This is a genomic window from Pantoea sp. 9140 (genome assembly GCF_000745295.1).
Taxonomy (GTDB): domain Bacteria; phylum Pseudomonadota; class Gammaproteobacteria; order Enterobacterales; family Enterobacteriaceae; genus Pantoea; species Pantoea vagans.
Window position 1 is genome coordinate 3616250 of the sequence record NZ_JQNO01000001.1, and the last position, 57671, is coordinate 3673920.

The window sequence follows — 57671 nt, forward strand, 5'->3', positions numbered from 1 at the left end:
AGCCAATCAGCAAGCGCTGCCCGAGCGGCAGTCCGGCGCGCAGCGTCACCAGCCAGACGGCCATCGGTCGTACTACGGCAAACAGTACCAGCCCAATCAGCACGCCATAGATGTTCCAGTGCTGCGCCAGTGTGACGCCCAGTACGACCATCATGCCAGCCGCCAGTAAACGTTCAATAGTATCGCCAAAAGAGAGCGCGTCGCCTACTACAAACCCAATCGACTTCACCATATTATTGCCGCCCTGATGCGCCAGGCGTTTGTTAGGATTCACCAGCGCCTCAGAGGGCAATACGCGCTCGTCGTCAGAGAGGTCTTCCGGCTGATGACGATGGAATACGCCCAGCTCGGCACGGCGTAACCCCAGTCCGGCGGCGAAGGCGGCCAGGAAGCCGGAGGCACCCACGTATTCCACCAGCGAATAACTGAGGGCTATCAGCGCCAGCGCCAGGAAATCATTGGGCGCAACGTCGCCATTCGCATTGCGCAGTCGGGTCGCCAGCATGCCGATTAACTGCCCCAGAACAAAGCCAATGATCAGACCGCCGCCAATCGCCCAGAGCACCTCGACCGCGCCCCAGTGCGCCAGCATCGCGCCACTCAGGCTCTCGCCATTAAACAGCAGCAGCGCCAGCATCAGCAGGGGTAATGCGGAGCCATCGTTCATGCCCGCTTCACTGGAGATCGCCACCCGCAGCGAGTCATCATCCTGCGCATCGTTGACCGAGATTAAGCTCGCCAGCACCGGATCGGTCGGCGCGACAATCGCCCCAAACGCCAGCGCAATCGGCCAGTCTAATCCTACCAGGAAGTGTGCCAGCAGGGTCATCGCGGCAACGGTAAGCAGCATGGCGGGAAACGCCAGCTTCAGCCCGGTGTGCCAGCAGTTGTTCTGCAGCGGCTGACGCAGCTTGAGACCGGTGATAAACAGCGAGGCCGCCATGGTGATTTCGGTGATATGGGCCACGGCTTCGGAATGGGTGACGATATCGAGGTGGATAACATCAAATCCCCACGGGCCGCACAGCATGCCCGCGATCAGGAACAGACCAAATGAGGTGACTGGCCCCCGGTGAATCCAACCGGAAGCCAGCGACATCAGCAGCAGAAGGCCGCCCGTCGCTGCTGTCCAGGCTAAAAAGTTCATAACACTCCAAAATATTTCGGGTTTATGAATAAGCCTGGCACATTTTTTGACGGGCGAGGCGTCAGTTTTTCAGATGACGACTGGCGAAGCGGACCGCGAGAGCCGCGGCACCGGCTAAAGTGGCGAGCGCAACGACGCCATTCCAGCCCCAGTGAGCCAGCGCCAGACTGCCCAGCGCCGCACCGGTCGCCATACCGATAAACACCACAGTAAACAGCAATGCATTCAGGCGACTGCGTGCTTCCGGTGCCAGGCCATAGACCAGCGTCTGATGCGCCACCAGCGTGGCCTGCACCCCTAAATCAAAGCCGATAGTACAGACCACAATCAGCGCCAGCTGTGCGGGCATGGGCAGCAGTGGCAGCAGAAACATCAGCGCAAAAGAGATCGTCACCAGCGCGGCACCGGCCTGCGTGACGCGTGCCGGGCCGATGCGGTCAGCAAAACTGCCCGCCAGCGGTGCTGCCATAGCGCCTGCTGCCCCGGCTAAACCAAACGCCCCCGCCACCGCACTGTCGAGATGAAAGCGGTCGCTGAGCATTAACGCCAGCGTCGACCAGAAGGCGCTGAAGGCTATAGAGAGCAGACCCTGAGCCAGCGCGGCGCGGCGCAGCGTCTGATGGTGACGCCACAGATGCACCAGTGACAGCAACAGGCGCGGATAGCTCACTGAGGTGCCCGGCGCGAAGCGTGGCAGCACCCGCCACAGCGTCAGCGTAATCAGCAGCACCGCCAGTGCGGCGATCATGTACATGGTGCGCCAGCCGAAATATTCCGCCACCACCCCGCTGACTACCCGCGACAGGAGGATGCCGACCAGCAGTCCGGTCATCACCGTGCCGACCGTTTTACCCCGGCTGCGTTCCGGGGCCAGCGTCGCCGACGCGGGCACAATATCCTGCGCCACGGTGGCGGTCAGGCCGGTAATAAAACTGGCAACCAGTAGCGCGCTGAGTCCGCCGGAAAAGCCACACAGCAGCAGCGCCGCGACCAGCAGTAAGCCTTTGATAAAGATAATGGTGCGGCGGTCGTGACGATCCCCCAGCGGGGCCAGCAGCAGAATACCCAGCGCATAGCCCGCCTGAGTCAGCATCGGCACCATGCCAACTGCGCCGATGCCTGCATTAAACTGCTTACTGATGATATCCAGCATCGGCTGGCTGTAGTAAATCGATGCAACGCTGAGCCCGGCTCCGGCCGCCAGGGTAAACACCAGCGGCGTAGAGAGCGATTCATTTTGCGTCTGAGTCTGTATGGCTGACATGCTGTAATCCTCATCATTTCGTGCAACCATTAAAGCGCATTGTGGTTATACGCGGTAGACTGATACCAGACAAAACCGTTATGCGTGGCGCGTATGAACAATCCCAACAGCAGCGATCGCATCGACCTGATGCAGACATTTATCCGTATCGTTGAGAGCGGCAGCCTGTCCGCAGCAGCAGCCCAGCTTGGCACGACACAGCCCACCGTCAGCCGCCGATTGCAGACCCTGGAGCAGCGGCTGGGCCTCAAGCTAATCCTGCGCACCACCCATGCGCTGAAACTCACCGATGATGGCGAACGCTGCTACGCCCAGGCGCGGCAGTTGCTGGCGACCTGGCATGCGCTGGAAGATGAGCTGACCGGTGCCAGCGATGACCCGGTCGGTACGCTGCGGGTTCGTGCGCCGCACGCCTTTGGTCAGGATCAGCTGATCGCGCCGCTGGTGGACTATCTGCACCGCTATCCCCGCCTCAATATCGAGTGGATGCTGAATGACCGCACGCCCGACTTCATGGCGGAGAACGTGGACTGCGCCATTCAGGTCGGTGCGCCCACCGATCCTTCGGTGGTGGCGATACTGCTGGCCGAAGTGCCGCGCATTGTGGTGGCAGCCCCGCAACTGCTGGCGCAGCATCCGCCGATAGAACGTGTGGAACAGCTGCGCGATCTGCCGTGGCTGGCGCTGACCAGCTTTTACCGTAATGAAGTGGCGTTGCAGAAGATTGACGACGGTCAGCCGGTGAACCTGGCGATTACGCCCCGGCTGAGCAGCGACAGCTTATATGCGGTGCGCAAAGCGGCGCTGGCCGGAATGGGCGCGGCGATTGTCTCCTCGTGGGCGGTGCAGGACGATTTAGCGGACGGCAGTCTGGTTCAGCTGATGCCCGCCTGGCAGGCCCCACCGCTGCCGGTATGGCTGACCTATCCCTGGGCGAGTTACTACCCGGCCAGGCTGCAACACTTTTTTGCCATGATCAAAGAGGTGATGCCACAGCTGGCGGGCACGCGCCCGGCGTCGCAGCCGGCAGGTCGTTCAGGGGAAGCAGAGCGGAAGGGATAAAGCAGGCGCCCGCGTCAGCGGGTCGCCAGGTGATAAATTACTTTTTATCGTAGCGCGACATTTTGTCCAGCCAGCCCATCACAAAGGCCGAGAGCACAAAGGTCAGGTGGATAATCACGTACCACATCAGCTTGTCGTTTTCGACGTTGCGCGCTTCCATAAACACCCGCAGCAGGTGAATCGAGGAGATGGCCACGATAGAAGCCGCGACTTTGTTTTTCAGTGAGCCGGAGTCCATCTTGCCCAGCCAGCTCAGCTTCTCTTTGTCTTCGTCGATATCAAGCTTGGAGATGAAGTTCTCATAACCCGACAGCATTACCATCACCAGCAGGCCGCCCACCAGCGTCATATCCACCAGCGACAGCAGCAGCAGGATCAGATCGTTTTCCGCAATGCTGAAAATGTTGGGCAGCAGGTGGAAAATTTCCTGGAAAAATTTAATGGTCAGCGCCAGCAATCCCAGCGAAAGTCCAATGTAAACCGGAGCCAGCAACCAGCGCGATGCATACATCAGGTTTTCGGTAAAACGTTCCATACAATCCCACGAATAATCAAACAGGTCCGGAAGTATAACCGATCCACTGTGAAGTTATTTCAGCCCTTCGTCAGAAATTTCAGGGACCGGCGGCAGCGGCAGTGAGAGACGAAAGGCTGCGCCGCCTTCGGGTCTATTCTCTGCCCAGATCCGGCCGCCGTGGCTCTCGATAATGGTTTTACAGATTGCCAGTCCCAGCCCGACGCCCGGCACCGCCGACTCTTTATCACCGCGCCAGAATTTATCGAATATCCGGGTTAAATCGTCTTCCGCAATGCCCGGTCCGCTGTCCCAGACCGCAATCTCCAGCCGTGTCGCAGCACGCCAGGCGCGGATGCCACGCGGCGCGCTGTTACCGGCATACTTCAGGCTGTTCTCAATCAGGTTGGTGAAGACGCGTTCCAGCAGCGTGCTGTCGCCTTTAATCAGCACAATGTCATCCGGCAGATCGAGCTGAACCTCATGCCCTTTCAGCGACGGTGCCATGCTGCTCAGCGCGCCGCCAATCACCTCTTCCAACGCCAGCCACTCTTCACGCAGGTTGAGGCCGCCCGACTGAATGCGCGCCATATCCAGCATGTTGCTCACCAGCCGGATGGTGCTCAGCGTCTGCTCGCGGATCTGGCTGGCCTGCGGCACATATTTTGAGTTGTCGCTGGCCAGGTCGAGCATCAGCATTTCCGCCTGACCAAACAGCACCGTTAACGGCGTGCGCAGGTCGTGCGACAGCGCCGACAGCAGCGCATTGCGCAGCTGTTCACGCTCGGCCGAGAGCCGGGAGGCCGCCTCGCTGTGCGACAGTGCCATCCGCTCCAGCGCATTGGCAATCAGTACCGTAAAGGTTTCTACCAGCCGCTGCTGTTCGGGGATCATCAGCTGACGCAGGTTCTGCGGCTCCACCACCAGCAGACCCCGGCAGTGCGCGCCGCTTTTCAGCGGCAGGATCTGATAAGGCACCGCCGGTAAGGTATCGGTGCCCGCGCCCGCAGGCTGGCCTTTGCTGTAACTCCATTTCGCGATGGCGCGATCCGGTTCGCTGGCCGGTAACGCCTCGCCCACCGGTTGCAGCTCACCCTGCTCATCCGGCAGCAACAGCAGGCAGCGCGCCTGCAAAGTGGCGTCGAGCACCCGCTGGCTGGTGGCGGCGATATCCTGCGGCGTCAGCGCGCTGCCCAGCGATTTTGCCATCTCGTAGAGCTGCCGCGCCCGCTGCTCGCGGTAGCGCGCCACCCGCGCCTGATAACGCACGCCTGCCGTAAGGTTGCCGACAATGACGCCCACCGCCAGCATTACGCCAAAGGTCACCAGATATTGCAGGTCGGAGACCGCCACCGTGCCGGTGGGGGCCACAAAAAAGAGGTCGAAGGCGACGATATTCATCACCGTGGCGATCACCGACGGCCAGCGGCCATAGCGCAGCGCCACGATCACCACCGCCAGCAGGTAGATCATCACACAGTTGGCAGGGTCGAAATTGATCAGTACCGACTGTCCGGCTGCGGTGACGACGATGCAGAGCACCAGCGCCATCATCACGCCGCGCAGCTGAATGCGCCATTTTTCACTGGTCACGCGGCCATCCGGCAGCGGATGCGGCGCATCCTTCAGCGGCTCATCCAGTGCGACAACCAGCAGGTCGAGATCGGGGCCGAGCTGGCCCAGACGTTCGGCAAAACTGTCACGCCGCCAGCGTCGCAGCGGGCGACGACCGGTGACGATTTTGCCCAGGTTGTGCTCGCGGGCGTAGCCCAGCACCGCTTCCGCTTCATCCGGTTCCGACAGCGTGGCCGTTTCCGCACCCAGCTCCTGCGCCAGCTGTAAGGTGCGCAGAATCGCCCGTCGCCGCGCTTCGGGCAGCCGGTTAAGCCGGGGTGTTTCGACATAGACCGCGTGCCATTCACTGCCGAGCCGTGCCGCCAGCCGGGCAGCGGTACGCACCAGCTTTTCACTGCCACTGTCGTCACCAATGCAGAGCAGAATGGCGTCGCGGGTGTGCCAGACGCGATCCCGTCCCTGCTGATCGCGCCAGGCGCGCATCTGGTCGTCCACCCGATCGGCAGTGCGACGCAGGGCCAGTTCACGCAGGGCGAACAGGTTACCTTTGCGGAAAAAGTTTTCGATGGCGCGTTCCGCGCGGTCGCCAATGTAGACTTTGCCCTCTTTCAGCCGCTGCCGCAGATCGTCGGGCGGCAGATCGACCAGCACCACTTCATCAGCGCTGTCGAAAAAGGGATCGGGCACGGTTTCGCGCACCTGAATGCCGGTAACCCCGCCGACCACATCGTTGAGGCTCTCAAGATGCTGCACGTTCACAGTGGTCAGCACGTCGATGCCCGCTTCCAGCAGCTCTTCGATATCCTGCCAGCGCTTGGGATGGCGCGAGCCCTGCACGTTGGTGTGCGCCAGCTCATCCATCAGAATCACGGCCGGATGGCGGGCCAGCGCAGCATCAAGATCAAACTCCGCATGACGCGAGCGACCGGTTGCGCGCCGCGGCAGCAGGGTTAAGCCTGTCAGCAGCTGCGCGGTTTCCGGCCGTTCGTGGGTTTCTACCACGCCAATCAGCACATCCAGACCCTGCGCACGCAGCCGCTGTGCCTCCTGCAGCATGGCGTAGGTTTTGCCCACGCCCGCACAGGCACCAAAGTAAATCTTCAGCTGCCCGCGATGACTTTCGCGGTTAGCCTGCAGCAGCGCGTCGGGATCGGGACGCTGGGGTTCGTGGTTCATCGCTTCCTTAACACCATTACCGTTCGTTGAGGGCCATGTTCAGCTGCAGCACGTTGAGAGTCGGCGTGCCGAGGAAGGGCATCAGCGGACGATGCGTCATCTTTTCAATCAGCGCCTCGACCTGCGCGACCGGCACGTTGCGGCTGGCAGCGACACGCGGAGCCTGCCACAGGGCAGCCTGGGCCGAAATATCCGGGTCCAGCCCGCTGGCGGAAGCCGTCACCAGCTCAACCGGCACCGCGCCCGGTGCCTGCGGATTGGCGGCACGCAGTGCAGCGACGCGGTCGGCGACCGCTTTATCCAGCGCCGGGTTGCTGGCGGCCAGATTACTGCCTCCCGAGGCCAGCGGGTTATAGGCTTTATCACTGGTGGCTGAAGGACGGCCCCAGAAATAGCCGGGCTGGGTAAAGTTCTGCCCAATCAGCGCGGATCCGTGCGCCACGCCATCTTCTTCCAGCAGCGAGCCATTGGCCTGGGCCGGAAACAGCCACTGCGCCAGCCCGGTGGTGAGGAAAGGATAAACCACGCCGGTAACAAGCGTAAGCAGCAACAACAGTAAAATTGCCGGACGTAACTGACTCATTTTTTTCTCCTCAGGCCATGCCTGAAAGCACTAACAGCAGATCGATCGCTTTGATGCCGACAAACGGCACCAGCAGGCCACCCAGACCGTAAATCAGCAGGTTGCGGCGCAGCAGCGCAGCGGCACTCAGCGGGCGGTAGCTGACGCCTTTCAGGGCCAGCGGGATCAGGAAGATAATCACCAGGGCGTTAAAGATCACCGCCGACAGAATCGCGCTGGCGGGCGAGTGCAGCTGCATCACGTTGAGCATGTTAAGCTGCGGATAGGTCGCCGCAAACGCCGCCGGAATAATGGCGAAATATTTCGCCACGTCGTTGGCGATACTGAAAGTGGTCAGGGAACCGCGCGTCATCAGCATCTGTTTACCGATGTGCACCACTTCCAGCAGCTTGGTCGGGTTCGAGTCGAGATCGACCATGTTGCCCGCCTCTTTCGCCGCCTGTGTACCGGAGTTCATCGCCACCGCCACATCCGCCTGCGCCAGGGCAGGTGCATCGTTGGTGCCGTCGCCGGTCATCGCCACTAACCGTCCTTCTGCCTGATACTGGCGGATCAGCGCCAGCTTGGCTTCCGGGGTCGCCTCTGACAGGAAGTCATCCACGCCCGCTTCCGCCGCAATGGCCGCGGCGGTCAGCGGGTTATCGCCGGTGATCATCACTGTTTTAATGCCCATTTTGCGCAGTTCGGCAAAGCGCTCTTTGATGCCGCCTTTCACGATATCTTTCAGCGCCACCACGCCCAGCACGTTCGCGCCCTCGGACACCACCAGTGGCGTGCCGCCACTGCGTGCCACCTCTTCCACCTGCGCATTGACCTCGGCAGGGAAACGGCCATGGTTCGCTTCGATATGACGGCGGACCGCATCGACCGCGCCCTTGCGGATCAGCCGCTCCTGCACGTTTACGCCACTCATGCGGGTCTGGGCTGAGAACGGAATAAAGCTCGCGCCCATGCTGCTGAGATCGCGCTCACGCAGATTAAAGCGCTGCTTCGCCAGCACCACGATGCTGCGACCCTCTGGCGTTTCATCAGCCAGCGAGGCGAGCTGCGCGGCGTCGGCCAGCTGCTCTTCGCTGACGCCCGGCGCGGGCAGGAACTGGGTCGCCTGACGGTTACCCAGCGTGATGGTGCCGGTTTTGTCCAGCATCAGCACATCCACATCGCCTGCGGCTTCCACCGCACGTCCACTGGTCGCAATGACGTTCGCACCCAGCATCCGGCTCATTCCCGCCACACCAATCGCCGACAGCAGGCCGCCGATAGTGGTCGGGATCAGACAGACCAGCAGCGCCACCAGCACGGTGATGCTGACCGGCGTGCCGCCCCATGCCGAGAACGGCCAGAGTGTGACAGTCGCCAGCAGGAACACGATGGTCAGTGACACCAGCAGGATGGTCAGGGCGATCTCATTCGGGGTTTTACGGCGCTTCGCCCCTTCCACCATGGCGATCATCCGGTCAAGGAAGGTTTCGCCCGGGTTGGCGCTACAGGTGATCACCAGCCAGTCAGAGAGAATACGCGTACCGCCCGTCACAGAGGCGAAGTCACCGCCTGACTCACGGATGACCGGTGCAGATTCACCGGTAATCGCGCTCTCATCCACTGAGGCACCGCCCTCCATCACTTCACCGTCGCAGGGAATGATGTCACCCGCTTCGACCAGCACCGCGTCGCCTTTACGCAGCGCATCGGCGCTGACCTGCTGCCACTCCGCGCCATAGCGCGCCGCTGACAGTTTTTTAGCAAAGCTGGTCTTTTTGACCCCTTTCAGGCTGCTGGCCTGGGCCTTGCTGCGCCCTTCTGCCAGCGCCTCCGCCAGGTTGGCGAACAGCACGGTGAACCAGAGCCAGAGTGCAATCGCGCCGGTAAAGCTGGCGCTGCCGCTGATCCTGCCGAATAACATTGCCAGCGCCAGCAGCGTGGTCAGCACGCTGCCGAGCCAGACCACAAACATCACCGGATTACGGAACTGTACCCGCGGATCGAGCTTTTTCACCGCATCCCAGGCCGAGGTACGCAGCAGGGCTGCGTCAAATAACGCCTGTTGTTGACGACTCATGAGGATTGTCCCTGAACAAGTTGCAGATGCTCAGCCACCGGGCCCAGCGCCAGAGCAGGAATAAAGGTCAGTGCGCCCACCAGCAGCACCGTGCCGATGAGTAAGGCAATAAACAGCGGGCCGTGGGTGGGCAGCGTGCCGTTACCCACCGGCTGCACTTTTTTCACCGCCATCGCACCGGCAATCGCCATCACCGGAATGATGATGCCGAAGCGGCCCAGCAGCATGCAGACCGCCAGTAACAGGTTCCAGAACGGCGTGTTAGCACTCAGTCCGGCAAAGGCGCTGCCGTTGTTGTTAGCCGCCGAGGAAACGGCGTAGAGCACTTCGCTAAAGCCGTGAATGCCGGGGTTCGCCATTGCGCTGCGACCAGCGTCGGTCATCATCGCCAGCGCGGTGCCGATCAGCACCAGCGCCGGGGTGACCAGAATCGCCAGCGCGGTCATTTTCATCTCCCACACGTCGACTTTTTTACCCAGGAACTCCGGGGTACGGCCAATCATCAGCCCGGCGATAAATACCGCCAGCAGCACAAACAGCAGCATGCCGTAGAGACCGGCACCGACGCCGCCAAACACTACTTCGCCCAGCTGCATCAGCCACATCGGCACCATGCCGCCCAGTGCGGTAAAGGAGTCGTGCATGGCACTGACCGCACCGCAGGAGGCCGCGGTGGTAATGACCGCGAACAGGCTGCTGTTAAGAATGCCAAAGCGCGTCTCTTTGCCTTCCATGTTGACGGCGCTGTCGGCACCCAGCTGGAGGAAATGCGGGTTGCCCTGCAGTTCGGCCCACATCACGACGGCGACCGCCGCGACAAACATCAGCGTCATCGCCCACAGCAGCATGTGGCCCTGACGACGGTCACGCACGCTTTCGCCAAACGCAAAGCAGAGCGCGGCCGGGATCAGGAAGATGCTCAGCATCTGCACCAGGTTGGTCAGCACCGTCGGGTTTTCAAACGGATGGGCGGAGTTGGCGTTAAAGAAGCCGCCCCCATTGGTGCCCAGCATTTTAATCGCTTCCTGCGACGCCACCGGCCCCATCGACAGCGTCTGCTGTACGCCTTCCAGCGTGGTGAAGCTGTGGTAAGGCGCGAAGTTCTGAATGCTGCCCTGACTGACAAAGAACAGCGCCATCAGCAGGCTGATCGGCAGTAAGACGTAGAGCGTGATGCGTGTCAGGTCGCGCCAGGCGTTACCCAGGGATGCAGAGCTGCGATTAGCGAAACCCCGGATCAGCGCAAACGCCACGGCGATCCCGGTTGCGGCAGAGAGGAAGTTCTGCACCGTCAGGCCCACCATCTGGCTGAAATAGCTCAGGGTGCTTTCGCCGCTGTAGGACTGCCAGTTGGTGTTAGTGACGAAGCTCACAGCGGTGTTGAGCGCCAGATGCCAGCTCAGGCCAGGCAGCTGCTGCGGATTCAGCGGCAGCGAGCCCTGCAACAGCAGTATGGCCAGCAGCACCACGAAGCCCAGCGCGTTAAACAGCAGTATCGCCAGCAGGTAGTGCGGCCAGCGCATCTCCGATTGCTGCGCGCCCAGCAGTCGCCACAGCGGCGCTTCAAAACGGGCAAACACCGGTTTATCAGCCACTAACGCGGCCAGACCCCGGCCAAGCGGCTGTGCCAGCACCATCAGCAGCACCAGATAAAATGCGATGAGTAAAAAAGCATTGGCCGCCATCAGAAGGCCTCCGCATTTAACAGGGCATAGATCAGATAGCCCAGTAACAACACCACCAGCACAATGCCGGTTATTACGCCCACGCTCACAGGAACCTCCAGAGGATTGGATTTATGGCTTAGCTTGCGCGGAGACGTATAAAGAAGAGGTTAAAATGCAGCGGGCGGGCGTAAAAATAGTGTAAAAATGGCGAAAAATCAGGCGACTTCCAGCGCCCAGATGCGATTGAGATCGACGTTACCCCATAGCGTACTGTCCTCTGCGCCCACAATGCTGTCGGTGCAGAAACTGTCGCCGAGGTCGAGCTCCTCCGGTTTCACTTCACGCTGGGCGTGCAGCGACCAGAAGACGTGCACACAGGGACGCATCAGCGATTTTTCCCCCGCTTTCACCACCAGCGCCACCCGGCCGGAGGCCAGACGCACCAGCGATCCCACCGGATAGATGCCGATAGTTCGCACGAAGGTGTGCAGCAGGCCCGGATCGAAGTGGCCGCGCCAGCTCAGCATCTGGTGCATCGCCTCTGCCGGTGTCCAGCCGTTGCGATAGGAGCGGGTTGAGGTGACAGCATCGTAGACATCACACACCGCTGCCATCCGGGCGTAGAACGAAATCGCCTCGCCTTTCAGACGGTGCGGATAGCCGCTGCCATCATATTTTTCATGATGATGCAGGGCGATATCGAGCAGATCGTCATCGGCGTCGGCTTCAATCAGCATCTGCGTACCCACCACCGGATGCTCGCGCATCACCCTGAACTCCTCTTCCGTCAGCTTGCCTGCTTTGTTCAGGATCGCCAGCGGCACAGCGGCTTTGCCCACATCATGCAGTAAACCGCCCATGCCCACCCGACGCAGCTGCTGCTCATCCAGCCCGAGTTTTTTACCCAGCGCAATCATCAGCCCGCAGACCGCCATAGAGTGCAGATAGGTGTAGTCATCATGATTTTTCAGCCGTGCCACGCTGAGCATCGCTGAGGGTTCACGCGTGATCGAGCCGGCGATTTCATCCACCAGATCCATCATATAATCGAGCTTCAGGCCGTTGCCCAGCCGCGCTTCGTTGAACATCGCCAGTACTTTCGGTTTGCCCTGCTGAAAGATCAGCTGTGCCTGGTCCAGCTCCTGAAAAAACGGGGTGCGGCCAATGGTTCTTTTCGCGATCGAGGTGGAGATCGGCGCCTGCACGGAACGATCGAGGTCGATCCAGAGCTGGCGGATCCCTTCACTGCGTAACGTGGCGATTTGTCGTGGATCGGTGATCAGCATCTGATTATGAATGCGCTGGTCCTTTATCCACCAGACCTCCAGCTTGTGGATAAACATCCCTGGGCGCAGTTCATCAATGGTAATCAGCTTTATCACGCTATCACTCCTTACGATCAGCGGGTGGTAAGGTGATATCGGCAGCTGGACAAATATTCTTCAGGCTGTTTTGTGCGGAGGCGGCGTGCGGGCGAGTGGTCAGAGGAGAGGCCTCCTGCCTCACTCTCTGTCCATCATGGTTAAGTCGTTGTTGCCGTTAGACTACGCGGGTCAGCACCGGCTCTCCACGAGCAAACGCCAGCATGTTCTCAAACACCAGATCGGCCATCGCCGCCATGGTTTCGTGGGTGCTGCTGGCGATATGTGGCGTAATCACCACATTGTCGCGCTGACGCAATTCGTCAGGCACCTGCGGCTCCTGTTCAAAAACATCCAGTCCGGCACCGGCGATCTGCCCGGTTTCCAGCGCCGCCAACAGCGCCTGCTGATCCACCACGCTGCCGCGCGCGATGTTGATCAGATAACCCTGCGGACCCAGCGCCCGCAGCACATCTGCGTTAATGATATGCCGCGTTGCGGCCCCGCCCGGCAGCGTAAGCACCAGAAAATCGGCCTGCTGCGCCAGCGCTATCAGGCTCTCATGCCGGGTAAAGGGCACGTCGGGGCGTGAACGCGGGTTGTAATAGTGAATCTGCATATCAAACGCCTGTGCGCGCCTGGCTACCGCCTGGCCGATATTGCCCAGCCCGACGATACCGCACACCTTGCCGCCAATTTTACTGCTCAGCGGAAAGCGACCCTGCGTCCAGTGCCCGGCACGCGTGAAGCGATCGGCCTCACTGATGCGGCGCGCCACATCCAGCAGCAGCGCCATGCCCAGGTCGGCAACGCAATCATTCAGCACCTCGGGCGTGTTGGTGACGACAATGCCGCGTGACCGGGCGGCTTCCGTATCAATGCTGTCATACCCGACGCCGTTACTGCAGATCGCTTTGAGGTTGGGCAATGCCGCGATCAGTGCGGCGGGTGCGCCCATCACCGCGTTGCCGCTGGTGACCAGTATGTCGATGGCAGCACCCTGTTCAGCCAGAAAAGCCGCCTCATCGTCCGCCTCCCATAGCCGGAAGGCGGTGAACGCATTTTCGATATTCGCAATCAGCTCTGGTGGCAGAAATTTCCCTTTGATCAGCACCTTACATTGATTTAATGCCATCTTCTTTCTCCTGATGGTTATAGGCTGCCGGGCGATTGGTCTCTTCGCCGACGCGTTCAATCGGTCCCATCACCAGCAGGAACAGCAGCGCCGCGACCACGCAGTGTGCCGCCACAAATGCCAGCCCGATGCTGTAGCTGCCGGTCAGCCCGACGATGATGCCGAACAGCAGCGGCGTGGTGAAACCGGCAATATTGCCGATGCCGTTAAAAATGGACCCCGCCAGACCCACCGCCTCTTTGGGCGCGGTGTCGCTGATTACCGTCCAGGTGCCTGCGCCCGCCGCGATGCCTTTGCCGAAAAAGGCGAAGGACATAATAGCGATAATGCCGCCATTACCGGGAATGATCGCCGCCAGCACCAGGCTCGACGCCATCATCATGCCCACGATATAGGGGGTTTTACGCGCCCATGAGACGCTCCAGCCCCGGGCGATTAACTTATCTGACAGGTAACCGCCGCTGATCCCGCCGAGAAAACCAAACACCGCCGGGGCGATGGTGGCGAATCCCGCCTCCATAATGTTCATGCCGCGTGCCTGCACCAGATAGATCGGGAACCAGGTAATGAAGAAGTAGCTGAGCGCAATGATGCAGTACTGACCAAGATAGGCGCACCAGAGCATACGATTGGTAAACAGCTTTCTGAACATCGCTTTGCTGACCGGTGGCCGCGCTTTCAGCGTCTGCGCCGCGTCGATATCCACCAGCGCGCCGCCGTCAATGATGTGGCGCAGTTCGCTTTCCGACACGCCGGGGTGATTGCGCGGCTCGCGCATCCAGGCCGTCCAGACAAACACCGCCAGCAGGCCGATGCCGCCCAGCACAAAGAATGGCCACTCCCAGCCAAAGCGCGACACCAGCCAGCCTGACAGCGGCGAGAAAATGGCGACGGCAAAATATTGCGCCGAACTGAACAGTGATGACGCCCGTCCCCGCTCAGCGCCAGGGAACCACATAATCACCACGCGCGCATTGGCGGGAAAGCTGGGTGCCTCAATGAGTCCCAGCATAAAGCGCAGACCAAACATCAGCATCAGTGCGCCGGTCATACCGCTGGAGAATTCACCCACAAATCCCATCGCCAGTGTCGAGACCGACCAGAGCGCCAGCGTGATGCCATACACTTTTTTGGCCCCGAAGCGGTCAAGAAACAGTCCACCGGGGATCTGGCCGATAACGTAGGCCCAGCTGAAAGCAGAGAGGATCAGTCCCAGCTGGATTGCTGACAGGCCGAACTCCTCTTTGATCGCCGATCCGGAGATCGAGAGGATCGAACGGTCGGCGTAAGCCACGACTGACAAAAACAGGATCAGGCAGAGGATCCCGATGCGGACATGGGTGGTCCGTTGAGGCGTTGCATCTTTAGGCATGAGCTGAATTCCTTAAAAAGCGGCAGGTTGCGCCACGAGTTTTTTTTCAGGAATAACGCTGAGATTTCCCGCTTCTGGAAATATAGATAGGCCGCTAACCATCGGTCATTGTGCGGATGTAGAGATCGACGGGTCCGATTCAGCGATTTTCTGGCAACCGCCACAACCGCCCGTGCGGCGCTGCACAAAAGCGCAAAAAGCTGCTGCTCTCTGCCGCAGAGTGTGCACCCGATCGGGGTTTTAACCGGCCCGGGCAGCTATGACGCGACGAATTTGCAGCAAAGTGTGGCGACGCCAGCAAGAGTGAAACGGGCGGCTTGTCAAACCTGGCGGCAATTTCTAAGCTGCAGATGATCCTATTTATCCATTTTTATAATAAATGAAAAATCCATTCCATCCGGTTAACCTCGGGAGTCCGCAATGAAAACACGCGCATGGGCCTTACTCTGTCTGCTCTCTCTTTCCACGTCGGCGCTGGCAGAGAAGATTGGCGTTTCGATGGCTTATTTCGACCAGAACTTCCTGACTATTATTCGCCAGTCGATTGAGAAAGAGGCGAAAGCGCGTCAGCTGGATGCGCAGTTCGAAGATGCACGCGGCGACGTCGGCCGTCAGACCGATCAGGTACAGAGCTTTATCAGCGCCGGGGTGGATGCGATTATTGTCGATCCGGTCGACTCCGCCAGCACCCCAGCCCTGACGAAACTGGCGCAGCAGGCGCACATTCCGCTGGTCTACGTTAACCGCACGCCGGGCGATAAAACCCTGCCACCGGGCGTGGTGTTTGTCGGCTCTGACGAACGCGAGTCCGGCACGTTGCAGATGGAGGCGCTGGCGAAGCAGGCCGGTTACCGCGGCAATGTCGCCATCATGATCGGTAACCTCAGCGATGCGGGCGCACTGCAGCGCACCCGGGATGTGGAGCAGGTAGTGGCAAAGTATCCCGGAATGAAAGTGGTGCTCAAGCAGACTGCCAACTATGCGCGCAATGAGGGCATGGATTTAATGCTCAACTGGCTGTCGAACGGGGAAGCGATTGATATTGTCGCCGCTAACAACGACGAAATGGCGATTGGTGCAACCATGGCGATTGCTCAGGCGAAGCCGAAGAAAACCATTCTGGTCGGCGGCATTGATGCCACGCCGGATGGCCTGAAAGCGCTGGCGAGCGGCAGACTGGCGGTGACGGTGTTCCAGGATGCCGTGGGCCAGGGCAGGAAATCGGTTGAGGTGGCGCAGCAGATGATCAAAGGCCAGAAGGTCGACGCCCACCAATGGATCCCGTTTGAGCTGGTCACACAGCAGAACATGCAGCACTACAGCCCTAAAAATCCGTAACGCAACACGGCGCGGCAGCACTGCCGCGCCGGTTATCACTCCCCGTTCAGCAGCTTCGCCATCATCACCACATCGCGCAGCTGACCGTCACGCAGTGCGGCCTGGCGTTTCACCCCTTCCCGCTCAAAGCCCAGCCGCTCATAGAGCCGCAGCGCACGATCGTTGTCGTGAAACACTTCCAGCTCCATACGGGTAATGCCCAGCCAGTTGCGGGAATAGTCGAGCGCGGTGCGGATCAGGCGCTCACCAACACCGCGACCACCAAAATCGGGATGCACGCCCAGCCCAAAGCTGATGCAGTGGCGGGTACGCGGCTTGTTATCCACAAACAGCGTCAGTTCGCCGGCCAGTCCGCCGTCGATCTCGGCGACAAAGGCGATAAAGCCCTCGGCATCCATTCTGGCGATTTTTTTCTCCCAGGTGGCGACGCTGGGAAACGGCAGCTGCAGCGTCCAGGGATAGACGTCGGGATGACTGTAAAGCCGCTGATAAGCGGCAGCGTCCTGCGGTTCCCGTGCCCGAATGGTGATTTCCATATTTTCTCCTGTTAGCCGAATGGGGTTCATGCACTAAGCTGTAGCTCTTTACCGGACGGAAAGAGTATCGCTATGTTGTATCGTCGTTTTGAGCGTTTTATCAATATATTTCAGGACGCACCCACCGATTCGCCCCCCTCAACGGTCTGGTCGTTTTACCTCTACTACCTGCGCCAGGTCTGGCCCAGTTTTGCCGCGCTGCTGGTGGTCGGGCTGGCATCAGCCCTGATTGAAGTGTCGCTGTTCAGCTATCTGAGCCGCATTATCGATATGGTCAATCACTCCACGCCCGCCACCCTGTTCCGGGATAACTGGCCGATACTGCTGTGGATGGGCGCGGTGGCGCTGATTCTGCGGCCGGTTTTTATCGCCCTGCACGATATGCTGGTGCATCAGAGTATCAGCCCGAGCATGACCAGCATGATCCGCTGGCAGCATCACAACTACGTGCTGCGTCAGAGCCTTAACTTCTTCCAGAGCGATTTCGCCGGGCGTATTGCCCAGCGCATTATGCAGACCGGCAGTTCACTGCGTGACTCGGCGGTGCAGCTGGTGGACGCCATCTGGCACGTGCTGATCTACGCCGTAACCTCGCTGGTACTGTTTGCCGGTGCCGACTGGCGGCTGATGATCCCGCTGATTATCTGGATGGTGGCCTACAGCGCCTCGCTGCGTTTCTTTGTACCGCGCGTCAAAGCCCGTTCGGTGGTCTCCTCGGAAGCGCGCTCAAAGCTGATGGGCACCATTGTTGACGGCTACACCAACATCGCCACCATCAAGCTGTTCGCCCACAGCGACCTGGAACGTCAGTACGCGCGTGAGGCGATTCAGGAGCAGACCGACAAAACCCAGCACGCCAGCCGCATGGTCACCAGCATGGATCTGACGCTGTCGGCGCTGAACGGCCTGCTGATTGTTTCAACATCCGGCCTGGCATTGTGGCTGTGGAGCCAGTCGCTGATCAGCGTCGGGGCGATTGCACTGGCGACCGGGCTGGTGATTCGTCTGGTGAATATGTCCGGCTGGATCATGTGGGTGGTCAACGGCATCTTCGAAAACATCGGCATGGTGCAGGATGGCCTGAACACCATTGCGCAGCCGCTGAGCGTGCAGGATGCGCCGCAGGCGAAGCAGCTGAAGGTGACGCGTGGCAACATCCGCTTTGAGAATGTGCGCTTCGATTATGGCGGTGGCCGTCAGGTGATTAACGGTTTTAACCTCGACATCCGACCCGGTGAGAAGATTGGTCTGATTGGTCCCTCGGGTGCCGGTAAATCGACGCTGGTGAACCTGCTGCTGCGTCTTTATGACCTGAACGGTGGGCGGATTGTGATCGACGAACAGGATATTGCCGTCGTGACCCAGGAGAGCCTGCGCAGCCAGATTGGCATGATCACCCAGGACACCTCGCTGCTGCATCGCTCAATCCGTGAAAACCTGCTCTATGGCCGTCCCGACGCTACTGAAGAGGAGCTGCAACTGGCGATTCACCGCGCCCGCGCCGATGAGTTTATTCCGCTGCTCTCCGACTCGCTGGGCCGCACCGGGCTGGACGCGCACGTGGGCGAGCGCGGCGTGAAGCTGTCGGGCGGTCAGCGTCAGCGTGTGGCGATTGCCCGCGTGCTGCTGAAGGACGCGCCGGTTCTGATCATGGATGAGGCGACCTCAGCCCTCGACTCTGAAGTGGAAGCCGCCATTCAGGAGAGCCTGGAGTCCTTAATGCAGGGCAAAACCGTTATCGCCATTGCGCACCGCCTGTCGACCATTGCGAAGATGGATCGGCTGGTGGTGCTGGATAAAGGCGGCATTGCCGAGATGGGCAGCCATCAGGAGCTGCTGGCGCAGAACGGTCTTTATGCCCGACTGTGGCAGCATCAGACCGGCGGATTTGTCGGCGTCGATTAATCGCCGCGTCGATAGGGTAAGGCGTCGCGCGCCTCTTCCGCCCAGCCGCGTACGCCTTCCCGCTCCTGCACCAGAAAATCTGCCACGGCCTCGCGCAGGCCGGGATGCAGCAGATAGTGCCAGGAGTGGGTAATCTGCGGCTCAAAGCCGCGCACCAGCTTGTGCTCGCCCTGCGCCCCCGCATCAAATCGCGTCAGCCCTTCGTCAATCGCTAAATCCATCCCCTGATAAAAACAGGTTTCGAAGTGCAGCCGGTCAAACTCCGCCAGACAGCCCCAGTAGCGGCCATAAAGCGTGTTGCTGTCACGCAGATAAAAGGCCATCGCCGCCGGTTGCTGCTGCAGGCGGGCGATTACTACCACAATATTCTGCGGCATCCGCTCTGCCAGCAGGCTGAAGAAGTTGCGCGTCAGATAGGGCCGCTGGCCGCGCACCGCGTAGGTGTTGGCGTAACAGGTGTAGACAAAATCCCACTGATCTTCACGCAGCTGGTCACCGCCATAGCGGTCAAACGCAAAGCCGCTCTGCGCCACCTGCTCACGCTCTTTACGCAGCTGTTTGCGCTTGCGCGACATCAGCGTGTCCAGGAAGTCCTGAAAATCACGGTAGCCACGGTTGTGCCAGTGATACTGACAGCCGAGCCGGGAGAGCCAGTCGGGCTGATCGGCCAGCAGCAGGTTCGCCTGCGCATCGGTAAAGTTGATGTGTGCGCCGCTTAAGCCGTGCTGCAACAGGCTCTCCGGCAGGGCCGACAGCAGCTGTGCGGCGGCAGAGGCGTCACCCAGCAGGCGCGCGCCGCTGACCGGGCTGAAGGGAATCGCCCCCAGCCATTTCGGGTAGTAGCGGATCCCGGCGCGCTGGCTGGCATCCGCCCAGGCGTGATCAAAAACATACTCGCCCTGTGAATGATATTTCTGGTAGCCCGGCAGCGCGGCGCGCGTCACGCCCTTTTCCCGCCACAGCAGATGATCAGGCTGCCAGCCCGACTCAGGCCGCACGCTGCCGCTCTCTTCTAACGTAAGCAGAAAGGCGTGGCGCAAAAACGGCTGGTCATCAGGCAACAGCGCATCCCACTCGGCGGCCGGGATCGCCGCCAGTGACGTCAGGTGAATCAGCGACATGAATTACTCCAGAGAACGTCGGGCAGAGCGTCAGTCAAGCAGGTTTTCCGCGGCAGCGAAAGGGTTAAGGCACGCAAAGTGAAGGCTGCAACGCCTGGCCGCAGCTTCTATACTGCGACTTTACCCTTTCAGGACTTCGCCATGGATCGACTCGATTGTGACCGGATGTTTGTCACGGTGCTGGAAACCGGCAGCTTTTCAGCGGCAGCGCTGCGTCTCGGTACCAGCAGCAGTCAGGCTTCTAAACTGGTTTCAAAGCTGGAGCAGCAGCTCGGCGTCCAGCTGTTTAAGCGTAGCACGCGCGCCCTCTCGCCCACCGACGTTGGCCGTAGTTATTATGAGCGGGTAAAAAACCTGCTCGATGCGTTTGAAACGCTGGATGCCAGCGTGCGTGAAAGCGCCACCACCCCCACCGGCAGGCTGAAAATCAGTGCGCCCGGCTCTTTTGGCACGGCGGTGCTTTCTCAGGTGCTGGTGGCGTTTGCCCGGCGCTATCCACTGATTGAACTGGATGTCAGCTTTTCCGACCGGGCCGTGAACATCGTCGATGAGGGATTTGATATGGCGATCCGCATCGGCAACCTCAGCGACAGCAGTCTGGTGGCGCGCAAGCTGGGCGAAGTGCATGTCCGCATTGCTGCGTCACCGATCTATCTTGAGCAGTTCGGTACGCCACAACACTGGCGGGACATGGCGCAGCATCAGTGCATTATCGACACCAATTTCCGCGATCCCTGGCACTGGCCGTTTGTCAGCGGTGACGGCAGCAACGAGATTGTCACCGTGCCGGTCCGGGGCCGTCTGCGATTTGCCAACACTGAAGCCTGTCTGCAGGCAGCGATGGCCGGATTAGGCATTGCGCGTCTGCCCGGTTTCATCGCCGCTCCCGCGCTGCAACAGGGTGATATTGTCCGGCTGCTGGATAACTTCGACACACCGCCGCTGGGCCTGTTTGTGGTCTATCCGCCCGCCCGTCATCTGGCGCACCGGGCGCGCCTGCTCATCGATTTTCTGGTGACCCACTTTACCCACTTCCCGCCTGCGTGATTCCTTCCATAATGGAAGAAATGATTGTCTTTATGACCGGATTATCAGCCGTTTAGTCATCAGTTAAGCTGCTTCTCAAAACAGAGAGGAGTCGCGCGATGTTAGTAGAAGGCAAATGGAGTAGTGACTGGCATCCGGTGCAGGCTACCGATAAACAGGGCGGCTTTGTCCGTCAGACGTCCGGCTTCCGGGACTTTATCAGCAGCGATGGCTCCACGGCATTCGCCGCCGAACCCGATCGCTACCACCTCTATGTGGCGCTGATCTGCCCATGGGCGTCGCGTGCGCTGATCGCCCGTAAGCTCAAGGGGCTGGAAGCGCTGATCGGCGTGACGGTGGTCGAGCCGCAGCTTGGCGCTCAGGGCTGGCGCTTCGGCAACTTTCCCGGCGCGCAGCCGGATCCGCTGAATAACGCGCAATACCTGCATGAAATCTATACCCGCGTCGCGCCCGACTACAGCGGACGGGCCACTGTGCCGGTGCTGTGGGACAGGAAAACCGCCACCATCGTCAGCAACGAGTCTGCGGACATTGTGCGGATGTTTAACAGCGGCTTTGGCGATCTGGCCGATAACCGCATCGATCTTTACCCTGCCGCGCTGCGTGCGGAGATTGATGCGCTGAATGAGAGCCTTTATCCGCGTCTGAATAACGGTGTTTATCGCGCGGGCTTTGCCACGACCTCTGTCAGCTATCAGCAGGCGTTTAATGACGTTTTCAGCCAGCTCGATGAACTGGAGGCGCTGCTCAGCGATGGTCGTACCTTCCTGCTGGGTGAACGGCTGACGGAAACCGACATCCGGCTGTTTGTGACCCTGATTCGCTTTGACGTCGCCTATCATGGCCTGTTCAAATGCAACCTGCGCCGGATCCGCGACTATACGCTGCTGAACCGCTATCTTAAGAGCATGTTGTCGGTCTCTGGCGTACGTGAAACGGTCAACATTGACCATATCAAACAGGGTTACTACTCGATCAAGGCGCTGAACCCGAACGGCATCGTTCCGGCGGGTCCTGATCTGAGTGAATACGGTTTATAAAAGGAGCAATGATGGCAAAAGCACTGGTGATTTTTCTGCATGGCGTGGGCAGTAACGGCGACGATCTGGCACCGATTGGCCGTCACTGGGCGACGCTGTTGCCGGATGTGGTTTTTGCCTCGCCCAATGCACCTGAACGTTTTCCCGCCGGTTTTGGCTGGCAGTGGTTCAGCCTGACAGACGTAACGCCAGAAAACCGGCCTGGTCGGGTTCGGGCGGCACGGGCCGCGTTTGATGCGACACTCAATGAAATTGTCGCGCAGCACGGCTTTGCCGACCGCTGGCAGGATGTGGTGCTGGTGGGCTTCTCTCAGGGGTCGATCATGGCGCTGGATGCGCTGGCGTCTGGCCGTTATCCGCTGGCGGGCGTGGTCGCCTTTTCCGGTCGTCTGGCGGTTGACGGTGAATTAACTCCGCAGGCTCATGTGCCCGCCCTGCTGATCCACGGCCAGGCCGATGAAGTCATCCCGTGGCAGGAGAGCGAATCTGCGGCGGCCCGGCTGCGAGCCGCGGCGGTGCCGGTCGACGCGCGCTTTGAACCCGCCACCGGCCACACCATTTCCGCTCAGGGTGCCATGCACGCCGCCGCGTTTATCGGGCAGTGCTTACAGGATTAACCCCAGCAGCGCGTTAACGCCTGCCAGGCATGGCGGGCAGCCACGTCGGGCGGCAGGCGTTTCAGCGCATCATTAAAGACTTCAATCCCCACCGGCCCCTGATAGCCCGCGCTTTTGAGCTTATCGACAAAGCGCTCAACATTGATAATCCCATCGCCGGGCAGCAGACGCTGGTGCTTGGCCATCGCCATCAGGCTCTGCTTATCCTGTGCGGGAACGACAGCCATATCGCACAGCTGCACTTCATAGATGCGATCGGCGGGAATGCCGTCCAGATGGGACGCATCACCACCCAGCGCGCAGATGTGGAACAGATCGACCACCAGCCCGATATTAGGCTGATCGAGCCGCTGCAATCGCTGCCACGCCAGCGGCAGGGTGTTATCCACGCTGCACCAGGCCATCGGCTCATACATAATGCGCATGTTGTAGCGCGCGGCTTCAGAGGCCATCCAGCGCAGGTCATCATCAATCTGGTCGGCACAGCAATCCTCACGGGTGCTGGCCGGTGCCTGAATGGTGTCACAGCCCAGCGCCTGGGCAATCTGTATGAACTGACGCAGCTCTTCGCGCTTCTGAGATCGCAACGCACTGGGTGCGCCGGTGAAATCACGCAGCACCTGCAGATTGGTAAAGCCAGGTCCCTGTCGTGCGCTGATCTCAGCCAGTGTCGCTGCACCGCCTTCACAGGCTTCAACATCCTCGCGCCAGATCTCGACCTGATCAAAACCGGCGTCACGCGCCGCCTGGAGCTTCTGGCCGGGTTCACCGTTTAACAACACCAGGTTAAGGAAGGTGGGATTGGTTCGCATTTGCTCGGCTCCTTAATCGTCCGGAATAATCGGTGAGGGTCAGCGTCAGCGCCGCGCATTATCCGATGCACCGCGCACACGCCCGAAATCAGTATCGCTTGAGCGGTATGATGCGCCGGGTCAGCCCAGCAGCGTGACCAGTGCGAAACCGGCAAACGCCATCAGCAGCGAGCCAACCACATGCACCAGCGCGCTGGCCATCGCCCAGAAATACTTCCCTGATTGTAGCAACACCATTAATTCTGCCGTGAAAGAGGAGAAAGTCGTCAGCCCGCCGCAGAGTCCGGTGACGATTAACAGTTTCCAGATCGGGTCGATGTCGGGATGGCGGACAAACCAGGCCATCGCCCCGCCGATCACCAGACCGCCGATCAGATTCACCAGCAGCGTGCCGGGCGGCAGGTTGGGAAAGAGTGCATTAAAACGCATTGCGAACAGCCAGCGCAGTACACAGCCGGCAGAGCCGCCGATCACCACAGCCAGTAAGGGTTTAAACATGTCTTGCTCCTGATTACAGAGTAATGCCGGGCTGAGGAGGAGAGGCAGAGATAAACTGCGCCTGACACCTCAGCTCCCGCGAAAGGATTGAGTGTCAGGCGTCATCAGCCGGTGTTAAGCCCACCGGCGGTTAGGAAAGGTGGCACGCCATCACCTTGAGCCGGTGATAATACGACGCCCGTTCCAGGCTGGCAATACGGCTGAATCGCTTGACGCCCTGCCCGCTGGCGGGGTAATGCTGAAGGTTTACAGCCTGTTGCGGAGAGCCTATGCGTACCCTGATTTTTGATACTGATATCGGCGTGGATGACGCCTTTGCGCTGGCTTATGCGGCGCGGACGCAGCATCTGCTGGGGATTACCACGGTTTTTGGTAACGTGGCAGTGGGTCAGGCGGTGAAAAATGCCCGGCTATTCTGCGACAAAATGGCGATTAACGCAGCGGTCTGGCGCGGCTGTTCACGGCCGCTGGCGCTGACCCCCTCTGCGCCCGCCAGGCTGCACGGCGAAGATGGGCTGGGCGATGCGTTTGATAATGCTTTTAGCGATGAGGCGCCAGGCGCGGTGCAGTTTATTATCGACAGCGTGCGGGCGCAGCCGCATCAGATCACCCTGGTGGCAATTGGTCCGCTGACCAATATCGCCACGGCCATTAATCAGGCGCCGGATATTATTCCGCTGGTCAAAGAGCTGGTGATCATGGGCGGCGCGTTTGGCACCGACGGCCACAGCGGCAACGTGACGCCTTTCAGCGAATTTAATATCTGGAAAGATCCGCACGCCGCCGATCAGGTGCTCGCGTCGGCGCTGAACGTGGTAGTGATCCCGCTGGATGTCACGCACAAGGTGCTGATCAGCGGCGATGAAGTGCAGCGTCTGAACCAGCCGGTGCTGAGCGCGATCTGTCGCCCTTACCTGGCTTACAGTCTGGAGAAAGAGGGATTCGACGGTATGGCGCTGCACGACACCCTGGCGGTGGCGTGGCTGACGCTGCCGCAGGTGTTTACGCTCACCGAAAGCCCGCTGCGGGTGATTACCGAGGGCATCGCCTGCGGTCAGACGGTGCGTAAGCTCAGCGCGCTGGCATCACGAGCCGATCCGTTTGCCGGTCTGCCGGCCCAGCGCATCGCGCTTGGCGTGGATGCCGACGCGGTGCGGGCGCACTTCTTTGAGATCCTCACCGCGCCCTGAATCACGTTACCTGTCGAAGTGAATGACGCCTTTGATCAGCTCACGGTTGTTGATGACCAGCGCCTCAAAGGTTTCATCCAGCGTGGAGAAAGCCAGATGGTGATTCAGCATCATGTCGGCGCGCAGCTGACCGCTGGCCATTAACGCACGCACCCGATCAAAGTCTTCGCGGGTGGCGTTGCGGCTGCCCATCAGCGTGGCCTCTTTTTTGTGGAATTCACTGTCCGGGATGACCAGATCGCCTTTGTGCAGACCGACATAGACGATGGTGCCGCCGTGCCGCATCAGGTTGACTGCATTGTTCATCGCCGCCGGATTGCCGGTGGCGTCAATCACTTTCAGCGCCAGACGGCCACCAAACTGCTCGCGTAGCGCACTATCGAACGCCTCATCAGCCGGATTCAGTGCCGCCAGACCGAGCTGGTCAGCGACATGCTGGCGACGAAATTCGCTGGTATCCGCGACCACCACCTGCGCACCACTGGCGGCGGCAATGGCGGCGACACCCAGCCCAATCGGCCCGGCTCCGACCACCAGCACCTGCTCATCCGCTCCAATTCCGGCACGCCGCACCGCATGGGCACTGATGGCAAACGGCTCAATCAGCGCGGCCGCTTCCGGTGCGACCTCATCCACCGCCAGCAGGGTGCTGACCGGCACGCTCAGGTAGTCGCAGAAACCGCCATCCTGATGCACGCCAATCACCGAGATCCGCTCACAGCAGTTGGTTTTTCCGCTCTGGCAGGCGTCGCAGCGCAGGCAGGAGATGTAGGGCATGAGTGCCACCCGCTGGCCTGGCTGAAAACCTTCCGCGCCACTGCCCAGCGCCACCACTTCTGCACAGATTTCATGGCCCAGTACCCGTGGATAGCTGAAGAACGGCTGATTGCCGGACCAGGCGTGGATATCAGTGCCGCAGATCCCGGCAGTCAGGATTTTAATCAGTGCCTCGCCCGCGGCAGGCGTGGGGGTGTCGCGTGTGGTCCAGACCATCTTACGTGGTTCAGCGATGACCAGTGCTTTCATTGTTGTCATGGTGATTCTCCGGTTGTCCTGCTGGCAGTTATGGCGAATCCTGCTCGCCGCGCGGCGTTCGTTTGCGGGAAGTGTGAAGCACGGCGATTTTTTTGGGCTTTGAATGGTTTTTAATGCATAAAAAACCGGAGAGTGAGATGAGCCGCAGCCAGAATTTGCGTCAGAACGTGATCAACCAGATGCTGGAAAGTATTGCTCAGCGTCACATCTGTTCACCCCTGCCGCCGCAGGCCGCGCTGGCCGAGATGTTCAATATCAGCCGTACCACGGTGCGTCATACCCTGCACTATCTGCATCAGTGCGGCGTGCTGGATAAAGTCGATCAGACTTACGTTATCGTGCGCGATCCGCGTGAAGATGACGGCTTTAGCGCCTTAACGCCGCCGATTGAGCAGCAGGCCAGCCACTTCGAGCAGATGTTTTTTAATATGATTAATCAGCGGCAGCTGGTGCCGGGCGACACCTTCAGCGAGCTGCAACTGGCGCAGCAGGTGAAGGTCAGTCCGGTAGTGGTACGCGAGTTTCTGCTGCGCTTTATGCGCTATGACCTGCTGGAGCCGGTGAAACGTGGTCAGTGGCGGATGAAGAAGTTCACGCAGGATTACGCCGAGAAGCTGTTTGAGCTGCGCGAGATGCTGGAAACCCACGCCCTGAGCCGCTTCCTCAATCTGCCCGCCAGCGATGAACGCTGGGTCCAGGCGCGGGATCTGCTGGATCGTCACCGATCGATGCGCGACACCATTGCCAGCAACTATCGCCACTTTGCCGCGCTGGACCGACAGATGCATTCGCTGATTTTATCCGCCGCTAACAACCCGTTTTTCAATCAGTCGCTGGAGATAATCTCGGTGATTTTTCATTCGCATTATCAGTGGGATGAAAGCGATCTCAAGCAGCGCAATATTGTGGCGCTGGAGGAGCATATGGCGATTCTCACCGCGCTGATTGGCCGTCAGGATATCGACGCGCTCTGTGCCTTACATAACCATCTGGCGACCGCCAAAACCTCGATGGTGCGCTCAATCGGTCAGTACAATTAAAAACCGATTAAAAACCACAAAGCATTAGCTCCCGCACGATTCAGAAACATCTTTGCAACATCCTTAACCCTTTGCTCTTAGTCTCGACTGCAACGTCACGGCGGCCTTTTGCCGCTGCGCGCAGACCCCTTCTCACCATAACGATAAGTACCCAGTTTCGGGAGAGTGCAATGGAAAAGACTTCAGTGACCGGCCGCGACAGCGTGACCGGCGACACGCCACCAGGCCAGGATTTCGTGCCGATGCGCAGCGACGTGGTGCGTTCACCGCGCATCCGCAAAGTGCAGATCACGGCAATGTTGCTGCTGCTGTTCGCCGCTATCATCAACTATCTGGATCGCAGCTCGCTGTCGGTGGCGAATATGACCATCCGCGACGAGATGGGGCTGAGCGCCACCGAAATCGGCCTCCTGCTCTCTGCTTTTTCGCTGGCGTATGGCCTGGCGCAGTTGCCGTGCGGTGCGCTGCTGGATCGTAAAGGCCCGCGCATTATGCTCGGTATCGGCATGTTCATCTGGTCGCTGTTCCAGGCGGCCTCTGGTCTGGTGCATAACTTCACCCAGTTCGTGCTGGTGCGCATCGGTCTCGGCATTGGCGAAGCGCCGATGAACCCATGCGGCGTGAAAGTCATCAACGACTGGTTCAACATTAAAGATCGCGGCATGCCGATGGGGATGTTTAATGCCGCCTCGATGATTGGGCTGTCCGTAGCCCCGCCGATTCTGGCGGCGATGATGCTGGTGATGGGCTGGCGCGGCATGTTTGTCACCATCGGTATCCTCGGCATGTTCCTCGCGATCGGCTGGTATATGATTTACCGCGACCGCGATAACAACACTCTGAGCGCCGAAGAGATCCACTATCTGCAGGCGGGCAGCGTGGCATCGCGTAAAGAGCCGATCAGCTTCAGAGAGTGGCGCGGCCTGTTTAAGCAGCGCACCATGTGGGGCATGATGATTGGCTTCAGCGGCATCAACTACACTGCGTGGCTCTATATCGCCTGGCTGCCGGGCTATCTGCAATCGACCTATCATCTCGATCTGAAAAGTACCGGCCTGCTGGCGGCGATTCCATTCCTGTTTGGTGCGGCGGGCATGCTGCTGAATGGCTATGTGGTTGATTCGCTGGTGCGTCGCGGCTTTAACGCGGTGAAAACCCGCAAAGTCTGCATCGTCAGCGGAATGCTGCTGTCCGCCGGGTTTACCGCGGTGGTGACCCGCGCGACCGACACCACCAGCGCCGTGACGCTGATTGGGATGGCGCTGTTCTGTATCCACTTTGCCGGAACGTCGTGCTGGGGGCTTATCCACGCCAACGTCACCGCCCGCATGACCGCCTCGGTCGGCAGCATCCAGAACTTCGCCAGCTTTATCTTCGCCTCGTTCGCGCCCGTCATCACTGGCTGGGTGCTCGACACCACCAAATCGTTCAGCCTGGCGCTGATGATTTGCGCCTGTGTGACGCTGGTTGGCGCACTCGCCTACCTGCTGCTGGTGCGCCAGCCGATCACCGACGGCGAATAAGCACGGCTGACGGCGGCTACGTCAGCGCCGTCAGGGTGACGCCATATTTTGCACCGTAGCGTTTAATGCCCGCCATCACCTTCTCTGTACTGAGTGGAGGGGGTGGTGGCAACAGCGGTGCCCGTTCACGCAGCGCCGAGTCGAAGCGGGCAAACGTCGCGAAATCACGCGGGAACCGCGCTTCATCCACCCCAATCAATGCCCCCTCATCACGCGCATGGGATAACAGTGCCTGCCAGCGATCAATCTCCGCCAGCCCGATGCTGTCGGTGCCGTGAGAAAAGAGCATCATGTCGATGTTACGAAACGGCGGCTGTTTTTCCAGGAAGCGTTGCAGCGCCGCTGCGGACGGTTCGGTACAGAACACCAGCCAGAACGGAATCGCCTGCTGCTGCTGGGTACACCAGGGATCCATCAGCAGGAAACTGTCCACCGTCAGCCGGGTCGATAAAATGCCCGCTGCCAGATACCAGTCGCGATAAATCTCCGCCACCACAAAACTCATTGCTTCCGGGTCTTCGTAACGAATCTCCATCAGCTTCCAGTTCTGCGCCGCCGCCAGTTTTTTCAGCGGGGAAATCAGATAACCATCCAGGCCCCACTCCGCTTCCGGCACGTGGTCAGTGATGTCAGGCGGCGTCCAGCGCTCGCGGTCAATGCCGTAACGCGCCAGATATTCCGCTACCCGCGGGCCACCCTGTAAATACTCTTTTTCGGTTGCGCCACCGAGCGCGCCAAACTGAAAGAACGAGCGATCGCTGGTGCGTGTCACCGGCCACTGGCGGGTGCAGTGGTTGATAAACAGCGTTGAACCCGCGGGCAGGCTCCCCATCAGGAATTCATTGAAAGCCAGCGGCAGTTCGCGCAGTTTCAGCCGGAAATAGCGCATCTGGTCAAGCATCAGCCGATCCTGATTCGGGTCATGCATATGGTGCACCGCCAGCCTCGGCCAGGCGGCCAGCAGTGCAGCCGCAATCTCTTTGCCCTGCTCAAAGCTCGCCATCGCATCATCGGGATCGCTGTTGGTCGCCCGCACCGGACAGAGGAAGGTCTGCGGCAGCCAGGGCACGCCCATCGCCGACGCCAGATGCACCAGCGCACCGTTCGACGAGCCAATAAACGCCGCCGGATAATCCTGCTGCGGGTACTCGCTGACCATCCATTCTGCGATGCCTTCCACATCCAGCTCGCCCGCCTGACGCAGGCTGATACCTTCTGCCATGCCGCCCAGCGCATAGCCCCACTCACGCAGCCCGGTCGGCAGACGGTTCAGTGAGGGTAGCAGCCGGTCAAGTGTCGGTGACTGGCTCGGACTGGCAAAGGGACGATCGTGGAGCGCATTGGCCAGCGCCAGTAGCATGGCGGCGGCCGAGTCAAAACGGGCGATGCCTTTAGGCGGTTTACTCATGCTGATTCTCCTGCTGAATGCGCGCCAGGAACGGGCGAATGGCGTTGCAGAAACTCCACGGATAGACGTAGTGCAGCGTGTGCGTGCCGTCGCGCAGCGTCAGGCGTTCACTGTGCGGCATCAGAGCAGCAAGCTCATCCAGCCAGCGCGCCCGACAGATCGGATCGCGCGAACCGCGCAGCAGCAGCGTCGGCGCAGTAATGTAAGTCAGACGATGCTCGATGCGGTCACGCAGCATGGCGCGCATCGTGCCAAAGGCGCGCCAGAGCCCCGCTTTAGCGTAATCGATGCGGGCCAGCGGCCCCGGCGGACGACGCGTTTCCAGGCGGCCATTACGCCAGCTGCGCCACAGCTGACGCGGCAGGCTGCGGGCATGACGATCGACCGTCGGCCCCTGCAACACCAGCCCCGCCACGGCCTGCGGATATTTCACCGCCAGTGCCGCCAGAATCTGACAGCCAAACGAGTTGCCGACCCAGATGGCACGCTGAAACCCGTTGTGCTGCAGCCAGAGCCAGAGTGCGTCAGCCTGCTCATCCACGGACATGATCGGCGCAGAAGCCGGCAGCGCACTGGCCCCAAACCCCGGCAGATCCGGTACCAGTACGTGATAGTCGCGGCCCAGCGCCAGCGCCAGCGGCTCCATCGCCCGGCCCGACATCACCAGACCGTGAACCAGCACTACCGGCAGTCCCCGATCTTCATTGGGCGTCACGCGGGTAAACATGCGCCAGTCGCCCACCTGCTGAAAGTAACCCGCCAGCCCGGCGTGATGACTGCGCGGTGACACTGGCGGCGTCTGCTTCAGCGCCTGCCAGCGTTTCATGCCCCAAAGCGTAGCTGCCACACCCAATCCCACGCCTGCCACAATCGCTGCCTGTTTTCGTCGATGCTTCCGGATCATCCGCTGCTCCTGATTTGGGAGGAATAATTCAGTGTAGGACGGGATCGGGTTGGGGGCTGGAAGTTAGGGGGATGATGGAGGAGGCAGAGTTGCGTAATGTTGGCTCAGGAAAGTCACTGCGGCAACTAAAAATAAATGTCTGCTACGAGAAAACAGAGGACATTTAATTTCCTCCAACGCCTTAATTATATGTATGGAAATTAACCCGTAGTTAAAACATCTCTTTAACTGCAAAAATTATATATTATTTAAAACTATAGGCATGAGACGACAACCTCCTTCATACCAAATCAACTGATAGATCCAAGAAATATTCAGGGCAAGTTATCGCTCATTAAGAGACTTATTTAAAGTAATAACAGGCATTATCTTACATCAGAAGATATGGTCGCTTTAATGTCGCTTGCAAGCGTCTCGGCTTGTTTTTCTAAGGCAGTTAAAATGAGTTCTTTTTTCTCCATTACGCTAACCAGACTATAAAAAGGTGCACTATCTTTGCAGGTTAAACGTGAGACTGTAAAATCATCATTATGTGGAATTAATGCTCGATAGTTACCATCAGCGATAAACATAAAACGAGCATTAGAATGTTCACTTAGGAACATATATTTATTATTACAAAAGAAAGTATCGCGCATATCGTATTTCATGGCAAATCCGAAGCCGAATCTTAAAATATTAAGCGTCTGTATATTAAAAGCAATATATGAAACATAGCCAATAATGAAAAGTGGAAAAAAAATCGATATTGAATATTCAAGATTAACGGAGGATTTTATCTTCCCCTTTTCAGCATTCAAAGTTACAAAATACAATAAAGAAATAAAAATAAAATAAATGGCATAATAAAAAATAAAAATAAAAATAAGAGCTGTAACTACAGTGATGAGTTTGTTGAATGTAGTATCAAAAGAAATATCCAATGAACTTGATGTCATTGAACGTGCGAGATAATATGAAATTAATGACACTATTAGCCATGAATATTTCACAGCTGATTTTATTGTTAGGGCGATAACTTTATCTTTGTTATCAATTAATTTTATATGCGATGAAATAGTGTATATAATTGACAAAATAGTCATTACAGTCAATGCATTTGGAACTGCTATATTATCGCGATCGAAAACTTTAAAAGAAACACACGTCAGCAAAAAAAACAATGCTGAAAGTAATGCCAGCCTTTGCGTTTTTTTATGATTTTTGGTAAGCCGAGTGAGGGTTTTATTAGAGGTTGATTTATTATAGTAAAATTGAACAATTAGCCCGCTGGCTATAATCATACCCAACCAAATAACCATAGAGTAAAGTTCTGTTCTCTTCGGCGTGACGATGAATATTGCTATAAAAAATAGTAAAAAGTGTGCCACACCAAGGTTTAAGAAATTCCAGAATTTTTTCATTGAAGATTTTATTTAATGATAAATTATTGTATCGATTATTAGATATCTATTTTATAACAGATATAAGCAAAAAAATGAAATTAAAATTATAGTCGCATTAAAAAGATTAATTAATAACAATTAAAGCAAATTATTTAGAGGGATATTCGGAAATTATCTTCAATGTCCATTCTTTATAAAACGAATTTCATATGCTTTCATACACAACCAGAATGCAAAGACTCTAAATCGGAGTTTTGTAACAAATAATACATTCCTAGACATTGCATTGCTGAACATCTAATTCTCATACAAACAGACGAGATGTCATCGTAGATCCACAAAGCACGGATGCAAAACAGGCATCGTTTCATCGCCAGAAAGAGTGATATAGCGGGAAAATCACAACAAGAGTGGCAGCAGACCACACGGACAGGAGGTACACAAAAGCGGGTTTAACTCAGCGGGGGCAAAAGCAGGAGGTGATAATCACAGGTCGATCCCTGACCGCGATTATCGAGGGTTTCCTGCGGAGTGCTTAGTACATGGCACCCGGCGGTACGTGTTTGAACGTCTCAACGTAAGCGCGGAACACGTGTTTAATGATGCGTTTCATAGAATACCTGTTTCAAATTTAGTTGAAGATATACTGAAAAAGTATAGCCTCTGTGCGTTTTAACAGCAAATAAATTTGAACCAGATCACAAAAATGGGGCTTTTTCAGGCAAAAGCCCTAGCCCATATAGCCAAGATGTTGCAACAGAATGGTGGAGCCAACGGCGATTAACACGACGCCGCCCAGCACTTCCGCCCACTTGCCCAGCACCGGACCGATAAAGCGCCCGACCAGTACGCCGGTCGTCGCCATTACCGTGGTAGCAGCACCAATGGTCAGCGCGGTGGTGATGATATTCACCTGCAGGAAAGCCAGACCGACACCGACTGCCAGCGCATCCAGGCTGGTCGCGACGGCGGTGGTTGCCAGCACCATAAAGCCGTGGCTTTGCGGCGCTTCGCAGGGTTCTGCGACGGCCGTCTGACGGAAACCTTCCATCATCATACGGCCACCCAGAAACGCCAACAGGCTGAAGGCAACCCAGTGATCCCACGCCATAATGTAACGGCTGGCGGCCAGGCCAAGCGCCCAGCCAATCAGTGGAGTCAGCGCTTCAATAGAGCCAAAGATCAGACCGGTACGCAGCGCTTCTTTAAAACCAGGACGATGCAGCGTGGCACCTTTGCCCAGCGCAGCAGCAAACGCGTCCATCGACATACCCAGTGCAAGAATTAAAGTGGCAATAAAGGTCATGATTTATTCACCTGGGGCGAAAAAGCGGCAATTCACGCTGAATTCACCACACAAAGTGTTCAGTTATGAAAAAGTGGGCGCAGTCTACCACGCAAATCCAAAGATAAAAAGACAGTAAAATCAGGGATTTAAGTATAGCAAAGGCTATAACTCTTATCATTCGCTATGAATGGCGCTAAGTCGATGGTGGCAAAGCATTTTCTCCGTGCTGACCTGACCGGTTCAGGCTGCGGGGTGGCGCTTTGCCGCACGCCACCATTGAACCCTGTCGCCGATTACCGGAAAATGCCGGGCTGATAAATATGGGAAACCGGTTATGAATAACCCTTTTGAGACGTTGATCGTGCCGGGTGGCATTTTGCTGCTGGGCTTTCTCTCGGCGCTGCTGCTGCCCGCGCCCGCTTTTAGCGTGACGGTGGCGCAGCATCTGTTGCAGATGTTCCATTTGCAGGATCTGAATCAGCTCTACACGGTGGTGTTTTGCGTCTGGTTTTTAGTGCTCGGCGCACTGGAGTTTTTTGTGATTCGCTTTGTCTGGCGTCGCTGGTTCAGGAGCTGACCGCCTGCGCATCGACCAGCGCTTTTAGCCGTTCGGCGCTACGCGCATAACCCTCCCGCGGCAGATGTGCCGCACCCAGTATCAGGCCCGCACCGCGTTGATCGGCCTGCTGATACCAGATCGACAGCGGCGACGGGGCCATGCCCCACTCTGCTGCCTGCTGCGCAATCGACTCATCCGGCGTACCGGCCGGTAAGCGGACAATCACCGCCAGCCCGGCGCGTTGCAGGTCGGGAAAGTAAGGATGGAGCGCCGCGATCATCTGCTCCAGCCGATCCTGATAGACGCGCTTCATGCGCCGCAGATGCCGCATAAAGTGACCTTCACGCAGAAACTCCGCTACCGCATTGTGCAGCAATCCCGAAGAGGCTGGCGCAAGCAATGCACACACTTCGCCGAATCGGGCCGTCAGCGCCGGCGGAACCACGATAAAACCGAGCCTCAGTTGCGGCGTCAGCGTCTTATTGAAGGTGCCGATGTGCAATACCCGCCCTTCGCTGTCGAGCGCAGCCAGTGCCGGTGCCGCGCGATTGCCGGGCTGAAGCTCGCCAAGATAGTCATCTTCAATAATCCAGCGCTGTTCGCGGCTGGCCCAGCTCAGCAATTCATGGCGGCGCGCGAGGCTCATCGTCATGCCAAGCGGCGCCTGCTGTCCTGGCGTGACCAGCGCGAAAGCGGCATCCGGCGCGCGGGCCATCCCCGCCTCCACCTGTAACCCTTCAGCATCTACCGGCACGGCTACCGGCGTAACGCGCAGCGCGTCAACCGCGCGACGCGCCACCCAGAATCCGGGATCTTCCAGCCAGGCCGTTTTGCCCTGAAAATCCATCGCCAGGCCAATCAGGCCCATCGCACCCGCATAGCCGTTGGTAATAATGATCTGGTCCGCCTGACAGCGCAGGCCACGCGCCACTACCAGATAGGCCACCAGCGCCTGGCGCAGCGTTAAGCCGCCGCGTGGATCGGGATAACAGGCCGGTCTGCTGACCTGCATGCGCGCCTGACGCTGCAGAATGCGCAGCCAGACTTTAACCGGGAACGCATCACTGGCCGGAATGCCCATCTGAAAGGTCAGCGGAGGCGCTTCAGCCGCTTCTGTGCCCGCCAGCAGTTGGCGTTCAGCACTGGCGATGGCCGGTTTTAACGGCGGTAGTGCGCTGACGAAGGTGCCCGCCGCGCCTCTGGCCTGCAGAAACTGACTATCGACCAGCATGTCATAGCTGGCGCGAACGGTGCCGCGCGCCACGCCGAGCTGTGCCGCCAGATCGCGGCAGGAAGGCAGACGCGCACCGGGCGGCAAGCGCCCTTCCCCAATCGCCTGCTCAATCAGCTGGCGTAGCTGTTCGCTGAGGCCACGTGACGTGCCGCGCTGGAGCGTCAGCGTCGAAAGCGGCGATGGACCAGTCAGACTTTCATTTTTTGGCACTTTATCTGCTCCATTGAAAGGCCGAGAATCGCCTCATCAACCCCAGGAGGCAATAAGATGAGCGAACGTATCGATTTTCACAGTGCGGCACCAGCAGGAATGAAAGCGCTGGGCGGCGTGTACAGTTATCTGGCGCAAACCGATCTGCCGCTCACTTTACTGGAACTGCTGTTCCTGCGCATATCGCAGATTAACGGCTGCGCTTACTGCATTGATTTACATACTAAAGCGCTGAATAAATCGGGTATGGGCTGGGATAAGATCGTATTGACCCAGGTCTGGCACGAATCCGGCACGCTGTTCAGCGATAAAGAGAAGGCGGCCCTGCACTGGGCTGAATGCCTGACGCTGATTGCTCAACAGGGCGCGCCGGATGCCTGCTATGACACATTAAAAGCGCAGTTTAGCGAGAAAGAGATTGTCGATCTGAACATCGCCATTGGCCTGATGAACACCTATAACCGCATGGCGATAAGTCTGAAAAAGCTGCCTGCCAGTGCGAATCAGTCATAAGTGAATCCGATGCGTGCACCAGCGTGCACGCATTTTCAGACTCACAAAAATGTAACATTATTTTTACACAAGCAGCTATTCAGGCTCTCTTCACCTGATTCCTGTTATTCCTTATTGCATAATAAATCGCTAAATTTCAGCGAATTAAATAATTCCGCACCGTTTGCACCCATTTCTGCGTTGCACCAGCATAGGGCTTTTACGCAACAACTCTTTTCAGTTAACCTACTGACTTCACTCTAAAAAACCGCTAATACGCCACTGCCCGTGATGATTAATTCTTATGCTGAATCATTTCTGCATTTAAAAAATAAACAAATGTTTAATTCAGATGCGAGAATGTTATATTCGGATGACAAAGCATAACGTGCAGTTAACGCGTTATCACCGCTTTAACCCTATACCTGAGACTTAACCTTTGAGAAATAGCGCAACGCGCTCGAAAGAAGCGTGACTATTTCGCCTGCGAAACTGTTGGGCTTCAGGTCAACAGAAGAGGAGATGTCGCCTCATGTGCAATTCAGCTATAAACCTTGCGCTCGCGATGAGTGCCATGGCAAAGGACACCACTACTACCGCGCAGGAGCGCAAAGACGTTGACGTGCTGCTGATTGGCGCAGGTGTGATGAGCGCTACCCTCGGTGCATGGCTGCAGGACTTAGAGCCGGACTGGTCCATCGAAATGGTGGAGCGGCTCGATAGCGTGGCCGAAGAGTCGTCCAACGGCTGGAATAATGCGGGCACCGGTCATGCGGCGCTGGCGGAGCTGAACTATACGCCTCAGCAGGCGGATGGCAGCATCGACATCTCCAAAGCGGTAACGATTAACGAATCGTTCCAGATTTCCCGCCAGTTCTGGGCTTATCAGGTCCAGAAAGGCAACCTGCGCAACCCTGAAAGCTTTATTCACAGCACGCCACACATGAGCTTCGTCTGGGGCGACGACAATGTCGAGTTCCTGCGCAAGCGTTTCAGTGCGCTGCAGAAGAGTACCCTGTTCCGTGGCATGGCCTACTCCGAAGATCCGAAGCAGATTGCCCGCTGGATCCCGCTGGTAATGAATGGCCGCGACCGCAGCCAGAAAGTGGCCGCGACCTGGACAGAGATGGGCACCGATGTGAACTTCGGTGAAATCACCCGTCAGCTGATCGCCGCATTAGAGAAGAAAGCGAATTTCCAGCTGCGTCTGCGCCAGGAAGTGCGTGAGCTGAAGCAGCTCGCTGATGGTCGCTGGCAGGTCACCCTGCAGTGTCTGAACAGCGGCACGCGTCGCACACTGACGGCAGGCAAAATCTTTATCGGTGCGGGCGGCGCGGCGTTACCGCTGTTGCAGAAAGCCGGTATTCCGGAAGCCAACGGCTACGCCGGTTTCCCGGTGGGCGGTTCGTTCCTGGTCACTGAAAATCCGCAGGTCGTCGCGCAGCACATGGCGAAGGTCTACGGTAAAGCCAGCGTCGGCGCACCGCCGATGTCCGTACCGCACGTCGACACCCGCGTGCTGGATGGCAAGCAGGTATTGCTGTTTGGCCCGTTCGCCACCTTCTCAACCAAGTTCCTGAAGCAGGGTTCGCTGATGGATATGTTCACCTCGCTGAACAGCAGCAATATGCTGCCGATGGTGAAAGTGGGGCTGAAAAGTTTTGACCTGGTGAAATACCTGATGGATCAGGTGCTGCAAAGCGATCGCGACCGGATGGACGCCCTGCGCGCTTATGTGCCGCAGGCGAAGCAGGAGGACTGGCGTTTAGTCACTGCCGGTCAGCGTGTGCAGATCATCAAGAAAGATGAGAAAGAAGGCGCGGTATTGCGTCTGGGCACCGAAGTGGTTGCCTCACAGGATGGTACGATTTCAGCGCTGCTGGGTGCGTCGCCAGGTGCCTCTACCGCGGCACCGATCATGCTGGAGCTGCTGCACAAGGTCTGTCCTGAGCAGATGGCTTCGCCGGAATGGCAGAACAAAATCCGTGCGGTGATCCCTTCCTGGGGTCGTAAGCTGAACGGCGACGTGGCGCTGACAGAGAAAGTGTTAGCCGAAACCAGCCGCATTCTGCATCTCGATTACTCGCCGGTCACCCCGATGGCGGCCAACGATGAAGGACGGGAAACCGCATTCGTCGTCGGCAAGTAATTCAGCGCCATTGATAAAGAGGCTCCGCACTGCGGGGCCTTTTTTATTGGCCGGTTGCCTGGTCGTACCGGGTATTCTCTATTAGGGTTAAGGCATCTTTTAGCTGAACGCTCAAGAGGAACCGGCATGTCTTACTCCCCTGCGTTACCGGAATTCACGCTGATCGACCGCTACTGGCGGGCAGCAAATTACCTCTCCGTCGGACAGATTTACCTGATGGATAACCCACTGTTACGCGAACCGCTCAAACCGGAGCACATCAAACCGCGTCTGCTGGGCCACTGGGGCACCACGCCAGGGCTGAATTTTATCTATGCCCATCTCAACCGTGTTATCCGCAAACAGAACCTGAATATGATCTACATCTGCGGGCCCGGACACGGCGGCCCCGGCATGGTGGCAAATACCTGGCTGGAGGGCAGCTACAGCGAAATTTATCCGCACATCTCCCCGGATGCAGCGGGCATGCAGCGCCTGTTTAAGCAGTTCTCGTTTCCGGGCGGCATTCCCAGCCACGCAGCACCGGAAACCCCCGGCTCGATTAATGAAGGCGGTGAGCTGGGCTATTCGCTCTCCCATGCCTTTGGTGCCGCTTTCGATAATCCCGATCTGGTGGTGCCGTGCGTGATTGGCGACGGTGAAGCCGAGACCGGCCCGCTGGCCTCCAGCTGGCACGGCATCAAATTCCTCAATCCTGAACGTGACGGCGCGGTGCTGCCGATTCTGCATCTTAACGGTTACAAGATTGCCAACCCTACGCTGCTGGGTCGCAGCAGCGACGACGATCTCCACCAGCTGTTCAGCGGCTACGGCTATGAGCCAATATTTGTCAGCGGACATGAGCCGGAAAAAATGCATCCGCTGATGGCGGAGGCGCTGGATAGCGCCTTCAGTAAAATCGCCGCGTATCAGCGTGAAGCCCGCAGCGGCAACGCCAGCGCCGATGTGCCGCGCTGGCCGATGATCATCCTGCGCAGCCCCAAAGGCTGGACCGGCCCCAAAACGGTCGACGGTAAGAAAGTGGAAGATTTCTGGCGGGCGCATCAGGTACCGGTCGCCGCCTGTCGTGAAGATGACGGTCATCGCCAGATCCTTGAGACGTGGATGCGCCGCTACCAGCCCGATGACCTGTTTGATGAACAGGGTCGCTTAAAACCTGAACTGCAGGCGCTGGCACCGGAAGGCGATAAGCGCATGGGTGCTTCACCCTATGCCAATGGCGGCCTGCTGCGCCGCGAGCTGGATACGCCTGCGCTGGCGGAATTTGCCTGCGATGTCAGCGAGCCAGGCACAGAGATGGCGCAGGCTACGGAGCATCTGGGCCGCTATCTCAGCGTGCTGTTCCAGCGCAACCGCGATAATTTCCGCCTGTTTGGCCCGGATGAAACCGCCTCTAACCGCCTGACGCCAGTGTTCGACGTGACCAGCCGCACCTGGCTGGAACGAACCGAGCCTTATGATGAGCAGCTGGCGCGGGATGGCCGGGTGATGGAAATCCTCAGTGAGCATCAGTGTCAGGGCTGGCTGGAAGGTTATCTGCTGACCGGCCGTCACGGGCTGTTCAACTGCTATGAAGCCTTTATCCACATTGTCGATTCGATGTTTAACCAGCATGCCAAGTGGCTGAAAGTGTCGCGTAAGCTGGGCTGGCGTAAGCCGATTTCATCGCTGAACTACCTGCTCTCTTCCCACGTCTGGCGACAGGATCACAACGGCTATAGCCATCAGGATCCGGGCTTTATGGATCACGTTGCCAACAAGAAAGCGGATATCGTGCGCATCTATCTGCCGCCCGATGCCAATACGCTACTGTGGGTTGGCGATCACTGCCTGCGCACCTGGAATCGGATCAATGTGATTGTCGCGGGCAAACAGCCAGCGCCGCAGTGGCTGGATATGGCCAGTGCCGTGACGCATTGCGAAGCGGGAATGGGCGAGTGGCGCTGGGCAGGCACGACGCCGGAGAATGAACAGCCGGATGTGGTGATGGCCTGTGCCGGTGATGTGCCGACCATGGAGACAATGGCGGCGGTGGATCTGCTGCGCGAGATGCTGCCCGAACTGCGCATCCGGGTGGTGAACGTGGTCGATTTACTGGCGCTGCAGCCACAGGATAAGCATCCGCATGGCAAATCTGATGCGGAATTCGACGCCCTGTTTACCCAGGATAAGCCGGTAATTTTTGCCTTCCACGGCTATCCGGCGCTGATACATCGGCTGACCTATGCGCGTACCAATCATCGCAACTTCCATGTGCGCGGCTTCAATGAAGAGGGAACCACCACCACGCCATTTGATATGACGGTGCTGAACGAGCTTGACCGTTATCATCTGGCACAGGAGGTGATTCTGCGGGTGCCGGGTCTGGCCGACGCCCATCCCGAGCTGCTGGAGGATTTACAGCAGCGTCTGGCGGAACATCACCGCTATGTCCGTGAACATGGCGAAGATTTGCCGGAGGTGCAGAACTGGAAATGGCCGTCGGCCACCGCACCCGGTGCGCCCGATTAAGCGGCCAGCAGCGCGTCGGTCAGCATCCAGACGGTGGTCGCCACCAATGACAGCGCCATCAGGCTGTTAAAAAGCTGACGCTTCCAGGCAATCTGCAGATGGCTGCGCAGGCGATCGCCCAGCGCAGCCCAGATCAGGATGCAGGGCAGATTGAGCAGCATAAAGCCGATCATCACCGTCAGCACGCCGCTGCTGCCGGTGTAGAGCAGCGCGACGTTAGTGGCCATCAGCCAGGCTTTGGGGTTGATCGCCTGGAAGCAGGCACCGCCCACCAGCGTCATCGGCTGTGGTCGGGTTCGCGCTTCCGGTGCACCGGCGCGAAAAATTTTCCAGGATAACCACATCAGATAGGTACAGCCTGCCAGCGTCAGCGGCAGGCGAATCGCCGCCATCCAGTGCAGCAATATTTCCAGCGCCATCCCGGCAATCACCGTCTGTAACGCGCAGCCCACTAAAATGCCAAACACCATCGGCAGGGTCCGCCGCATGCCAAAATTGACGCCAGACGTCGCCAGCAACAGATTGTTCGGGCCTGGCGTAATGGACATCACGGTGACGTAACTGAAGAAAGAGGGATCGAGCATAGTGGCTCTCCTGAAAGTGGACAGAGTTCTATACTACGGCGGAGAAAGAGATGGTAACAGTGACACAAAATTACTATTGTTATGGTTACAGTTCCCGTTAACAGCAATTGTACCCATCTACGCCGGAGGCTTCTGTGTCCCTTGCTCCCACTTCCGATCAGCCACTCTATCAGCAGCTCGCAGACAGCTTCGCTGAGGCCATCCATCAGGGCACGCTGAAACCCGGTAAACGCCTGCCGGCGATCCGTCGCGTTGCCCAGTCACACCAGGTCAGCGTCAATACGGTATTGAATGCCTGGCAGCTGCTGGAAGATCGCGGGCTGATTGAGGCGCGTCCGCAGTCGGGCTATTACGTGCGTGGCGTATTGCCCGCCGTCACACGTCACGGTCAGCATAAAGCCCGGGTACGCGACCCCAGTAGCGGCAAGCTCGACCTGATTGATAAGGTGTTTGCAGCGCAGAACCATCCCGACTACACCAATATCTCGCTGGCCTGCCCGCAGGACAGCGAGCTGTTTCCGGCGGCGCGCATCGCCCGGATTACCGCCTCACTGCTGCGCCGTCATCCCAACATTATCGGGCGCTATGCACTTCCGCCCGGTAGTGAGCGCTTACGGGAGGAGATTGCGCGACGGGCGCTGCACGCCGGGCAAACGCTCACCGCCGATGAGATCACCCTGACCCACGGCTGCATGGAGGCATTACAGCTGGCGCTGCGGGCGGTGACGCAGCCCGGCGACTGTGTCGGGCTGGAGTCGCCGACTTACTTCTTCCTCTTCCCCCTTTTAGCGTCGCTGGGCCTGAAGGCGCTGGAAATTCCTACCGATCCGCAACATGGCCTGTCGCTGGATGCGCTGGAGATGCTGCTGCAGGAGCAGCGTATTAAGGCACTGATTGCGATGCCCAGCGTGCAGAACCCGCTGGGCTGCGGCATGTCTCTGGAGAATAAGAAGCGGCTGGCGAAGTTAGTGAATACTTACCACGTTCCGCTGATAGAAGACGGGCTGTATGACGAGTTGCAGTTCGACTGGCCGCTTTCACCCGCCGTGAAAGCCTTTGATCGCGATGGCTGGGTGATTTACTGCACCAGCTTTACCAAAACCGTGGCACCCGATTTCCGACTTGGCTGGACCGCCGCAGGCCGTTTTCATGACGCAATTGCCCGACTGAAAGCAGTATCGTCGATGGCCGAATCCGCCCTGCTCTCCGAAACGCTGGCGGAGTTTCTTGCGTCCGGCGGTTACGACCATCATCTGCGCACGCTGCGTCGTCGCTATGCGGCCAATCTGGATGAGGCGCGCGGTCTGATCGCACGCTACTTTCCGGTAGGAACCCGCGCGACGCTGCCGCGCGGTGGATTTGTTTTCTGGGTCGAGTTACCGGGCGGCGTGAATACCACCGAGATGTTTGATCGGCTGCTGCAGGAGCAGATTTGCGTCACGCCTGGCGCGCTCTATTCATTGAGTGAGCGCTACAACCATGCGCTGCGTCTCTCCTGCTGCTATCCGTTTGATGCCCGCTACACCCGGGCGATTCAGCGCGCGGGCGAAATCGCCTGTGAACTGGCGGGCGTGCCGTGCGGCGAAGCTCAGGGTGTACCGTTGCGACCCCAGACGGTATAGCCGCGACGTTCAGTCAGACGCTCGTAATAGGTGCGCACCGCCGGATAGTCGGGATGATCGAGCGGGGTTTCAAACCAGCGGTTTACCGCCAGGCCAATCGGAATGTCTGCCAGAGTAAAATTGCGTCCGGCGACGTAGCGGCCGGTTTTTTCCAGCTGCTGATTGAGAATGCTCATGGTGTGCGCCCAGCCTTTGCTGGCCGCAGCCAGCAGTCGCGGGTCCTGATGGGCCGGTGAGTTTCGCACCAGCGACATAAAGGCGTAGCGCCATGAGGTGTTGAGTTCGGTGGATTGCCAGTCCATCCACTGATCGACAGGCGCACGCGTCTGCGGATGCAGAGGATAAAGCCATTCACCGCCATAGGCGTTCGCCAGATAGCGCAGAATGGCGTTAGATTCCCACATCACAAAGTCATCATCTTTTAATACGGGCACCATCGCATTCGGGTTGAGTGCCATAAATTCGGGCAGGTGCGTTGAACGGAAGCCGTCGCCCCACTCTTCGCGCTGGTAATCAAGGTCAAGCTCGTCACACAGCCATAATACTTTGCGCACGTTGATTGAGGAGGCGCGTCCCAGGATCGTCAGCATTCACAGTCTCCGGTAAAATCTTTAACTTATTGATAACGCTGTTAGCTGTTATAAGCAATCATCCGGCAGAGAAAAGGCCACACTGAACCCAGAGCAAGGAGTCACAATGAAGGTCGCGTTTAAGCAAGTCGATGTGTTTACCTCATCAGCCTTTAACGGCAATCCGCTGGCGGTGATCATGGATGCTCAGGGGTTAAGCGACAGCCAGCTGGCGGCGATTGCCCGCTGGACAAACCTGTCGGAAACCACCTTTGTCCTGCCGCCTCAGCATGAAGAGGCGGACTATCGGGTGCGGATTTTTACCGTTGAAGGGGAACTGCCGTTTGCCGGTCATCCGACACTGGGCACCGCCCATGCGCTGCTGGAGGCGGGATGGCCAACCCGCACGCCGGGTGAAATCGTGCAGGAGTGCGGCGTCGGTAACGTGACGGTGAAGATTGGTGACGCGGGCCTGGCATTTGCCGCGCCGGCTGCCACGCTGATGCCCTGGCAGGATGCGCGGATGAGTAACGCCTTAAACAGCGATGCGTTCGACCTGACGCAAAGCCCGACGGTAGTGGACATGGGGATTCGCTGGCTGCTCATACCGATGATCAGCGCTGAAGCGGTACTGGCGCTGCAGCCCGATGTCAGTGAATTGCAGCGTCTGATTCAGCATGCGGGTGTCTCGGGCATCATGCCCTTTGGCCGCCTGCCCACTGGCGAGCCTGAACAGTATGAAGTGCGCGGTCTGCTGGTGGAGAATGGCAGCCTGACCGAAGATCCGGTGACCGGCAGCGCCAACGCCTGTCTGGCGCGTTACTTTGCCGCGGCGGGGCAAACCACCCCCTATCGCGTTCGCCAGGGCACGGCCCTGCAGCGCGCGGGGCGGGTGAATGTGACCTTTGCCGGTGAGACCATCTGGATTGGCGGCAATACCGTGACCGTCATCGATGGCACCATTACGCTGTGAAAGGCGGCGGCGTCGTGTTTTCCGCGACGCCGCCCGGGGTTAAATTCCCTGCCCGCCGGACGCTTCAATGCGCTGGGCGGTGATCCAGCCGGTTTCGTCACTGAGGATCGCGCTGATAGCGTCGCCGATATCATCCGGCAGTCCGACCCGACCCAGCGCCGTCAGCCCGGCAATCTGGTCGTTAATCTCGCGGGTATCACGCACACGTCCTCCGCCAAAGTCTGTCTCTATTGCGCCAGGTGCCAGAATATTGACACGAATGCGGCGTTCACCCAGCTCTTTCGCCTGATAGCGTGTCAGGACTTCCATCGCCCCTTTCATCGACGCATAGGTCGCGGAGCCAGGATAGACCAGACGGGTCAGACCGCTGGAGATATTCAGTATGCGCCCCCCGTCGTTAATCAGCGGCAGCAGCTTCTGGGTCAGGAAGTAAGGCCCTTTGAAATGCACATTCACCAGTGCATCAAATTCCGCCTCGGTGGTGTCGGTAAACGGCTTGTAGTGTCCGTGACCGGCGTTGTTCACTAAATAGTCAAAGCGCTCACGCTGCCACTGCTGTTGCAGTACCGCTTTCACTTCACCGACAAAGCGATCAAACTGCCCGGTTTCGCCAACATCCAGCGCCAGCGCCACGGCGCGCTGTCCCAGCGCTTCAATTTCCTTTACAACCGACTGCGCCTCATCGGCATGGCTGCGGTAAGTCAGAATAATATCTGTCCCTCTGGCAGCCAGTTTTAAGGCCCCATTGCGGCCTAAACCGCGGTTTGCACCGGTAATTAATGCCACTTTCTGATTCATCTCACACACCTGTTGAAAAATTGAACACGATTTAAGGATATTCGCGAATTATTGATCTATAAACAGGGTTAAACGCGTATCACTGTTTCAATAAAAACAACAATCGGTGAACAACATGGACAAAATTCACGCAATGCAGGTGTTTGTACGGGTGGCCGAAATGGGCAGTTTTACCCGCGCGGCAGAGAATTTAGGTATACCCAAAGGCAGCGTATCGCGACAGATTCAGGCGCTGGAGAATCAAATGGCAACACGTTTGCTGCATCGCACCACGCGCCGGGTGCAACTAACCCAGGATGGCCTGGTCTATTACGACCGCTGCCTGGATCTGTTGTCGATGATTGACGATATGGACAGCCTGTTTCAGCACGAGCCCGCTTCGCTCAGCGGTAAACTTCGGGTCGATATGTCAGTGGCGATGGCCACCGGCTTTATCCTGCCAAGGCTGCCGGAATTTTTGCAGCACTACCCGGGCGTGGAAATTGAGCTGAGCAGCAGCGACCGACAGGTGGATGTGATCCGGGAAGGATTTGACTGCGTCATCCGGGTCGGTGAGCTGAAGGATTCGGGGCTGATTGCGCGAAAAATTGGTACTCATACCTTGATCAACTGCGCCAGCCCTGGCTACCTTTCGCGGTTCGGCATGCCAATCCGGCTGGAAGAGCTGTCGCAGCATGCGATGGTGCATTACAGCCAGCAGCTCGGCCAGGCCTCACCCGGTTTTGAATATTTTGATGGCAGGCAATGCCATTACGTTCATACCGGTGGCGTGGTGACGGTGAACAGCACGGAAACCTACCGCGCCGCCTGTCTGGCAGGGCTGGGGATTATTCAGGTGCCCGCCGCCGGGATTCAGACATTACTGGAAAGGGGCGAGCTGGTGGAAGTGCTGCATCGCTTTCCCGCCAGGCCGATGCCGATCCATCTGCTCTATCCGCACCGACGCAATGTGGCACGCCGCGTAAGGGTATTTATGGAGTGGCTGAGTCAGGTGTTACAGGAGTACGTCACCTGAGCGGCTATACTTTGATTTTAATGATAAACAGGACAGTGAAGGTCTATGACAGACAAGCAGGAAAACCCGCAGGATATGCAGCCAGAAAAGCCGCTTATCGATATCAAAACCGGCAATCACACCGTGGATGAGTCGATTGTTCGCGTGTCGCGCTTCGCCACCTGGTTCCAGTCTATTCCGGCGGTAGCGCATTTTATTCGCGCTCTCGACCGCTTTAATGACCGACTCGGCAGCCAGTTTGGCGCAGCCATTACTTATTTTTCATTTTTATCACTGATCCCCATTCTGATGGTGTCGTTTGCCGCCGTGGGTTTTGTGCTGGCATCGAATCAGGATCTGCTGACCGATATCATCAACAAAATCGTCAGCAGCATCAGTGACCCGACGCTGGCAACCACGCTGAAGAATACGGTGAATACCGCCATTCAGCAGCGCGCCACCGTGGGTATCACCGGTTTACTGCTGGCGCTCTACTCCGGTCTTAACTGGATGGGTAATCTGCGTGAAGCGATCCGCGCCCAGTCGCGCGACGTGTGGGAACGCAAACCGGATGACAAAGAGAAGATCTGGAAACGTTATATTCGCGACTTCCTGTCGCTGACGGGTCTGATGCTGGCGCTGGTGATTACGCTGTCGCTGACCTCGGTGGCCGGTTCTGCCCAGGCGACCATTGTGAGTGCGCTGGGGCTGGATGGCATTGAGTGGTTACGGCCTGCCCTGACCATTATCGCCACGTCGATTTCCGTGCTGGCGAACTATCTGTTGTTCCTCTGGATTTTCTGGATTTTGCCGCGTCATAAGCCGCGTAAGAAAGCACTGTTCCGCGGCACCCTGCTGGCGGCAATCGGCTTTGAGGTGATTAAGTTTGTGATGACGCTGACGCTGCCGAAGCTGGCGACCTCACCTTCCGGTGCAGCCTTTGGTTCCGTACTCGGTCTGATGGCGTTCTTCTATTTCTTCGCCCGTCTGACGCTGTTCTGTGCAGCGTGGATCGCCACGGCCAAATATAAAGACGACCCTCAGATGCCGGAAGCGGGCAGCGCATCCCGCCGTAAAGCATCGTAATCCGTTAACAACAGCGGAAAATGTCACTCCTCGGCTATTTTTTCACCAGATAACAGGATGAATAGCTGAGGGGTCACTTTTATTTAGCCCTTTCTTAGAGTATCCCGCCAGATATCGTCCGGTTTACCCCGGTATCGCCCGGCATTCGTCATACCACAGAAATTATCCTCTTTTTGCCCTCTGAAGCCAGACGCGGCGCGGGTTTTCGTCATTGAATGCGCTCTGGCAGATGCGTAAGATTCTTTGTCTGTATTTACAAATAAGAAACAGTTATGCAAGCCTCTCTCACAGACACACTCGACAAACAGCAGGATCCCACACCGGTTAACTCACGCAGTAAAGTGGTGATTGCCTCGCTGGTCGGCACGGCCATCGAGTTCTTTGACTTCTATATTTATGCCACTGCTGCGGTCATTGTTTTCCCGCACATTTTCTTCCCGCAGGGTGATGCCACGGTCGCGACGCTACAGTCGCTGGCCACTTTTGCTATCGCCTTTATCGCGCGCCCGATTGGCTCTGCGGTGTTTGGTCACTTTGGCGATCGCGTCGGGCGTAAAGCCACGCTGGTTGCCTCGCTGCTGACCATGGGGATCTCTACCGTGGTGATCGGCCTGTTGCCGAGCTATGAAACCATCGGTGTGCTGGCGCCGCTGCTGCTGGCGCTGGCGCGTTTTGGTCAGGGGCTGGGGCTGGGCGGTGAATGGGGCGGCGCGGCGCTGCTGGCGACGGAAAACGCCCCGGCGAAGAAGCGTGCGCTTTATGGCTCTTTCCCTCAACTGGGTGCGCCGATTGGCTTTTTCTTCGCGAACGGGACTTTCCTGCTGCTCTCCTGGCTGCTGACCGATGAACAGTTTATGCAGTGGGGCTGGCGTGTGCCGTTTATTCTCTCCGCTGTACTAGTGCTGATTGGCCTGTATGTGCGCGTGTCGCTGCATGAGAGCCCGGTGTTTGCCAAAGTGCAGAAAGAGAAGAAGCAGGTTCGCGTGCCGATTGCGGCGCTGCTGGGCAAGCATCTGACTGCCACCATTCTCGGCACCTTTATCATGCTGGCGACCTATACGCTGTTCTATATCATGACCGTCTATTCGATGAGCTATGGCACCACGCCAGCACCAGCGGGTCTGGGCATTCCGCGTAACAGTATGCTGTGGATGCTGATGCTGGCGGTGATTGGTTTTGGTGTGATGGTGCCGATTGCCGGTTTGCTGGCCGACCGTTTTGGTCGTCGCAAGACGATGATTACCATTACGCTGATGATTATCGCGTTTTCGTTCCTGTTCCCGGCAATGCTGGGTTCCGGTTCACAGGCGCTGGTGATGGCGTTTCTGCTGCTGGGTCTGAGCATTATGGGGCTGACGTTTGGCCCGATGGGCGCGCTGCTGCCGGAGCTGTTCCCGACCGAAGTGCGTTATACCGGTGCCTCGTTCTCCTATAATCTCTCCTCGATTCTGGGTGCCTCGGTTGCGCCGTACATCGCGACCTGGCTGAATGCCAATTATGGTCTGCAGGCCGTGGGGCTGTATCTGGCGTCGATGGCGGTGCTGACGCTGATAGCGTTGCTGGCCTGTAAAGAGACGCGTCACCAGACATTGTATGACGTTTAATCCTGTTGGATGAAGGTCAGTGAAACCCGGCAGCCGCCGGGTTTTTTTATGGAGCGGGCTCACAGAGTACAACTGCTCTGAAGGGCTAAAAAAAGCATCGCCTTATGGTCAGGTGACAGGCTCAGGGAGCATACGCCTTTCGCAAAGACGCAAAAGACGCCATCCCTGGCGGGCTCAGCGCGGTCGATTACGCACCTCATCTCTGAGGTGCGCCCTTGGCCGGGCCAATGCATTGCGTTGTTCAAAAACGCTCCCGGCGTTTTTGTACCTGGCCCGCGATGCTTTGCTACAGGCGTATGCTCCCATCGCTTTAAGTGGATTAGTTGTCTGTTCTAAAAAACTGAATCGCATTTAAATGTATAAAACCTGAGGCGGGGTAATTCTTACAGCAATTAAGAAGTCTGAGGGCACTGGCAACACGGGCAGAAGAGGAAAGCGTCCCGCGCCAGGGACGGCGCGGGCCGAGTGGCCAGGGATTGGCTTAAGCGCCTTTCCGATCTGACCGTGTTGCCTGTGCAGGCTCGTTCTCACAGCGAGACAGGCAGTGCAGGCAGGCACCTTTCCACCAGCGAACTGCTCAGGCATTGTTCCCAAACAAAAAACCCCGGCGAGCCGGGGTTTATTTTGCTGAAAACTGTGAAGAAAACTATTAGCCCGCGACAGCGATACGCTTCATATCGGTCATGTAGCCACGCAGTTTGCGGCCAACAGTTTCAATCGGATGCTGGCGAACCGCTTCGTTGACGTCACGCAGCTGCGCGTTGTCAACCTGCGTGCCTTCAACCGCTTTACCCAGATCGCCCGGCTGCAGCGTGGTCATGAACTCTTTCAGCAGTGGCACCGCAGCGAAGGAGAACAGGTAGTTACCATATTCGGCGGTATCAGAGATAACGACGTTCATTTCATACAGACGCTTACGTGCGATGGTGTTCGCAATCAGCGGCAGCTCATGCAGTGATTCGTAGTAAGCAGACTCTTCAATGATGCCGGCATCGACCATGGTTTCAAACGCCAGCTCAACGCCCGCTTTAACCATTGCAACCATCACTACGCCTTTGTCGTAGTACTCCTGCTCTTCGATTTTGCCTTCATACTGTGAGGCAGTTTCGAATGCGGTCTGGCCGGTCTCTTCACGCCAGGTCAGCAGGTTTTTATCATCGTTAGCCCAGTCAGCCATCATGCCGGAAGAGAATTCGCCGGAGATGATGTCATCCATGTGCTTCTGGAACAGCGGCGCCATGATGGTTTTCAGCTGCTCTGACAACGCATAAGCGCGCAGTTTCGCCGGGTTAGAGAGACGATCCATCATCAGGGTGATGCCACCAAACTTCAGTGACTCGGTGATGGTTTCCCAGCCGAACTGAATCAGTTTTTCTGCGTAAGCCGGGTCCGTACCTTCAGCCACCAGCTTGTCGAAGCAGAGCAGTGAACCCGCCTGCAGCATGCCACACAGAATGGTCTGCTCACCCATCAGGTCAGATTTCACTTCTGCAACGAAGGAGGACTCCAGAACGCCAGCACGATCGCCGCCGGTCGCTGCTGCCCAGGCTTTAGCAATCGCCATGCCTTCGCCTTTTGGATCGTTTTCCGGGTGAACCGCGATCAGCGTCGGAACACCAAAGCCGCGTTTGTACTCTTCGCGGACTTCTGTACCCGGGCACTTCGGTGCCACCATGACTACGGTGATGTCTTTACGGATGCTTTCGCCCACTTCAACGATGTTGAAACCGTGCGAGTAACCCAGCGCAGCGCCATCTTTCATCAGCGGCTGAACAGCCTGAACCACTGCAGAGTGCTGCTTGTCTGGCGTCAGGTTAACCACCAGGTCCGCCTGCGGGATCAGATCTTCGTAAGTACCCACTTTGAAACCGTTATCGGTCGCTTTGCGCCATGAAGGGCGTTTCTCAGCAATCGCTTCGGCACGCAGTGCATAGGCGACATCCAGACCTGAATCACGCATGTTCAGACCCTGGTTCAGGCCCTGCGCGCCACAGCCAACGATAACGACTTTTTTGCCTTTCAGGAAACTGGCACCATCCGCGAATTCATCACGCGCCATGAAACGACATTTGCCTAATTGCGCCAGCTGGTTGCGCAGGTTCAATGTGTTGAAATAGTTAGCCATGGGTACTCCGATAAGGTTGTGTTTGCTTTTTTTGTTCAGGAACGGCGTGTCATGCAACGCCGCGAATGACCCCATCATATGACAGGAATTCTGTTGCTTAAATTGATATATTAACAACGTCACATTGCAATAAATGCAACACTAAACAGAGGCGACGCGCGCATGGATTTACGGGATCTGAAACTGTTTCTTCATCTGGCAGAAAGCTGCCACTTCGGGCGCACGGCGCGTGCGATGCACGTCAGCCCTTCCACACTGTCACGCCAGATCCAGCGGCTTGAAGACGATGTCGGCCATGCGCTCTTTCTGCGTGATAACCGCACCGTGACGTTAACGGAAGCGGGCGAACGCCTGCGCCAGTTTGCCCAGCAGACGCTGTTGCAGTATCAGCAACTGCGCCATGTGATGGATCTTAACGGCCCGTCACTCAGCGGCGAACTGCGACTGTTCTGTTCTGTGACGGCGGCCTACAGTCATCTGCCGCCGATTCTCGATCGCTTTCGCGCGGAACATCCGCAGGTCGAAATCAAACTGGATACCGGCGATGCTGCGGATGCGGTAGAAAAAGTGCACTCCGGGGATGCCGATCTGGCGATTGCGGGACGGCCTGAAACCCTGCCCGCCAGCATTGATTTTATGCCACTGGGGCTGATCCCGCTGGTGCTGATTGCGCCCGCACTGCCCTGTGCCGTCCGCACCCAGGCCACCCAGCCGCAGCCCGACTGGTCAAAAATCCCTTTTATTCTGCCGGTGCAGGGACCGGCACGGCGGCGTATCGATCTCTGGTTTCGCCGCCAGCGCATCCCGAATCCGGTGATTTACGCCACGGTATCAGGGCATGAGGCGATTGTCTCGATGGTGGCGCTGGGTTGCGGTATTGCGCTGTTGCCGGATGTAGTGCTGGAGAACAGTCCGGACCCGGTGCGGAACCGCGTGCTATTGCTGGAGAATATTGATTCGGTTGCGCCGTTCGAACTCGGGATCTGCGTGCAGAAAAAGCGGCTCGGAGAGCCGCTGATCAGTGCCTTCTGGAGCCAGCTGTAATCAGTGGCCTGAGAGGAAGAAGCGGAACGCCGGGTTCTGGCTTTCGTCATGAAAGTCGTAACCCAGGTCGGTGAGATGCTCCTCGAAACGTGGTTCATCGCTGCCGAGTTCAAAAGCCGCCAGCACACGACCGTAATCAGTGCCATGGCTGCGGTAGTGAAACAGCGAGATATTCCAGTGGGTGCCCAGCGTTTGCAGGAACTTCAGCAACGCGCCAGGTGCCTCCGGGAATTCGAAGCTGAAGAGCCGTTCACGCAGCGGCTTGGAAGGACGCCCACCCACCATGTAACGCACGTGCAGTTTCGCCATCTCATCATCTGAGAGATCGACCACCTGGTAACCGCCGCTGGTGAGCTCGCTGATGATCTCGCTGCGCTCTTCCACGCCACGGGTCAGACGCACGCCAACAAAGATGCAGGCTTTGTCCGCATCCGCATAGCGGTAGTTGAACTCAGTGATGGAACGTCCGCCCAGCGTCTGACAGAAACGCAGGAAACTGCCCTGCTGTTCCGGGATGGTGACGGCAAGCAGCGCTTCACGCTGTTCGCCCAGCTCGCAGCGCTCTGAGACGTAACGCAGACCGTGGAAATTGACGTTGGCGCCGGATAAGACATGCGCCAGCCGCTCGCCTTTGATCTCGTGCTGCTGGATATACTTCTTCATGCCCGCCAGCGCCAGCGCGCCAGACGGCTCCGCCACGGCACGAACATCTTCGAACAGATCTTTCATCGCAGCGCAAATCGCATCGCTGTCGACGGTGATGATGTCATCGATATAAGCCTGACAGAGCCGGAAGGTTTCGCTGCCAATTCGTTTGACCGCGACGCCTTCGGCAAACAGCCCGACGCGTGGCAGATCGACCGGATGACCGGCATCCAGCGCCGCTTTCAGGCAGGCTGAATCTTCTGACTCCACCGCGATGACTTTGATCTGCGGCATCAGCTGCTTGATCAGCACCGCAACGCCCGCGGCCAGACCGCCGCCACCTACCGGGACAAAGACCCGGTCGAGGTGCGCATCCTGCTGCAGCAGCTCCATCGCCAGCGTGCCCTGTCCGGCAATCACAGCCGGATGGTCAAACGGCGGCACGAAGGTGTAGCCGCGCTGTTCAGCGAGCTCTATCGCTTTGGCTTTCGCCTCGTCAAAATTGGCCCCAAACAGAAAAGCCTCACCGCCAAATGCGCGCACCGCATCAACCTTGATGTCTGCAGTCGCCAGCGGCATCACAATCAGCGACTTGATGCCCAGCTTCGTCGCGGAGAGCGCCACGCCCTGCGCATGGTTACCGGCTGATGCCGTCACCACGCCGCGCGCTTTCTGCTCTTCGTTCAGACCGGCAATCATCGCGTAAGCACCGCGCAGCTTGAAACTGTGTACCGGCTGGCGATCCTCCCGCTTCACCAGAATGGTGTTCCCGAGACGCGATGAAATTTTTTCCATAACCTGCAGCGGTGTCACCTGTGCTACTTCATACACCGGTGAACGCAGCACTGCGCGCAGATACTCCGCGCCGCATGGCGCGTCGGGTAGCGGTTGAGACTCGGCCATGGTTAGCCTCCCAGCTTGCTCTTATCGCGGACAGCGCCTTTGTCAGCACTGGTCGCAAGTAATGCGTAAGCACGCAGCGCAAAGGAGACTTCACGCTGACGATTGACCGGCGTATACGCTGCATCGCCACGTGCCTGCTGCTCTTCACGGCGGGCGTGCAGTTCGTTATCCGGCACAGCGAGTTTGATGCCGCGGTTAGGGATATCGATTTCAATGGTGTCGCCATCTTTGACCAGCGCAATGGTGCCGCCGTTGGCCGCTTCAGGCGAAGCGTGACCGATAGAGAGACCCGACGTACCGCCGGAGAAACGACCATCGGTGATCAGGGCGCAGCTTTTGCCCAGGCCCATCGATTTCAGATAGGTGGTCGGATAGAGCATTTCCTGCATGCCTGGCCCACCTTTTGGCCCTTCGTAGCGGATGACGACCACGTCGCCTGCGACTACTTTGCCACCGAGAATCGCTTCTACCGCGTCATCCTGGCTTTCATAGACTTTGGCCGGACCGGTGAAGGTCAGGATTTCTTTGTCAACGCCCGCGGTTTTAACGATACAGCCATCTTCGGCAATATTGCCGTAGAGCACGGCCAGACCGCCATCCTGTGAGTAAGCGTTTTCGCGGGTGCGGATACAGCCTTCGGCACGGTCATCATCCAGCGTGTCCCAGCGGCAGTTCTGCGAGAATGCCTGGGTAGTACGGATGCCCGCCGGGCCCGCGCGGAACATATCTTTTACCGCCTGATCTTTGGTCAGCATGATGTCGTACTGATCCAGCGTTTCACGCATCGTCTGCTGCAGGATGTTGCGCGCGCTGCTGTCGAACAGACCTGCGCGATCCAGCTCGCCCAGAATCGCGAAAACGCCACCTGCGCGATGCACGTCTTCCATGTGGTATTTCGGGGTACTTGGTGCGACTTTACAAAGCTGAGGCACTTTACGTGACAGGCGATCGATGTCGGAGATGTTGAAGTCGATGTCGCCTTCCTGTGCCGCCGCCAGCAGGTGCAGCACAGTGTTGGTGGAGCCGCCCATGGCGATATCCAGCATCATAGCGTTCTCGAAAGCGGCCTTGTTCGCGATGTTACGCGGCAGCATGTTGACGTCATCCTGCTCGTAATAGCGCTTGGTCAGACTGACGATGCGCTTACCTGCATTGATGAACAGCTCTTTGCGATCGGCGTGCGTGGCCAGCAGTGAACCATTACCAGGCTGCGACAGGCCGAGTGCTTCAGTCAGGCAGTTCATCGAGTTGGCGGTGAACATGCCGGAGCAGGAGCCGCAGGTCGGACAGGCAGAACGTTCGATCTGTTCGCTGTCGGCATCGCTGACGTTCGGGTTGGCACCCTGAATCATCGCATCCACCAGGTCCAGCTTGATGATCTGGTCAGAAAGCTTGGTTTTACCCGCTTCCATCGGGCCGCCAGAAACGAAGATCACCGGAATATTGAGGCGCAGAGACGCCATCAGCATGCCTGGGGTGATTTTATCGCAGTTGGAGATGCAGACCATGGCGTCGGCGCAGTGCGCGTTAACCATGTACTCGACCGAGTCAGCAATCAGCTCACGCGAAGGCAGTGAATACAGCATGCCGCCATGACCCATGGCAATACCGTCATCCACCGCGATGGTGTTGAACTCTTTAGCCACACCGCCCGCCGCTTCAATCTGCTCAGCGACGAGTTTACCCAGGTCGCGGAGGTGAACGTGGCCCGGAACAAATTGGGTGAATGAGTTAACCACAGCGATAATCGGCTTGCCGAAATCGTCGTCGGTCATTCCTGTCGCGCGCCATAAGGCACGGGCACCCGCCATATTGCGGCCATGGGTGGTAGTGGCGGAACGGTACTTAGGCATGCTCTATTTACTCCAGTAAGAATTAGCTCGCGGACGTCAGATGACGCCCGCGCTGTATCTGATTATGGGTTAACCGGATCTAACCAGCCCCATTTGTCTTCGGTTTCGCCAGTGAACAGACCAAAGAAGGCCTGCTGGACACGTTTGGTGACCGGACCACATTTGCCTTCGCCCACCTGAATGCGGTCAACGCTGCGCACTGGTGTGATTTCTGCTGCGGTGCCAGACATAAAGACTTCGTCAGCCAGATAGAGAGATTCACGCGACAGAGTCTGCTCACGCACTTCAATGCCCATATCACGCGCCAGCGTGATGATCGCATCGCGGGTAATGCCCGGCAGTGCCGAAGAGGTAAATGGCGGGGTATAGAGCACGCCATCTTTAACTTCAAACAGGTTTTCGCCAGCACCCTCTGAGATCAGGCCATTAGTATCCAGCGCAATGCCTTCCTGATAGCCATGACGACGGGCTTCGCTGCCCACCAGCAGCGAGGAGAGGTAGTTACCACCCGCTTTAGCGGCGGTTGGCAGAGTGTTTGGCGCCACGCGGTTCCATGAAGAGACCATCGCATCGATGCCATTTTCCAGCGCTTCAGCGCCCAGGTAAGCGCCCCACGGGAAGGCGGCAATGATCACGTCAGTCGTGAAGCCATCTGGCGGGTTGACGCCCAGGCCCACATCGCCGACGAAGGCCAGCGGACGGATATAAGCACTTTTCAGTTTGTTTACGCGGATGACTTCGCGGCACGCTTCCATCAGCTCATCAACGCTGCTTTTAATCGGGAAACGGTAGATTTTGGCGGAGTCGTGCAGACGTTGCATGTGTTCACGATGACGGAACACAACCGGTCCTTTGTGAGAGTCGTAGCAGCGGACGCCTTCAAATACCGACGTACCGTAGTGCAAGGCGTGGGACATGACGCTGACCTTCGCTTCTTCCCACTTAACCATCTCGCCATTGAACCAAATAAAGTCTGCTTTCTTCGTGCTCATTGTTATTCCCTCTCGCGGCTACGCGCGGATTTGTTGTGTTGTCTGTTGTTGAATCTGAACGCATGCAACGTCGATCAATTTACTTAACTGCGAAGACAGTAAATCGACGGAGCGCTGGCTGGCAACGGTCATTTCAATATTAATGTTTTCTGCGTTGGCAACTGAGGCCATGTTCATAGAACAGACCTGAAAACCGCGGTGACGCACGACGCGTAAAATGCGCTCTAATATTTCAGGGCGGAAACGGGCTTCGATAGACAATTGATGCTGGTTCATACGGTTTTCTCCATCATGTTTGCATTGCTGGCACCCGGCGGTACCAGTGGCCAGACGTTTTCATGCTCATCTATTGCAACATGCAGGAAGTAAGGACCTTCGCTGTTCAGCAGAGCATCAAGGGCGGCGTCGACCTGATCTTTACGGGTAATGCGCTGGCCGGGAATGTTGAACGCGCTGGCCAGCGTGAGGAAGTCGGGATTGTCGGACAGGTTAGTTTCACTGTAGCGACCATCGAAAAACAGCTGCTGCCACTGGCGCACCATGCCCAGACGCTGGTTATCCATCAGTACGATTTTGACCGGCAGCCTGCCGCGCTTGATGGTGCCCAGCTCCTGGATGTTCATCATGATGGAGCCATCGCCCGAGACACAGATCACTGTATCGTCCGGACGTGCAACCTGCGCACCGATGGCAGCCGGTAAGCCAAAGCCCATAGTGCCTAAGCCGCTGGAGGTGATGAAGTTCTCCGGCGCGCTGAAATCCATATGTTGCGCTGTCCACATCTGGTGCTGACCAACATCAGTGGTGACGACGGCATTCGCCGGTTTGCGATCGGAAAGCTGCTTCAGCAGCAGCGGCGCATAGATCGCGTCGCCCGGATGGTCATAGCGCCATGTATGGCTGGCTTTCAGTGCCTGCACCTCATCGCGCCAGGCGTTGATAGATAAAGGCTGACTCAGGGCGGGCAGCAGTTCGTTAAGATCGCCCTGCAGAGAGACATGAGCGCGACGTAATTTGTTCAATTCAGCGGGGTCGATATCGAGATGAATGACGCTGGCGTGCGGTGCGAAGGTATCCAGCTTGCCGGTGACGCGGTCGTCGAAACGGGCACCGACCGCGATC

The 57671-nt window shown here is 57.9% G+C and carries 49 protein-coding genes and 1 riboswitch (2 of these 50 running past the window's edge); of the genes, 19 read left to right on the forward strand and 30 right to left on the reverse strand.

All coding sequences use genetic code 11. The features are described from left to right. A protein-coding gene (locus tag FA92_RS16825) for a cation:proton antiporter (RefSeq protein ID WP_033784235.1) crosses the window boundary here: on the reverse strand, nt 1-1147 show its 5' portion. The gene continues 200 nt to the left of window position 1, outside the view; the window shows 1147 of its 1347 coding nt (coding positions 1-1147); the start codon lies at nt 1145-1147; the stop codon falls past the left edge of the window. Nucleotides 1148-1208: 61 nt separating this feature from the next. Further along, nucleotides 1209-2411 carry an MFS transporter gene (locus FA92_RS16830; protein ID WP_033784236.1) on the reverse strand — a complete coding sequence of 401 codons (1203 nt, stop codon included), beginning with the start codon at nt 2409-2411 and terminating at the stop codon, nt 1209-1211. Nucleotides 2412-2504: 93 nt separating this feature from the next. Here FA92_RS16830 and FA92_RS16835 point away from each other — a divergent pair, with 93 nt between their 5' ends. Next, nucleotides 2505-3473, forward strand: a complete 969-nt coding sequence (locus FA92_RS16835) for a LysR family transcriptional regulator (protein ID WP_033784237.1) — start codon at nt 2505-2507, stop codon at nt 3471-3473. Between the two features lie 37 nt (nt 3474-3510). Here the strand turns inward: FA92_RS16835 and FA92_RS16840 are convergent, their stop codons facing one another. The 9 genes from FA92_RS16840 to FA92_RS16880 form a co-directional block, all read right to left on the reverse strand. Then, nucleotides 3511-4008 (reverse strand): TIGR00645 family protein, encoded by a 498-nt coding sequence (locus FA92_RS16840; RefSeq protein ID WP_003852093.1) that lies wholly within the window; start codon nt 4006-4008, stop codon nt 3511-3513. Nucleotides 4009-4062: 54 nt separating this feature from the next. Beyond that, nucleotides 4063-6738 carry a two-component system sensor histidine kinase KdpD gene (gene kdpD, locus FA92_RS16845; protein ID WP_033784238.1) on the reverse strand — a complete coding sequence of 892 codons (2676 nt, stop codon included), beginning with the start codon at nt 6736-6738 and terminating at the stop codon, nt 4063-4065. A 16-nt stretch (nt 6739-6754) separates the two neighbouring features. Beyond that, nucleotides 6755-7321: a potassium-transporting ATPase subunit KdpC gene (gene kdpC, locus FA92_RS16850; RefSeq protein ID WP_033784239.1), complete on the reverse strand. Its 567-nt coding sequence runs from the start codon at nt 7319-7321 to the stop codon at nt 6755-6757. Nucleotides 7322-7331: 10 nt separating this feature from the next. Continuing rightward, nucleotides 7332-9380 (reverse strand): potassium-transporting ATPase subunit KdpB, encoded by a 2049-nt coding sequence (gene kdpB, locus FA92_RS16855; protein WP_033784240.1) that lies wholly within the window; start codon nt 9378-9380, stop codon nt 7332-7334. Further along, nucleotides 9377-11065, reverse strand: coding sequence for a potassium-transporting ATPase subunit KdpA (gene kdpA, locus FA92_RS16860; protein WP_033784241.1), 1689 nt, complete (start codon nt 11063-11065; stop codon nt 9377-9379). The genes kdpB and kdpA overlap by 4 nt, the downstream gene beginning before the upstream one ends. Continuing rightward, nucleotides 11065-11154 (reverse strand): K(+)-transporting ATPase subunit F, encoded by a 90-nt coding sequence (kdpF, locus tag FA92_RS16865; RefSeq protein WP_010253443.1) that lies wholly within the window; start codon nt 11152-11154, stop codon nt 11065-11067. The genes kdpA and kdpF overlap by 1 nt, the downstream gene beginning before the upstream one ends. A gap of 108 nt (nt 11155-11262) precedes the next feature. Then, nucleotides 11263-12429, reverse strand: coding sequence for an HD-GYP domain-containing protein (locus FA92_RS16870; RefSeq protein ID WP_033784242.1), 1167 nt, complete (start codon nt 12427-12429; stop codon nt 11263-11265). 157 nt (nt 12430-12586) lie between these two features. Beyond that, on the reverse strand, nt 12587-13543 hold the full coding sequence (locus FA92_RS16875; protein ID WP_033784243.1) for a 2-hydroxyacid dehydrogenase: 957 nt from the start codon (nt 13541-13543) through the stop codon (nt 12587-12589). Beyond that, the gene (locus FA92_RS16880) at nt 13524-14915 is read right to left on the reverse strand and encodes an MFS transporter (RefSeq protein WP_033784244.1); all 1392 of its coding nucleotides are present in this window, start codon (nt 14913-14915) and stop codon (nt 13524-13526) included. The genes FA92_RS16875 and FA92_RS16880 overlap by 20 nt, the downstream gene beginning before the upstream one ends. A gap of 420 nt (nt 14916-15335) precedes the next feature. On the opposite strand from FA92_RS16880, the gene FA92_RS16885 reads away from it, so the two are divergent. Further along, nucleotides 15336-16253: a sugar ABC transporter substrate-binding protein gene (locus tag FA92_RS16885; protein ID WP_033784245.1), complete on the forward strand. Its 918-nt coding sequence runs from the start codon at nt 15336-15338 to the stop codon at nt 16251-16253. Nucleotides 16254-16288: 35 nt separating this feature from the next. Here FA92_RS16885 and FA92_RS16890 read toward each other — a convergent pair whose 3' ends face one another. After that, complete coding sequence (locus FA92_RS16890; RefSeq protein ID WP_033784246.1) at nt 16289-16789, reverse strand: GNAT family N-acetyltransferase; 501 nt, start codon at nt 16787-16789, stop codon at nt 16289-16291. A 72-nt stretch (nt 16790-16861) separates the two neighbouring features. Here FA92_RS16890 and FA92_RS16895 point away from each other — a divergent pair, with 72 nt between their 5' ends. Beyond that, nucleotides 16862-18694 (forward strand): ABC transporter ATP-binding protein, encoded by a 1833-nt coding sequence (locus FA92_RS16895; protein ID WP_013359408.1) that lies wholly within the window; start codon nt 16862-16864, stop codon nt 18692-18694. Here the strand turns inward: FA92_RS16895 and FA92_RS16900 are convergent. Next, nucleotides 18691-19815, reverse strand: coding sequence for a GNAT family N-acetyltransferase (locus FA92_RS16900; protein ID WP_033784247.1), 1125 nt, complete (start codon nt 19813-19815; stop codon nt 18691-18693). The genes FA92_RS16895 and FA92_RS16900 overlap by 4 nt on opposite strands. Nucleotides 19816-19956: 141 nt before the next feature. On the opposite strand from FA92_RS16900, the gene FA92_RS16905 reads away from it, so the two are divergent. From FA92_RS16905 to FA92_RS16915, 3 genes are all read left to right on the forward strand, one after another. Further along, a complete protein-coding gene (locus FA92_RS16905; RefSeq protein ID WP_013359410.1) occupies nt 19957-20862 on the forward strand; it encodes a LysR family transcriptional regulator in 906 nt (301 codons plus the stop codon). A 98-nt stretch (nt 20863-20960) separates the two neighbouring features. After that, nucleotides 20961-21902 (forward strand): glutathione S-transferase family protein, encoded by a 942-nt coding sequence (locus tag FA92_RS16910; protein ID WP_033784248.1) that lies wholly within the window; start codon nt 20961-20963, stop codon nt 21900-21902. A gap of 11 nt (nt 21903-21913) precedes the next feature. Then, nucleotides 21914-22519, forward strand: a complete 606-nt coding sequence (locus FA92_RS16915) for a prolyl oligopeptidase family serine peptidase (RefSeq protein ID WP_013359412.1) — start codon at nt 21914-21916, stop codon at nt 22517-22519. On the opposite strand, the gene FA92_RS16920 is transcribed toward FA92_RS16915, so the two are convergent. Together FA92_RS16920 and crcB are read right to left on the reverse strand one after the other, a co-directional pair. Beyond that, on the reverse strand, nt 22516-23331 hold the full coding sequence (locus FA92_RS16920; protein WP_033784249.1) for a sugar phosphate isomerase/epimerase family protein: 816 nt from the start codon (nt 23329-23331) through the stop codon (nt 22516-22518). The genes FA92_RS16915 and FA92_RS16920 overlap by 4 nt on opposite strands. Before the next feature lie 120 nt (nt 23332-23451). Further along, a complete protein-coding gene (crcB, locus tag FA92_RS16925; protein ID WP_033784250.1) occupies nt 23452-23829 on the reverse strand; it encodes a fluoride efflux transporter CrcB in 378 nt (125 codons plus the stop codon). Nucleotides 23830-23917: 88 nt separating this feature from the next. Continuing rightward, nucleotides 23918-23993: riboswitch (Fluoride riboswitch) on the reverse strand. A gap of 105 nt (nt 23994-24098) precedes the next feature. On the opposite strand from crcB, the gene FA92_RS16930 reads away from it, so the two are divergent. Next, a complete protein-coding gene (locus FA92_RS16930; protein ID WP_033784251.1) occupies nt 24099-25019 on the forward strand; it encodes a nucleoside hydrolase in 921 nt (306 codons plus the stop codon). Nucleotides 25020-25025: 6 nt separating this feature from the next. Here FA92_RS16930 and FA92_RS16935 read toward each other — a convergent pair whose 3' ends face one another. Beyond that, a complete protein-coding gene (locus FA92_RS16935; protein ID WP_033784253.1) occupies nt 25026-26054 on the reverse strand; it encodes a zinc-binding alcohol dehydrogenase family protein in 1029 nt (342 codons plus the stop codon). A 137-nt stretch (nt 26055-26191) separates the two neighbouring features. Here FA92_RS16935 and FA92_RS16940 point away from each other — a divergent pair, with 137 nt between their 5' ends. Both FA92_RS16940 and FA92_RS16945 read left to right on the forward strand, forming a co-directional pair. Next, the gene (locus FA92_RS16940; protein WP_033784254.1) at nt 26192-27094 is read left to right on the forward strand and encodes a GntR family transcriptional regulator; all 903 of its coding nucleotides are present in this window, start codon (nt 26192-26194) and stop codon (nt 27092-27094) included. A 170-nt stretch (nt 27095-27264) separates the two neighbouring features. Next, on the forward strand, nt 27265-28617 hold the full coding sequence (locus tag FA92_RS16945; RefSeq protein ID WP_013359419.1) for an MFS transporter: 1353 nt from the start codon (nt 27265-27267) through the stop codon (nt 28615-28617). 16 nt (nt 28618-28633) lie between these two features. Here FA92_RS16945 and FA92_RS16950 read toward each other — a convergent pair whose 3' ends face one another. From FA92_RS16950 to mntP, 4 genes are all read right to left on the reverse strand, one after another. Continuing rightward, nucleotides 28634-30025 (reverse strand): hypothetical protein, encoded by a 1392-nt coding sequence (locus FA92_RS16950; protein WP_013359420.1) that lies wholly within the window; start codon nt 30023-30025, stop codon nt 28634-28636. Further along, nucleotides 30018-30929, reverse strand: a complete 912-nt coding sequence (locus tag FA92_RS16955) for an alpha/beta fold hydrolase (RefSeq protein WP_033784255.1) — start codon at nt 30927-30929, stop codon at nt 30018-30020. Before FA92_RS16955 ends, FA92_RS16950 begins: the two co-directional genes overlap by 8 nt. Before the next feature lie 365 nt (nt 30930-31294). Continuing rightward, a complete protein-coding gene (locus tag FA92_RS16960) occupies nt 31295-32332 on the reverse strand; it encodes a hypothetical protein (RefSeq protein ID WP_033784256.1) in 1038 nt (345 codons plus the stop codon). Between the two features lie 712 nt (nt 32333-33044). Next, the gene (gene mntP, locus FA92_RS16965; RefSeq protein ID WP_013359423.1) at nt 33045-33620 is read right to left on the reverse strand and encodes a manganese efflux pump MntP; all 576 of its coding nucleotides are present in this window, start codon (nt 33618-33620) and stop codon (nt 33045-33047) included. Between the two features lie 316 nt (nt 33621-33936). Here mntP and FA92_RS16970 point away from each other — a divergent pair, with 316 nt between their 5' ends. Then, the gene (locus FA92_RS16970) at nt 33937-34179 is read left to right on the forward strand and encodes a DUF1158 domain-containing protein (RefSeq protein ID WP_013359425.1); all 243 of its coding nucleotides are present in this window, start codon (nt 33937-33939) and stop codon (nt 34177-34179) included. On the opposite strand, the gene FA92_RS16975 is transcribed toward FA92_RS16970, so the two are convergent. Then, a complete protein-coding gene (locus FA92_RS16975) occupies nt 34169-35605 on the reverse strand; it encodes a PLP-dependent aminotransferase family protein (protein WP_033784257.1) in 1437 nt (478 codons plus the stop codon). The genes FA92_RS16970 and FA92_RS16975 overlap by 11 nt on opposite strands. Before the next feature lie 57 nt (nt 35606-35662). Here FA92_RS16975 and FA92_RS16980 point away from each other — a divergent pair, with 57 nt between their 5' ends. The 3 genes from FA92_RS16980 to FA92_RS16990 all read left to right on the forward strand — a co-directional run bounded on the left by FA92_RS16980 (nt 35663) and on the right by FA92_RS16990 (nt 40757). Beyond that, a complete protein-coding gene (locus tag FA92_RS16980; RefSeq protein ID WP_013359427.1) occupies nt 35663-36118 on the forward strand; it encodes a carboxymuconolactone decarboxylase family protein in 456 nt (151 codons plus the stop codon). Between the two features lie 511 nt (nt 36119-36629). Then, nucleotides 36630-38246, forward strand: a complete 1617-nt coding sequence (gene mqo, locus FA92_RS16985; protein WP_033784258.1) for a malate dehydrogenase (quinone) — start codon at nt 36630-36632, stop codon at nt 38244-38246. A gap of 126 nt (nt 38247-38372) precedes the next feature. After that, a complete protein-coding gene (locus tag FA92_RS16990; RefSeq protein WP_033784260.1) occupies nt 38373-40757 on the forward strand; it encodes a phosphoketolase family protein in 2385 nt (794 codons plus the stop codon). On the opposite strand, the gene FA92_RS16995 is transcribed toward FA92_RS16990, so the two are convergent. After that, nucleotides 40754-41341, reverse strand: a complete 588-nt coding sequence (locus tag FA92_RS16995; protein ID WP_033784262.1) for a LysE family translocator — start codon at nt 41339-41341, stop codon at nt 40754-40756. The two genes, FA92_RS16990 and FA92_RS16995, sit on opposite strands and share 4 nt — an antisense overlap. Nucleotides 41342-41475: 134 nt before the next feature. Between FA92_RS16995 and FA92_RS17000 the strand changes: the two genes are divergently transcribed. After that, nucleotides 41476-42963, forward strand: coding sequence for a PLP-dependent aminotransferase family protein (locus tag FA92_RS17000; protein WP_013359431.1), 1488 nt, complete (start codon nt 41476-41478; stop codon nt 42961-42963). Here the strand turns inward: FA92_RS17000 and FA92_RS17005 are convergent. Further along, a complete protein-coding gene (locus FA92_RS17005) occupies nt 42930-43553 on the reverse strand; it encodes a glutathione S-transferase (protein WP_033734411.1) in 624 nt (207 codons plus the stop codon). The genes FA92_RS17000 and FA92_RS17005 overlap by 34 nt on opposite strands. A gap of 106 nt (nt 43554-43659) precedes the next feature. Here FA92_RS17005 and FA92_RS17010 point away from each other — a divergent pair, with 106 nt between their 5' ends. Then, nucleotides 43660-44505, forward strand: coding sequence for a PhzF family phenazine biosynthesis protein (locus FA92_RS17010; RefSeq protein WP_033784263.1), 846 nt, complete (start codon nt 43660-43662; stop codon nt 44503-44505). Nucleotides 44506-44544: 39 nt separating this feature from the next. Here FA92_RS17010 and FA92_RS17015 read toward each other — a convergent pair whose 3' ends face one another. Continuing rightward, nucleotides 44545-45303 (reverse strand): SDR family oxidoreductase, encoded by a 759-nt coding sequence (locus FA92_RS17015; protein WP_033784264.1) that lies wholly within the window; start codon nt 45301-45303, stop codon nt 44545-44547. A 115-nt stretch (nt 45304-45418) separates the two neighbouring features. Here FA92_RS17015 and FA92_RS17020 point away from each other — a divergent pair, with 115 nt between their 5' ends. The 3 genes from FA92_RS17020 to FA92_RS17030 all read left to right on the forward strand — a co-directional run bounded on the left by FA92_RS17020 (nt 45419) and on the right by FA92_RS17030 (nt 48987). After that, on the forward strand, nt 45419-46318 hold the full coding sequence (locus FA92_RS17020) for a LysR family transcriptional regulator (RefSeq protein ID WP_033784265.1): 900 nt from the start codon (nt 45419-45421) through the stop codon (nt 46316-46318). Between the two features lie 45 nt (nt 46319-46363). Continuing rightward, nucleotides 46364-47383 (forward strand): inner membrane protein YhjD, encoded by a 1020-nt coding sequence (gene yhjD / locus FA92_RS17025; protein WP_033784266.1) that lies wholly within the window; start codon nt 46364-46366, stop codon nt 47381-47383. A 272-nt stretch (nt 47384-47655) separates the two neighbouring features. Next, nucleotides 47656-48987: an MFS transporter gene (locus tag FA92_RS17030; RefSeq protein ID WP_033784267.1), complete on the forward strand. Its 1332-nt coding sequence runs from the start codon at nt 47656-47658 to the stop codon at nt 48985-48987. A gap of 649 nt (nt 48988-49636) precedes the next feature. Here FA92_RS17030 and ilvC read toward each other — a convergent pair. Then, entirely contained in the window at nt 49637-51112 is a 1476-nt protein-coding gene (gene ilvC, locus FA92_RS17035) for a ketol-acid reductoisomerase (RefSeq protein WP_033784686.1), read from the reverse strand. Between the two features lie 162 nt (nt 51113-51274). On the opposite strand from ilvC, the gene ilvY reads away from it, so the two are divergent. Beyond that, complete coding sequence (ilvY, locus tag FA92_RS17040; RefSeq protein WP_033734419.1) at nt 51275-52156, forward strand: HTH-type transcriptional activator IlvY; 882 nt, start codon at nt 51275-51277, stop codon at nt 52154-52156. Here the strand turns inward: ilvY and ilvA are convergent, their stop codons facing one another. The 5 genes from ilvA to ilvG all read right to left on the reverse strand — a co-directional run. Further along, entirely contained in the window at nt 52157-53704 is a 1548-nt protein-coding gene (gene ilvA, locus FA92_RS17045; protein ID WP_033784268.1) for a threonine ammonia-lyase, biosynthetic, read from the reverse strand. 2 nt (nt 53705-53706) lie between these two features. Continuing rightward, nucleotides 53707-55557 (reverse strand): dihydroxy-acid dehydratase, encoded by a 1851-nt coding sequence (ilvD, locus tag FA92_RS17050; protein ID WP_010253556.1) that lies wholly within the window; start codon nt 55555-55557, stop codon nt 53707-53709. A 62-nt stretch (nt 55558-55619) separates the two neighbouring features. Then, entirely contained in the window at nt 55620-56549 is a 930-nt protein-coding gene (locus FA92_RS17055; RefSeq protein WP_013359441.1) for a branched-chain amino acid transaminase, read from the reverse strand. A gap of 18 nt (nt 56550-56567) precedes the next feature. Further along, complete coding sequence (ilvM, locus tag FA92_RS17060; protein WP_008926359.1) at nt 56568-56825, reverse strand: acetolactate synthase 2 small subunit; 258 nt, start codon at nt 56823-56825, stop codon at nt 56568-56570. Next, on the reverse strand, nt 56822-57671 hold the 3' portion of the coding sequence (gene ilvG / locus FA92_RS17065; RefSeq protein WP_033784269.1) for an acetolactate synthase 2 catalytic subunit. 797 nt of this gene lie beyond the right edge of the window; the window shows 850 of its 1647 coding nt (coding positions 798-1647); its start codon lies off the right edge, out of view; its stop codon occupies nt 56822-56824. Before ilvG ends, ilvM begins: the two co-directional genes overlap by 4 nt.

What these genes read in the sequence shown, in the direction of transcription:
- FA92_RS16980 (WP_013359427.1), top strand. Translation starts at nt 35,663, where the DNA reads ATGAGCGAACGTATCGATTTTCACAGTGCGGCACCAGCAGGAATGAAA.
- FA92_RS16885 (WP_033784245.1), top strand. Translation starts at nt 15,336, where the DNA reads ATGAAAACACGCGCATGGGCCTTACTCTGTCTGCTCTCTCTTTCCACG.
- kdpD (WP_033784238.1), bottom strand. Translation starts at nt 6,738, where the DNA reads ATGAACCACGAACCCCAGCGTCCCGATCCCGACGCGCTGCTGCAGGCT.
- FA92_RS16895 (WP_013359408.1), top strand. Translation starts at nt 16,862, where the DNA reads ATGTTGTATCGTCGTTTTGAGCGTTTTATCAATATATTTCAGGACGCA.
- FA92_RS16960 (WP_033784256.1), bottom strand. Translation starts at nt 32,332, where the DNA reads ATGAAAAAATTCTGGAATTTCTTAAACCTTGGTGTGGCACACTTTTTA.
- yhjD (WP_033784266.1), top strand. Translation starts at nt 46,364, where the DNA reads ATGACAGACAAGCAGGAAAACCCGCAGGATATGCAGCCAGAAAAGCCG.
- crcB (WP_033784250.1), bottom strand. Translation starts at nt 23,829, where the DNA reads ATGTTTAAACCCTTACTGGCTGTGGTGATCGGCGGCTCTGCCGGCTGT.
- kdpB (WP_033784240.1), bottom strand. Translation starts at nt 9,380, where the DNA reads ATGAGTCGTCAACAACAGGCGTTATTTGACGCAGCCCTGCTGCGTACC.
- FA92_RS17055 (WP_013359441.1), bottom strand. Translation starts at nt 56,549, where the DNA reads ATGAGCACGAAGAAAGCAGACTTTATTTGGTTCAATGGCGAGATGGTT.
- FA92_RS16835 (WP_033784237.1), top strand. Translation starts at nt 2,505, where the DNA reads ATGAACAATCCCAACAGCAGCGATCGCATCGACCTGATGCAGACATTT.
- ilvC (WP_033784686.1), bottom strand. Translation starts at nt 51,112, where the DNA reads ATGGCTAACTATTTCAACACATTGAACCTGCGCAACCAGCTGGCGCAA.
- kdpA (WP_033784241.1), bottom strand. Translation starts at nt 11,065, where the DNA reads ATGGCGGCCAATGCTTTTTTACTCATCGCATTTTATCTGGTGCTGCTG.
- FA92_RS17030 (WP_033784267.1), top strand. Translation starts at nt 47,656, where the DNA reads ATGCAAGCCTCTCTCACAGACACACTCGACAAACAGCAGGATCCCACA.
- FA92_RS17020 (WP_033784265.1), top strand. Translation starts at nt 45,419, where the DNA reads ATGGACAAAATTCACGCAATGCAGGTGTTTGTACGGGTGGCCGAAATG.
- FA92_RS16930 (WP_033784251.1), top strand. Translation starts at nt 24,099, where the DNA reads ATGCGTACCCTGATTTTTGATACTGATATCGGCGTGGATGACGCCTTT.
- FA92_RS16940 (WP_033784254.1), top strand. Translation starts at nt 26,192, where the DNA reads ATGAGCCGCAGCCAGAATTTGCGTCAGAACGTGATCAACCAGATGCTG.
- FA92_RS16830 (WP_033784236.1), bottom strand. Translation starts at nt 2,411, where the DNA reads ATGTCAGCCATACAGACTCAGACGCAAAATGAATCGCTCTCTACGCCG.
- FA92_RS16935 (WP_033784253.1), bottom strand. Translation starts at nt 26,054, where the DNA reads ATGACAACAATGAAAGCACTGGTCATCGCTGAACCACGTAAGATGGTC.
- FA92_RS17005 (WP_033734411.1), bottom strand. Translation starts at nt 43,553, where the DNA reads ATGCTGACGATCCTGGGACGCGCCTCCTCAATCAACGTGCGCAAAGTA.
- ilvD (WP_010253556.1), bottom strand. Translation starts at nt 55,557, where the DNA reads ATGCCTAAGTACCGTTCCGCCACTACCACCCATGGCCGCAATATGGCG.
- FA92_RS16890 (WP_033784246.1), bottom strand. Translation starts at nt 16,789, where the DNA reads ATGGAAATCACCATTCGGGCACGGGAACCGCAGGACGCTGCCGCTTAT.
- mntP (WP_013359423.1), bottom strand. Translation starts at nt 33,620, where the DNA reads ATGACCTTTATTGCCACTTTAATTCTTGCACTGGGTATGTCGATGGAC.
- kdpC (WP_033784239.1), bottom strand. Translation starts at nt 7,321, where the DNA reads ATGAGTCAGTTACGTCCGGCAATTTTACTGTTGTTGCTGCTTACGCTT.
- FA92_RS16970 (WP_013359425.1), top strand. Translation starts at nt 33,937, where the DNA reads ATGAATAACCCTTTTGAGACGTTGATCGTGCCGGGTGGCATTTTGCTG.
- FA92_RS17015 (WP_033784264.1), bottom strand. Translation starts at nt 45,303, where the DNA reads ATGAATCAGAAAGTGGCATTAATTACCGGTGCAAACCGCGGTTTAGGC.
- FA92_RS16990 (WP_033784260.1), top strand. Translation starts at nt 38,373, where the DNA reads ATGTCTTACTCCCCTGCGTTACCGGAATTCACGCTGATCGACCGCTAC.
- FA92_RS16910 (WP_033784248.1), top strand. Translation starts at nt 20,961, where the DNA reads ATGTTAGTAGAAGGCAAATGGAGTAGTGACTGGCATCCGGTGCAGGCT.
- FA92_RS17010 (WP_033784263.1), top strand. Translation starts at nt 43,660, where the DNA reads ATGAAGGTCGCGTTTAAGCAAGTCGATGTGTTTACCTCATCAGCCTTT.
- ilvA (WP_033784268.1), bottom strand. Translation starts at nt 53,704, where the DNA reads ATGGCCGAGTCTCAACCGCTACCCGACGCGCCATGCGGCGCGGAGTAT.
- FA92_RS16955 (WP_033784255.1), bottom strand. Translation starts at nt 30,929, where the DNA reads ATGATCCGGAAGCATCGACGAAAACAGGCAGCGATTGTGGCAGGCGTG.
- mqo (WP_033784258.1), top strand. Translation starts at nt 36,630, where the DNA reads ATGTGCAATTCAGCTATAAACCTTGCGCTCGCGATGAGTGCCATGGCA.
- ilvM (WP_008926359.1), bottom strand. Translation starts at nt 56,825, where the DNA reads ATGAACCAGCATCAATTGTCTATCGAAGCCCGTTTCCGCCCTGAAATA.
- FA92_RS16920 (WP_033784249.1), bottom strand. Translation starts at nt 23,331, where the DNA reads ATGCGAACCAATCCCACCTTCCTTAACCTGGTGTTGTTAAACGGTGAA.
- FA92_RS16950 (WP_013359420.1), bottom strand. Translation starts at nt 30,025, where the DNA reads ATGAGTAAACCGCCTAAAGGCATCGCCCGTTTTGACTCGGCCGCCGCC.
- FA92_RS16995 (WP_033784262.1), bottom strand. Translation starts at nt 41,341, where the DNA reads ATGCTCGATCCCTCTTTCTTCAGTTACGTCACCGTGATGTCCATTACG.
- FA92_RS16905 (WP_013359410.1), top strand. Translation starts at nt 19,957, where the DNA reads ATGGATCGACTCGATTGTGACCGGATGTTTGTCACGGTGCTGGAAACC.
- FA92_RS16915 (WP_013359412.1), top strand. Translation starts at nt 21,914, where the DNA reads ATGGCAAAAGCACTGGTGATTTTTCTGCATGGCGTGGGCAGTAACGGC.
- FA92_RS16945 (WP_013359419.1), top strand. Translation starts at nt 27,265, where the DNA reads ATGGAAAAGACTTCAGTGACCGGCCGCGACAGCGTGACCGGCGACACG.
- FA92_RS16880 (WP_033784244.1), bottom strand. Translation starts at nt 14,915, where the DNA reads ATGCCTAAAGATGCAACGCCTCAACGGACCACCCATGTCCGCATCGGG.
- FA92_RS16900 (WP_033784247.1), bottom strand. Translation starts at nt 19,815, where the DNA reads ATGTCGCTGATTCACCTGACGTCACTGGCGGCGATCCCGGCCGCCGAG.
- FA92_RS16875 (WP_033784243.1), bottom strand. Translation starts at nt 13,543, where the DNA reads ATGGCATTAAATCAATGTAAGGTGCTGATCAAAGGGAAATTTCTGCCA.
- ilvY (WP_033734419.1), top strand. Translation starts at nt 51,275, where the DNA reads ATGGATTTACGGGATCTGAAACTGTTTCTTCATCTGGCAGAAAGCTGC.
- FA92_RS16840 (WP_003852093.1), bottom strand. Translation starts at nt 4,008, where the DNA reads ATGGAACGTTTTACCGAAAACCTGATGTATGCATCGCGCTGGTTGCTG.